The 55,186-nt window shown below is 72.8% G+C and carries 59 protein-coding genes and 2 riboswitches (2 of these 61 running past the window's edge); of the genes, 31 read left to right on the forward strand and 28 right to left on the reverse strand.

Going from position 1 to position 55,186, the window contains the following annotated elements; translation table 11 throughout:
* The 3 genes from O7602_RS01085 to O7602_RS01095 form a co-directional block, all read left to right on the forward strand.
* Positions 1-1,188, forward strand: partial view of an alpha/beta fold hydrolase gene (locus O7602_RS01085; protein ID WP_281586385.1) — the 3' end only. Its footprint begins 1,683 nt before the window's first position; the window shows 1,188 of its 2,871 coding nt (coding positions 1,684-2,871); its start codon lies beyond the left edge, outside the window; the stop codon is at positions 1,186-1,188.
* Positions 1,188-2,072, forward strand: coding sequence for an ABC transporter permease subunit (locus tag O7602_RS01090; protein WP_281586386.1), 885 nt, complete (start codon positions 1,188-1,190; stop codon positions 2,070-2,072). The genes O7602_RS01085 and O7602_RS01090 overlap by 1 nt, the downstream gene beginning before the upstream one ends.
* A gap of 179 nt (positions 2,073-2,251) precedes the next feature.
* Positions 2,252-2,698, forward strand: a complete 447-nt coding sequence (locus O7602_RS01095) for a DoxX family protein (RefSeq protein WP_281586387.1) — start codon at positions 2,252-2,254, stop codon at positions 2,696-2,698.
* Between the two features lie 289 nt (positions 2,699-2,987).
* Here the strand turns inward: O7602_RS01095 and O7602_RS01100 are convergent, their stop codons facing one another.
* The 3 genes from O7602_RS01100 to O7602_RS01110 all read right to left on the reverse strand — a co-directional run bounded on the left by O7602_RS01100 (position 2,988) and on the right by O7602_RS01110 (position 5,059).
* Complete coding sequence (locus tag O7602_RS01100) at positions 2,988-3,782, reverse strand: hypothetical protein (protein WP_281586388.1); 795 nt, start codon at positions 3,780-3,782, stop codon at positions 2,988-2,990.
* 11 nt (positions 3,783-3,793) lie between these two features.
* Positions 3,794-4,270 (reverse strand): hypothetical protein, encoded by a 477-nt coding sequence (locus tag O7602_RS01105; RefSeq protein WP_281586389.1) that lies wholly within the window; start codon positions 4,268-4,270, stop codon positions 3,794-3,796.
* Between the two features lie 159 nt (positions 4,271-4,429).
* Positions 4,430-5,059, reverse strand: a complete 630-nt coding sequence (locus O7602_RS01110; RefSeq protein ID WP_281586390.1) for a DUF4232 domain-containing protein — start codon at positions 5,057-5,059, stop codon at positions 4,430-4,432.
* A 91-nt stretch (positions 5,060-5,150) separates the two neighbouring features.
* Positions 5,151-5,284, forward strand: a riboswitch (SAM riboswitch).
* 12 nt (positions 5,285-5,296) lie between these two features.
* Here O7602_RS01110 and thrC point away from each other — a divergent pair.
* From thrC to paaN, 3 genes are all read left to right on the forward strand, one after another.
* Entirely contained in the window at positions 5,297-6,586 is a 1,290-nt protein-coding gene (gene thrC / locus O7602_RS01115) for a threonine synthase (RefSeq protein WP_281586391.1), read from the forward strand.
* A 377-nt stretch (positions 6,587-6,963) separates the two neighbouring features.
* Positions 6,964-7,983: a GNAT family N-acetyltransferase gene (locus O7602_RS01120; RefSeq protein WP_281586392.1), complete on the forward strand. Its 1,020-nt coding sequence runs from the start codon at positions 6,964-6,966 to the stop codon at positions 7,981-7,983.
* Positions 7,984-8,035: 52 nt separating this feature from the next.
* The gene (paaN, locus tag O7602_RS01125) at positions 8,036-9,709 is read left to right on the forward strand and encodes a phenylacetic acid degradation protein PaaN (RefSeq protein ID WP_281586393.1); all 1,674 of its coding nucleotides are present in this window, start codon (positions 8,036-8,038) and stop codon (positions 9,707-9,709) included.
* 64 nt (positions 9,710-9,773) lie between these two features.
* Here the strand turns inward: paaN and O7602_RS01130 are convergent, their stop codons facing one another.
* Positions 9,774-10,289, reverse strand: coding sequence for a GNAT family N-acetyltransferase (locus O7602_RS01130; protein ID WP_281586394.1), 516 nt, complete (start codon positions 10,287-10,289; stop codon positions 9,774-9,776).
* A 222-nt stretch (positions 10,290-10,511) separates the two neighbouring features.
* On the opposite strand from O7602_RS01130, the gene O7602_RS01135 reads away from it, so the two are divergent.
* From O7602_RS01135 to groL, 3 genes are all read left to right on the forward strand, one after another.
* Positions 10,512-10,712, forward strand: a complete 201-nt coding sequence (locus O7602_RS01135) for a cold-shock protein (protein WP_281586395.1) — start codon at positions 10,512-10,514, stop codon at positions 10,710-10,712.
* A 112-nt stretch (positions 10,713-10,824) separates the two neighbouring features.
* Positions 10,825-12,306, forward strand: a complete 1,482-nt coding sequence (locus O7602_RS01140; RefSeq protein ID WP_281586396.1) for a hypothetical protein — start codon at positions 10,825-10,827, stop codon at positions 12,304-12,306.
* Positions 12,307-12,580: 274 nt separating this feature from the next.
* Positions 12,581-14,203, forward strand: coding sequence for a chaperonin GroEL (gene groL / locus O7602_RS01145; protein WP_281586397.1), 1,623 nt, complete (start codon positions 12,581-12,583; stop codon positions 14,201-14,203).
* Between the two features lie 68 nt (positions 14,204-14,271).
* Here the strand turns inward: groL and O7602_RS01150 are convergent, their stop codons facing one another.
* On the reverse strand, positions 14,272-14,478 hold the full coding sequence (locus O7602_RS01150; RefSeq protein WP_281586398.1) for a hypothetical protein: 207 nt from the start codon (positions 14,476-14,478) through the stop codon (positions 14,272-14,274).
* A gap of 61 nt (positions 14,479-14,539) precedes the next feature.
* Positions 14,540-16,993 carry a S8 family serine peptidase gene (locus O7602_RS01155; protein WP_281586399.1) on the reverse strand — a complete coding sequence of 818 codons (2,454 nt, stop codon included), beginning with the start codon at positions 16,991-16,993 and terminating at the stop codon, positions 14,540-14,542.
* Positions 16,994-17,046: 53 nt separating this feature from the next.
* Here O7602_RS01155 and O7602_RS01160 point away from each other — a divergent pair, with 53 nt between their 5' ends.
* Together O7602_RS01160 and O7602_RS01165 are read left to right on the forward strand one after the other, a co-directional pair.
* A complete protein-coding gene (locus O7602_RS01160) occupies positions 17,047-18,882 on the forward strand; it encodes a glycerol-3-phosphate dehydrogenase/oxidase (protein WP_281586400.1) in 1,836 nt (611 codons plus the stop codon).
* 38 nt (positions 18,883-18,920) lie between these two features.
* A complete protein-coding gene (locus O7602_RS01165; protein WP_281586401.1) occupies positions 18,921-19,430 on the forward strand; it encodes a hypothetical protein in 510 nt (169 codons plus the stop codon).
* Position 19,431: 1 nt separating this feature from the next.
* Here the strand turns inward: O7602_RS01165 and O7602_RS01170 are convergent, their stop codons facing one another.
* Entirely contained in the window at positions 19,432-20,832 is a 1,401-nt protein-coding gene (locus O7602_RS01170) for an FAD-linked oxidase C-terminal domain-containing protein (RefSeq protein WP_281586402.1), read from the reverse strand.
* A 31-nt stretch (positions 20,833-20,863) separates the two neighbouring features.
* On the opposite strand from O7602_RS01170, the gene O7602_RS01175 reads away from it, so the two are divergent.
* Entirely contained in the window at positions 20,864-21,196 is a 333-nt protein-coding gene (locus O7602_RS01175; protein ID WP_281586403.1) for a DUF4031 domain-containing protein, read from the forward strand.
* On the opposite strand, the gene O7602_RS01180 is transcribed toward O7602_RS01175, so the two are convergent.
* Positions 21,122-21,757, reverse strand: a complete 636-nt coding sequence (locus tag O7602_RS01180) for a metal-dependent phosphohydrolase (RefSeq protein WP_281586404.1) — start codon at positions 21,755-21,757, stop codon at positions 21,122-21,124. The two genes, O7602_RS01175 and O7602_RS01180, sit on opposite strands and share 75 nt — an antisense overlap.
* Positions 21,758-21,817: 60 nt before the next feature.
* On the opposite strand from O7602_RS01180, the gene O7602_RS01185 reads away from it, so the two are divergent.
* Positions 21,818-23,059, forward strand: a complete 1,242-nt coding sequence (locus O7602_RS01185; RefSeq protein WP_281590051.1) for an FUSC family protein — start codon at positions 21,818-21,820, stop codon at positions 23,057-23,059.
* A 35-nt stretch (positions 23,060-23,094) separates the two neighbouring features.
* Here O7602_RS01185 and O7602_RS01190 read toward each other — a convergent pair whose 3' ends face one another.
* Positions 23,095-24,357: an aminotransferase class V-fold PLP-dependent enzyme gene (locus O7602_RS01190; RefSeq protein WP_281586405.1), complete on the reverse strand. Its 1,263-nt coding sequence runs from the start codon at positions 24,355-24,357 to the stop codon at positions 23,095-23,097.
* 46 nt (positions 24,358-24,403) lie between these two features.
* Positions 24,404-24,526, reverse strand: a riboswitch (SAM riboswitch).
* A 20-nt stretch (positions 24,527-24,546) separates the two neighbouring features.
* Here O7602_RS01190 and O7602_RS01195 point away from each other — a divergent pair.
* Positions 24,547-25,998, forward strand: coding sequence for a PrsW family intramembrane metalloprotease (locus O7602_RS01195; RefSeq protein ID WP_281586406.1), 1,452 nt, complete (start codon positions 24,547-24,549; stop codon positions 25,996-25,998).
* 2 nt (positions 25,999-26,000) lie between these two features.
* Here O7602_RS01195 and O7602_RS01200 read toward each other — a convergent pair whose 3' ends face one another.
* Together O7602_RS01200 and O7602_RS01205 are read right to left on the reverse strand one after the other, a co-directional pair.
* Positions 26,001-26,165: a hypothetical protein gene (locus O7602_RS01200; RefSeq protein WP_281586407.1), complete on the reverse strand. Its 165-nt coding sequence runs from the start codon at positions 26,163-26,165 to the stop codon at positions 26,001-26,003.
* Positions 26,166-26,232: 67 nt separating this feature from the next.
* Positions 26,233-26,580 (reverse strand): co-chaperone GroES, encoded by a 348-nt coding sequence (locus O7602_RS01205; protein ID WP_281586408.1) that lies wholly within the window; start codon positions 26,578-26,580, stop codon positions 26,233-26,235.
* Between the two features lie 154 nt (positions 26,581-26,734).
* Here O7602_RS01205 and O7602_RS01210 point away from each other — a divergent pair, with 154 nt between their 5' ends.
* Positions 26,735-28,030, forward strand: coding sequence for an AI-2E family transporter (locus O7602_RS01210; RefSeq protein ID WP_281586409.1), 1,296 nt, complete (start codon positions 26,735-26,737; stop codon positions 28,028-28,030).
* A gap of 55 nt (positions 28,031-28,085) precedes the next feature.
* Here the strand turns inward: O7602_RS01210 and O7602_RS01215 are convergent, their stop codons facing one another.
* Positions 28,086-30,227 (reverse strand): ATP-dependent DNA helicase, encoded by a 2,142-nt coding sequence (locus O7602_RS01215; RefSeq protein WP_281586410.1) that lies wholly within the window; start codon positions 30,225-30,227, stop codon positions 28,086-28,088.
* Between the two features lie 123 nt (positions 30,228-30,350).
* On the opposite strand from O7602_RS01215, the gene O7602_RS01220 reads away from it, so the two are divergent.
* The gene (locus tag O7602_RS01220) at positions 30,351-30,857 is read left to right on the forward strand and encodes a DUF402 domain-containing protein (protein ID WP_281586411.1); all 507 of its coding nucleotides are present in this window, start codon (positions 30,351-30,353) and stop codon (positions 30,855-30,857) included.
* Positions 30,858-30,865: 8 nt separating this feature from the next.
* On the opposite strand, the gene sigJ is transcribed toward O7602_RS01220, so the two are convergent.
* On the reverse strand, positions 30,866-31,819 hold the full coding sequence (gene sigJ, locus O7602_RS01225; protein WP_281586412.1) for an RNA polymerase sigma factor SigJ: 954 nt from the start codon (positions 31,817-31,819) through the stop codon (positions 30,866-30,868).
* A 395-nt stretch (positions 31,820-32,214) separates the two neighbouring features.
* Between sigJ and O7602_RS01230 the strand changes: the two genes are divergently transcribed.
* The 3 genes from O7602_RS01230 (at position 32,215) to O7602_RS01240 (ending at position 34,952) form a co-directional block, all read left to right on the forward strand.
* Positions 32,215-33,195, forward strand: a complete 981-nt coding sequence (locus O7602_RS01230) for a PPK2 family polyphosphate kinase (RefSeq protein ID WP_281586413.1) — start codon at positions 32,215-32,217, stop codon at positions 33,193-33,195.
* Between the two features lie 121 nt (positions 33,196-33,316).
* Entirely contained in the window at positions 33,317-33,943 is a 627-nt protein-coding gene (locus tag O7602_RS01235) for a DUF47 family protein (RefSeq protein ID WP_089157475.1), read from the forward strand.
* Between the two features lie 4 nt (positions 33,944-33,947).
* A complete protein-coding gene (locus O7602_RS01240) occupies positions 33,948-34,952 on the forward strand; it encodes an inorganic phosphate transporter (RefSeq protein WP_281586414.1) in 1,005 nt (334 codons plus the stop codon).
* A gap of 77 nt (positions 34,953-35,029) precedes the next feature.
* Here the strand turns inward: O7602_RS01240 and O7602_RS01245 are convergent, their stop codons facing one another.
* The 4 genes from O7602_RS01245 to O7602_RS01260 are packed head-to-tail and all read right to left on the reverse strand — an operon-like array spanning position 35,030 to position 37,247.
* Complete coding sequence (locus O7602_RS01245; RefSeq protein ID WP_281586415.1) at positions 35,030-35,998, reverse strand: Gfo/Idh/MocA family oxidoreductase; 969 nt, start codon at positions 35,996-35,998, stop codon at positions 35,030-35,032.
* Positions 35,999-36,056: 58 nt separating this feature from the next.
* Positions 36,057-36,248, reverse strand: coding sequence for a DUF397 domain-containing protein (locus O7602_RS01250; RefSeq protein WP_281590052.1), 192 nt, complete (start codon positions 36,246-36,248; stop codon positions 36,057-36,059).
* 14 nt (positions 36,249-36,262) lie between these two features.
* Positions 36,263-36,454: a DUF397 domain-containing protein gene (locus tag O7602_RS01255; RefSeq protein ID WP_281586416.1), complete on the reverse strand. Its 192-nt coding sequence runs from the start codon at positions 36,452-36,454 to the stop codon at positions 36,263-36,265.
* Complete coding sequence (locus O7602_RS01260) at positions 36,441-37,247, reverse strand: helix-turn-helix transcriptional regulator (protein WP_281586417.1); 807 nt, start codon at positions 37,245-37,247, stop codon at positions 36,441-36,443. Before O7602_RS01260 ends, O7602_RS01255 begins: the two co-directional genes overlap by 14 nt.
* 238 nt (positions 37,248-37,485) lie before the next feature.
* Here O7602_RS01260 and O7602_RS01265 point away from each other — a divergent pair, with 238 nt between their 5' ends.
* Genes O7602_RS01265 through O7602_RS01275 form a run of 3 tightly spaced genes read left to right on the forward strand, consistent with a single transcriptional unit; the run spans position 37,486 to position 38,947 of the window.
* Positions 37,486-37,875, forward strand: coding sequence for a hypothetical protein (locus tag O7602_RS01265; RefSeq protein ID WP_281586418.1), 390 nt, complete (start codon positions 37,486-37,488; stop codon positions 37,873-37,875).
* Positions 37,872-38,123 (forward strand): flavin reductase, encoded by a 252-nt coding sequence (locus O7602_RS01270; RefSeq protein ID WP_281586419.1) that lies wholly within the window; start codon positions 37,872-37,874, stop codon positions 38,121-38,123. Before O7602_RS01265 ends, O7602_RS01270 begins: the two co-directional genes overlap by 4 nt.
* Positions 38,120-38,947, forward strand: a complete 828-nt coding sequence (locus O7602_RS01275) for an NUDIX domain-containing protein (protein ID WP_281586420.1) — start codon at positions 38,120-38,122, stop codon at positions 38,945-38,947. Before O7602_RS01270 ends, O7602_RS01275 begins: the two co-directional genes overlap by 4 nt.
* Positions 38,948-39,062: 115 nt before the next feature.
* On the opposite strand, the gene pstB is transcribed toward O7602_RS01275, so the two are convergent.
* The 7 genes from pstB to O7602_RS01310 all read right to left on the reverse strand — a co-directional run bounded on the left by pstB (position 39,063) and on the right by O7602_RS01310 (position 46,247).
* The gene (gene pstB / locus O7602_RS01280) at positions 39,063-39,839 is read right to left on the reverse strand and encodes a phosphate ABC transporter ATP-binding protein PstB (protein WP_281590054.1); all 777 of its coding nucleotides are present in this window, start codon (positions 39,837-39,839) and stop codon (positions 39,063-39,065) included.
* Positions 39,840-39,859: 20 nt separating this feature from the next.
* Positions 39,860-40,948 carry a phosphate ABC transporter permease PstA gene (gene pstA, locus O7602_RS01285; protein WP_281586421.1) on the reverse strand — a complete coding sequence of 363 codons (1,089 nt, stop codon included), beginning with the start codon at positions 40,946-40,948 and terminating at the stop codon, positions 39,860-39,862.
* On the reverse strand, positions 40,945-42,072 hold the full coding sequence (gene pstC / locus O7602_RS01290) for a phosphate ABC transporter permease subunit PstC (protein ID WP_281586422.1): 1,128 nt from the start codon (positions 42,070-42,072) through the stop codon (positions 40,945-40,947). The genes pstA and pstC overlap by 4 nt, the downstream gene beginning before the upstream one ends.
* Before the next feature lie 41 nt (positions 42,073-42,113).
* Entirely contained in the window at positions 42,114-43,211 is a 1,098-nt protein-coding gene (gene pstS, locus O7602_RS01295) for a phosphate ABC transporter substrate-binding protein PstS (protein WP_281586423.1), read from the reverse strand.
* A 290-nt stretch (positions 43,212-43,501) separates the two neighbouring features.
* The gene (gene mshD / locus O7602_RS01300; protein ID WP_281586424.1) at positions 43,502-44,458 is read right to left on the reverse strand and encodes a mycothiol synthase; all 957 of its coding nucleotides are present in this window, start codon (positions 44,456-44,458) and stop codon (positions 43,502-43,504) included.
* Between the two features lie 67 nt (positions 44,459-44,525).
* A complete protein-coding gene (locus O7602_RS01305) occupies positions 44,526-45,377 on the reverse strand; it encodes a polysaccharide deacetylase family protein (protein ID WP_281586425.1) in 852 nt (283 codons plus the stop codon).
* Between the two features lie 150 nt (positions 45,378-45,527).
* Complete coding sequence (locus O7602_RS01310) at positions 45,528-46,247, reverse strand: response regulator transcription factor (protein ID WP_281586426.1); 720 nt, start codon at positions 46,245-46,247, stop codon at positions 45,528-45,530.
* A 246-nt stretch (positions 46,248-46,493) separates the two neighbouring features.
* Here O7602_RS01310 and O7602_RS01315 point away from each other — a divergent pair, with 246 nt between their 5' ends.
* The 5 genes from O7602_RS01315 to O7602_RS01330 all read left to right on the forward strand — a co-directional run bounded on the left by O7602_RS01315 (position 46,494) and on the right by O7602_RS01330 (position 49,971).
* Positions 46,494-47,543, forward strand: a complete 1,050-nt coding sequence (locus tag O7602_RS01315) for a hypothetical protein (RefSeq protein WP_281586427.1) — start codon at positions 46,494-46,496, stop codon at positions 47,541-47,543.
* Positions 47,544-47,626: 83 nt separating this feature from the next.
* Positions 47,627-48,409: a DUF2993 domain-containing protein gene (locus tag O7602_RS01320; protein ID WP_281586428.1), complete on the forward strand. Its 783-nt coding sequence runs from the start codon at positions 47,627-47,629 to the stop codon at positions 48,407-48,409.
* A 104-nt stretch (positions 48,410-48,513) separates the two neighbouring features.
* Entirely contained in the window at positions 48,514-48,591 is a 78-nt protein-coding gene (locus tag O7602_RS30935; protein WP_310503780.1) for an Ms5788A family Cys-rich leader peptide, read from the forward strand.
* A 193-nt stretch (positions 48,592-48,784) separates the two neighbouring features.
* Positions 48,785-49,633, forward strand: a complete 849-nt coding sequence (locus O7602_RS01325; protein WP_281586429.1) for a sulfurtransferase — start codon at positions 48,785-48,787, stop codon at positions 49,631-49,633.
* A 2-nt stretch (positions 49,634-49,635) separates the two neighbouring features.
* On the forward strand, positions 49,636-49,971 hold the full coding sequence (locus O7602_RS01330; RefSeq protein ID WP_281586430.1) for a DUF1416 domain-containing protein: 336 nt from the start codon (positions 49,636-49,638) through the stop codon (positions 49,969-49,971).
* 129 nt (positions 49,972-50,100) lie between these two features.
* Here the strand turns inward: O7602_RS01330 and O7602_RS01335 are convergent, their stop codons facing one another.
* Positions 50,101-50,355 (reverse strand): hypothetical protein, encoded by a 255-nt coding sequence (locus tag O7602_RS01335; protein ID WP_281586431.1) that lies wholly within the window; start codon positions 50,353-50,355, stop codon positions 50,101-50,103.
* Between the two features lie 305 nt (positions 50,356-50,660).
* Between O7602_RS01335 and O7602_RS01340 the strand changes: the two genes are divergently transcribed.
* Entirely contained in the window at positions 50,661-50,900 is a 240-nt protein-coding gene (locus O7602_RS01340) for a winged helix-turn-helix domain-containing protein (protein ID WP_281586432.1), read from the forward strand.
* Between the two features lie 127 nt (positions 50,901-51,027).
* Positions 51,028-51,879, forward strand: a complete 852-nt coding sequence (locus O7602_RS01345; RefSeq protein ID WP_281586433.1) for a hypothetical protein — start codon at positions 51,028-51,030, stop codon at positions 51,877-51,879.
* A 177-nt stretch (positions 51,880-52,056) separates the two neighbouring features.
* On the opposite strand, the gene O7602_RS01350 is transcribed toward O7602_RS01345, so the two are convergent.
* From O7602_RS01350 to O7602_RS01360, 3 genes are all read right to left on the reverse strand, one after another.
* Positions 52,057-54,111: a glycogen debranching N-terminal domain-containing protein gene (locus O7602_RS01350; protein ID WP_281586434.1), complete on the reverse strand. Its 2,055-nt coding sequence runs from the start codon at positions 54,109-54,111 to the stop codon at positions 52,057-52,059.
* Entirely contained in the window at positions 54,108-54,491 is a 384-nt protein-coding gene (locus O7602_RS01355; protein WP_281586435.1) for an SCP2 sterol-binding domain-containing protein, read from the reverse strand. Before O7602_RS01355 ends, O7602_RS01350 begins: the two co-directional genes overlap by 4 nt.
* A gap of 76 nt (positions 54,492-54,567) precedes the next feature.
* On the reverse strand, positions 54,568-54,942 hold the full coding sequence (locus O7602_RS01360; RefSeq protein ID WP_281586436.1) for a DsrE family protein: 375 nt from the start codon (positions 54,940-54,942) through the stop codon (positions 54,568-54,570).
* Between the two features lie 12 nt (positions 54,943-54,954).
* Between O7602_RS01360 and mtfM the strand changes: the two genes are divergently transcribed.
* Entirely contained in the window at positions 54,955-55,059 is a 105-nt protein-coding gene (mtfM, locus tag O7602_RS01365; RefSeq protein ID WP_281586437.1) for a small membrane protein MtfM, read from the forward strand.
* On the forward strand, positions 55,053-55,186 hold the beginning of the coding sequence (locus O7602_RS01370; RefSeq protein ID WP_281586438.1) for an FABP family protein. Its footprint extends 457 nt past the window's final position; only the first 134 of its 591 coding nucleotides appear in the window; its start codon is at positions 55,053-55,055; its stop codon lies beyond the right edge, outside the window. Before mtfM ends, O7602_RS01370 begins: the two co-directional genes overlap by 7 nt.

Consider the following 55,186-nt stretch of genomic DNA (forward strand, 5'->3'; position numbering starts at 1 on the left):
GCCGGGCACCGGCTGCGGCTCGTGGTGGCGACGTCGGACCAGGCGTACGCCACGCCTGCCGAACCGGTCGTGCACACCGTGGCGCTCGGCGACGGCCCGCTGGTGCTGCCCACCGTGGACGCCGCGCCGATCCCCACCTCGGCCGCGATCTGGCGCTGGGTGCTTGTCGGCCTGCTCGCCGCGATCGCGGTCGGGCTCGTCGTGGTCGTCCTGCTCGCCCGCCGCCGGCAACGCCGCCAGGACCGCTCCGTGCACCCGGAGTACGCGGGCGTGCCGCTCGCCGTGCGCAACCTGCGCAAGGAGTACGCGGACGGCTTCGTCGCCGTTTCCGAGGTGGACTTCGAGGTGCACCCCGGCCAGGTGGTCGGCCTGCTCGGGCCGAACGGCGCCGGCAAGACCACCACGCTGCGGGTGCTGATGGGGCTGACCCAGCCCACCGCCGGGGAGATCTACGTGTTCGGGCACCGGCTGGTGCCCGGTTCGCCGGTGCTCTCCCGGATCGGCGCGCTCGTCGAGGGGCCGGGTTTCCTGCCGCACCTGTCCGGGCTGGACAACCTGAAGGCGTACTGGCGGGCGACCGGCCGGCCGTGGGCGGACGCGCACTTCGACGAGGCGCTGGAGATCGCCGGCCTGGGTGACTCGGTGCACCGGCGGACGAAGAAGTACAGCCACGGCATGCGGCAGCGGCTCGCCATCGCCCAGGCCATGCTCGGCCTGCCCGAGCTGCTGGTGCTCGACGAGCCGACGGACGGGCTCGACCCGCCGCAGATCGCCGAGATGCGCCGGGTGCTCCAGCGCTACGCCACGGACGGCCGGGCGGTGCTGGTCTCCAGCCACCTGCTGGCCGAGGTGGAGCAGACCTGCACCCACGCGGTGGTGGTGAACAAGGGGCGGATCGTGGCGTCCGGCCCGGTCGGGGAGATCGTCGGTGAGTCGCCGAGCGTGCTGTTCGAGGTGAGCGACCCGGATGCCGCGCGTACCGTGCTCGACCGGCTCGACGGTGTGCGGGTGCTGCCCGACGACGACGGTGGGCTGGTGGTCGACACGAACGGCACCGCACGCAGCGAGGTGGTGGCCGAGCTGGTCCGGGCCGGCATCGGGGTGGACCGGGTGGTGCCCCGGCGTCGCCTGGAGGACGCGTTCCTCGCCCTGGTCGGCGAGAACTCTCGGGGAAGCGGTGACCGGTGATGGCGGGTTCTCAGGTGGCGTCGAAGGGCAGTGGTGGGGCGGCGGTCGGTTACCGGCCGTCGGCCACGCTGCCGTTCGGGGCGGAGTTCCGGCGGCAGGCGTCGCGTCGGCGTACCCAGTTGGCGCTGGGGTTCATGGTGCTGCTGCCGCTGATCATCCTGATCGCGTTTCAGTTCGACTCCGGGAACGACGACGGCGGCGGGCGGGGCGAGTTCGCCAGCCTGGCCGACCTGGCCACCGCGGGCGGGCTCAACTTCACCCTGTTCTCGATCCTGGTGTCGGCGTCGTTCCTGCTGGTCGTGGTGGTGGCGCTGTTCTTCGGTGACACGGTGGCCAGCGAGGCGAGCTGGGGCAGCCTGCGCTACCTGCTGGCCGTGCCGGTGCCCCGGGCGCGGCTGCTCGCGGTGAAGCTGGTGGTCGCGCTCGCGTACTCCGGGTTGGCGTTGCTGCTGCTCGCGGGCACCGCGCTGCTCGCCGGCACGCTGCGGTACGGCTGGGAGCCGCTGAGCAGCCAGGTCTCCGCCGAGTTGGCCCCGGTCGACGGGCTGCTCCGGTTGCTCGGGGTGCTCGGCTACCTGGCGGTGGTGCTGCTTGTGGTGGCCGGGCTGGCGTTCCTGCTGTCGGTGACCACCGATGCCGCGCTCGGCGCGGTCGGCGGTGCGGTGCTGCTCTGGATCCTGTCCAGCATCCTCGACCAGATCACCGCGCTGGGCGGGCTGCGCGACCTGCTGCCGACCCACTACAGCAGCGCCTGGCTGGGGTTGTTGTCCACGCCGACGCAGACCGACGACGTGGTGCGGGGCGCGATCTCGGCGATCGTCTACGCGACGCTGTTCTGGGGGCTCGCCTTCTGGCGGTTCACCCGCAAGGACATCACCAGCTGAGGTGCAAGGCGGGGGCCCCTCTTAACGCTTCCGGTAGAGGAAGGGGCCCCGCTTAACGTCTCAAGCCCATATCATGGGAGCGTTCCCATGAGATTGTCCCGCCAGCAAGGAATTGATTAACTTCTATTCCTGCGCCCGCCATCCTGGACGTCGCCACATATCGCCCCAGGAGGTATCCCATGGTTCCCACGCAGTTGAAGGGCCCCGTGCTCTCCCTGTTCCGCATCGTCGTCGGCCTGCTCTTCATGCTCCACGGCGCGGCGTCGATCTTCGGCATACTCGGCGGCAACCCGGTCACCGGCGAGGCGATCCCGGTCGGCACCTGGCCCGGCTGGTGGGCCGCGCTGATCCAGCTCGTCTGCGGCGCGCTGGTGCTCGTCGGCCTGGGCACCCGCCCGGCCGCGCTCCTCGCCTCCGGCTCGATGGCGTACGCATACTTCGTGGTGCACCAGCCGCACGGCCTGCTGCCCATCCGCAACGGCGGCGAGGCGGCCGCGATGTTCTGCTGGTCGTTCCTGCTGGTCGCGGTGCTCGGCCCGGGCACCTGGGCGCTCGACGCCCTGCTGGCCCGCCGCCGCGCGGCCGCCGAGACCCCGTCGACCCCGCGCGCCTCCGTCCCCGCCTGAGCCGTACATCCGCGATCTTCGTACGGGGTCCGCCCCTCAGGGGGCGGTCCCCGTACGTAGGTTCGGGCCGGCACGCGCTGCAGCGTGGCGACCTCGTCGACGCTGGTAAGCGTGGTGGGGCAGGTGGGTTCTTGCTCTCCACGAAGGAGCTGGCGGATCTGTGCGAGGTGGGCAGCCGGTCGCCGTCCGGCAGGCCATCACGATCCTGATCGAGACCGGCGGGTTGTACGGCCATCAAGGGCTCGGCGTGTTCGTCCGGACCCCGCTGCCCCATGCCTGACGAGGTGCGTTACGGCCTCAGCGCAGCCGGCGAAGGTGGGACCACCTTGTCGAGTTGTCGCTCGAGGCTGAGCGGGTCGTCGAAGAACTCGACGTCGCTCACAGTTCGGAGCTCGGCGACGATCGCTGCTGGCCAGTCACGCGCCGAGCCGTCGAGCGCAGCGACCCGGGCTTCTCGGGCGATCTTCGACAAGCCGAAGACGTGGTAGCAATGCTCGGCTGCCTGATCAGGGTCACGGAGACCGACGGCCTGGACGTAGGCCGCTTTGCCGTCGTTGGTGACCCGTAGCGTCACCGAACGGCTGCGACCCGACTCAAGCGGGATCGGAGCGTCGCGCTGGAGTTCGCGCGTGCGCCCGGCCCAGGTGGTGACCCGGTCCGTCACCCGGTCGACAAACCTCATGCCCGTCGGATGCGGAGCGAGCCATCGAAGCTGGTCGGCGCGGAGCGACGCCTGGGCGACGTCAAGGACCAACTTTCCCAGATCATCGGCGCCCCCGAAGGCCGTGATTTCACCGGGTGCTGCCTCAACCCCGTTGATCTCACCGTCAGCCATGATCTCGGCGAACGCCGCAGCCGCGCGACCAGCGAGCAGATTTACTCCAGCCATCGTCAACAGGGACGCTGCGGTGGCGCGATCGGTCACCCGGTAGCCGGAGCCCATGGGCTCGACCAGAACCCGTACGCCGTCGCCGTCGCCATAGGTCAAAGGCAGGTCAACCAGCAGGCCGTCGCCGTACGGGTGGATGACGGTGTTGTCATTGACAGCCCGGAGGACAGCACCGATGACGGTCGTGGCGTCCACGATCATCCCCCTCACGGCTCGCGCCAGATGAAGTCGTCCCCGATAGCAATGAAGCACTCTCCGGCGAACGCTTCCAGGATTGCACGATAAGTGCCGGGTGCGACTCTGGGCTGAAGTGGAACGGCGGGAATGTCGTCTGGTTCGTACGCCCCCTCATCTCCGCCACCGGGCTCGTTCCGGTGCTTGTGAGTGCCGGAAAAGGGACGATGCGGTGTGTTGACGCACAATCGGCGCGCGGAGAAGCCCAGCCGACCATCGCCGGCAAGATACTGAAGCGCCGGCTCGCTCGGCTTCAGCTCGTTGACCGTCATACGAAGCCTGCACGGCGTGAGCGCCCTGAGAGTGGTGTCAACCCGGAGGACGCCTTCCCTGACGACCCGGTTCCTGGTGGCCCAGGTGACACCCCCCACGGTCACTGCCTGCGCGAGCGGTGAAAGCAAGGTGCCGAGGTTGGCGGCCGTCATCAAGTCCGACACCTGGCGACTCACGATCGCACCCCTTCCTGCCGTCTGGTGACGACGTGAGGTCACCTCGCTCCGTGCAGGGTCGGACACTATCTGAGACGGTCTTCGTGGCGTGGTTCCGGCGGGGCGTGTCGGGTCGCTACCTGATCTCGACGGGAGAGTGATACCCGCCTGCTGGGGCGCTCAGAGCGGGTTTACCGGAACGTCGGCCGTAGAAGGCGGGCCGCTCGGCGCGGCGGGTTCCGTGGTCGGCTCGGGGTCGCGGCGCTTCCAGGCGCTGACCCCCAGCCGGCCGGTGTTGCCCAGGTCGATCGGACCGTCCAGCGCGACCGGGTACGCCGGCCGGCCGCTGACCGGGGCGACGTCGAGCTGCCTGCCCTCGGTCGCCACCACTGTCGCGTCGGTGACGGTGTTGCGCCAGAGCAACGCCGCGCCGGCCCGCTCGCCGGGGCGCAGCACGACCCGGGTGGGTGGGGCGTCGAAGCCGGAGGTGATCCCGGTGGCGCCGGGGACGATCCGGACCGTGATCCGGTCCCCGTCGGCGTCCCGGAGGCGGACCGCCGGATAGCCGCGCAACTCGTACGGCTGATCTCCGCAGTTGACCAGGTCCAGGCCCATGGCCCGCAGCCCCATCGCGGCGCTCACCCCGGTTTCGGTGATCCGGATGCCCTCCGGCGTGCACGGCGGGGTGGGCGAGGCGGCGGGGGCGGTCGGCTGCGGGGGCAGCGGGTCGATCGGCGCCGGCGCCCGGGTGCAGGCCGCCACTAGCGTCAGCGCCGCGAGAAGACCGGTGCCGACTGCCGCGTTCCGCATCCGGCGATCATGCCACCCGTGTGGCCCACTGCGTGGGACCCCCGGGTGGCAGCTGCGTGAGCAGCGCATAGACTCGGCGGCACAACTGCATACCTCATCCAGAGGGGCTGAGGGATACGGCCCGACGACGCCCCGGCAACCACCCGCCACGCTCGACGACGAGCGACCGCGGGCAGGTGCCAATTCCGTCCCCGCCGCACCCGGCGATGCGGGGAAAGATGAGAGGAACCTCTCGACATGACGTCGACCCTTCCCGCCGTCTCCGGCATCGACACCACCCGCAGCCCGGCCCGCGCCCTGGTCTGTCGCGCCTGTTCCGCGCGCTACCCGCTGGCCGCGCAGCACGCCTGCTACGAGTGTTTCGGCCCGCTTGAGGTCGACTACGACACCGCCGCCCTGGCCACCGTCACCCGGGCGCAGATCGAATCCGGCCCGAACAGCATCTGGCGCTACGCCGCCCTGCTGCCGGCCGGCCAGGACCCGGCCACCCGGGTCACCCTCGACCCGGGGCTGACCCCGCTCGTGTCCGCCGGCAACCTCGCCGCCGAGCTGGGGCTCACCGGCCCGCTCTGGGTCAAGGACGACAGCGCCAACCCCACCCACTCGTTCAAGGACCGTGTCGTGTCGGTGGCGCTCACCGCCGCCCGCGCGCTCGGCTTCACCCGCTACGCCTGCGCGTCCACCGGCAACCTGGCCAACTCGGTCGCCGCGCACGCGGCCCGGGCCGGCGTGCCGTCGGTGGTCTTCATCCCCAGTGACCTGGAGCAGGGCAAGGTCGTCACCACCGCGGTCTACGGCGGTGACCTGGTCGCGATCGACGGCTCGTACGACGACGTGAACCGGCTCTGCGGCGAGCTGGTGGAGACCGACGAGTTCGAGGACACCGCGTTCGTCAACGTGAACGTCCGGCCGTTCTACGCGGAGGGCTCCAAGACTCTCGGGTACGAGGTGGCCGAGCAGCTCGGCTGGCGCATCCCGGCGCAGGTGGTCATCCCGATGGCCAGCGGCGAGCTGCTCACCAAGATCGACAAGGCGTTCACCGAGCTGGTGGAGATCGGCCTGGTGGAGGCGCCGGCCGGTGGCTGGACGGTGTTCGGCGCCCAGTCCGCCGGCTGCAACCCGATCGCCACCGCGCTGCACGACGACCGCGACACCATCGTCCCGGTCAAGCCCACAGGCATCGCCAAGTCGCTGAACATCGGCGACCCGGCCGCCGGGGTGTACGCGCTGGAGGCGGTCCGCCGCACCGGCGGCTGGATGGAGTACGCCGACGACGACGAGATCCGCGCCGGTATCCGGCTGCTGGCCCGGACCACTGGCGTGTTCGCCGAGACCGCGGGCGGCGTGACGGTGGCGGTGCTGCGCAAGCTGGTGGAGTCCGGCAAGCTCGACCCGACCGCCGAGACGGTGGTCTTCAACACCGGCGAGGGCTTGAAGACCCTCGACGCCGTGGCTGCCGCCGCCGGCCCCACCCACCGCATCAAGCCCAGCCTCCGCGCCGCCCGCGACGCCGGCCTCCTCTCCTGACCTCCTGACCCGTCCGACAAGGCGTCGATCAAGGAGTTGGCGTCAGCGGCAGTGGCCGATCCGGACGCGAACTCCTTGGTCAACTCGCCGCGGTGGGCCGTCCCGGCCGCTGGCGGACTCGCCCGGGTGGGGGATCGGGGACGACCAGCGGGTGACGGGGGATGTGCGGGGAGTGGCAGGAAACCACCCCCGAGGACTTGACGGCAGGAACCGGACGGCGCAAGATGCTCGGTGCGGGAGGGCATCCGCCGGAGACTTTTCGAAGTTTTGCGACCCAACGCCGGAGGCGTTGTGCGGACGTCCCTCCCGACCAACCTCGGACAGGGCCAGCGGAAATCCGCTGGCCCTGTCACCGTTCCCGGGCCAGGATCGCCGCCATGGGCCTGACCGTCACCCCGCTCGATCCCGCCGACCGACCCACGCTCGACGCGGCGTACCGGATCGCGGAGGCGGCCCGCGCCATCGACGAACCGGACCTGCCGCCGACCTGCCGGCGGCGGTTCGAGGCACTGCTGCGGCACCCGATGCCCGGCATCGACGGGCGCTGGGCCGTCGCCCGCCTCGACGGGGTGCCCCTCGGCTGGCTCCGGCTGCACCTGCACACGCTGGAGAACACCGAGAACGCCAGCGTCGAGCTGGTGGTCGACCCGGCCCACCGCCGTCGCGGGATCGGGCGGGTGCTGCACGAACACGGCCTGCGCCTGCTGCGGGAGCACGGCGGCAAACGGCTTGTCGGCTCCACCGCCGCCGCGCTGCCCGGCCAGGAAGAGCGGGAATTCCCGGGCGCGGCGTTCGCCGCCGCCATGGGCGCGAAGGCGGCGAACGCCGACGTCCGCCGCCGGCTCGACGTGACCGCGCTCAACCGGTCCCGGCTGGCCACGCTGTCGGCCGAGGCCCGCGCGGCGGCCACCGGCTACCGGACGGTGCACTGGCGCGACCATGTGCCCGAGGAGTACGCCTCGGACGTCGCCCACCTGGAGGGCCGGCTGCTGCTCGACGCGCCCATGGGGGAGCTGGCATGGGAACAGCAGAGGATGGACGCGCAGCGGAAGCGGGGCGTGGAGCGGGCGCTCGACGCCCGGGGCATGCGCCGCTACAACACCGGCGCGGTGCACGAGGCGTCCGGCCGGCTCGTCGGCTGGAGCCAGCTCAGCCTCGACGCCAGCAGCACCGAGCACGCCTGGCAGCAGATCACCATCGTCGACTCCGGCCACCGCGGCCACCGGCTCGGCCTGCTCTGCAAGACCACCAACCTGGCGTACGCGCTGGACCACGAACCGGCGCTGCGAAACGTCGACACCTGGAACGCCGCCGCCAACGCCCACATGATCGCGATCAACGAACAGCTCGGTTTCCGCCCGGCGGCCGGCTCCGTCGACTGGCAGTTGACCATCTGAGTTGTGACACGCCCCTACTGATCTGGTGCCTTTCTGTTGCATGATGGCGGGCATGACGGAGACCCCGCACCCCCTGTACGACAGGCACGCCGAAACCCTCGACCGGGCGCTGACCGCGATCACGGAGCGCGGGTACTGGTCCGCCTATCCCGAGTCGCCCAGCCCCCGGGTGTACGGCGAGACCGCAGCCGCCGACGGCAAGGCCGCCTTCGAGGCGTACCTGGGTGGCGACTTCCCGCTCGACCAGGCCGCTGACGGCACCACCGTCGCCACCGAGGCCAGCCCGTTCGGGGTGTCGCTGGACGTGCGCTACCCGCACGCCGGCGCCGACGAACTGGTGGCCGCCGCCACCGCCGCGCTCCCGGCCTGGCGCGACGCCGGCCCGAAGGCCCGGGCCGGGGTCTGCCTGGAGATCCTCGACCGCCTCCACCGGAACATCTTCGAGCTGGCCAACGCCGTGCAGTTCACGAGCGGCCAGGCGTTCGTGATGGCGTTCCAGGCCGGCGGCGCGCACGCGCTGGACCGCGCCCTGGAGGCGGTCGCCTACGCGTACGCGGAGATGACCCGCCATCCGGGGACGGCCGGCTGGGAGAAGGCCGCCGGCAAGGGCGACCCGCTGCGGATGACCAAGACGTTCCACGTGGTGCCGCGCGGGGTGGCGCTCGTCATCGGCTGCAACACGTTCCCGACCTGGAACTCGTACCCCGGGTTGTTCGCCTCGCTCGTCACCGGCAACCCGGTGCTGGTGAAGCCGCACCCGCGGGCCGTGCTGCCACTGGCGATCACCGTGCGGTACGCCCGCCAGGTGCTCGCCGAGGCCGGCTTCGACCCGAACCTGGTGCAGCTCGCTCCCGAGGCCGCAGGCGAGAAGCTCGCCTCGACGCTGGCCCTGCACCCGGCCGTCAAGATCGTCGACTTCACCGGCTCCACCGAGTACGGCGACTGGCTGGAGGCGAACGCCCGGCAGGCCGCCGTCTACACCGAGAAGGCCGGCCTGAACACGGTGGTGATCGACTCCACCGACGACTTCGCCGGGCTCTGCCGCAACCTCGGCTTCACGCTGACGCTCTACAGCGGTCAGATGTGCACCACCTCGCAGAACCTGCTGATCCCGCGCGACGGCATCGACACCGACCAGGGGCACAAGAGTTTCGACGAGGTGGCCGCCGGCATCGCCGGCGCGGTCGGCAAGCTGACCGCCGACCCGGCCCGGGGTGTCGAGCTGACCGGCGCGATCGTCAACGACGGGGTGCTGGAGCGCCTCGACGAGATCGCCAAGGTCGGTGAGCCGGTGCTGGAGTCCCGCACCGTCGAGCACCCGTCCTTCCCGGGCGCCGTGGTGCGTACGCCGACCGTGGTCAAGCTGGACGCCGGCGACACCGCGACCTACGGGCGGGAGTGGTTCGGGCCGATCTCGTTCGCCATCGCGACCGACTCGACCGAGCACAGCCTGCGCATCCTGCGCGAGACGGTGGGGGAGAAGGGCGCGTTGACCGCGGCCGTCTACTCCACCGACGAGGCGGTGCTGGACGCGGCCGAGGCGGCGGCGGTCGACGCCGGGGTGCACCTGTCCTGCAACCTGACCGGCGGCGTCTTCGTCAACCAGTCGGCGGCGTTCTCCGACTTCCACGGCTCGGGCGCGAACCCCGCGGCGAACTCCGCCCTGACCGACGGCGCATACGTGGCAAACCGCTTCCGCGTCGTGCAGTCACGCCGCCACGCGTGAAAGGCGGGGCCCCTGCTTAACGCATTCGGTAGAGGAGGGGCCCCCTTTTAACACTCCACCGGGGTCAGGCCGGGCGACGCATCTGGAGTTCGCGCAGGGTGGGGATGCGCGGGTGCGGGACGCGTACCCCGGTGTCGGTGAAGCCCAGCTTCTGGTAGGCCCGGCAGGCGCGGTCGTTGCCGACCACCACCTCCATCATCAGCTCGGGCCGCCCGCACGCCCGGGACCAGGCCGCCACCTCGTCCACGAGCGCGGCGAGCAGCCCGGTGCCCCGCCGGGCCGGGGTCACGTAGACCGCGTAGACGAGCGTCAGGCCCGGCTCGTCCGGCGCGGCCGTGCCGCCGGCGTGGCCGACGAGGCGACCGCCCGGGTCGGCGACGAACTGGGCGGTGTGATCGCCCCGGGAGACCGCCGCGACCCGGGCCGCGAAGTCCGCGTGCGGCCGGGCGGCGGCCTCGGCGACGGTCTCCAGGAAGGCCAGCGGGGCGTCGGCAAGCATCTCCAGCCGGAGCGCCCGCATCCGGGCGGCGTCCTCCGGGCGGATCCGGCGGACCGTGGTCGGGGCGGGCGCGCTGGTCATGCCGCATACATACCGGACCGGTCCGGTGATGGCGCCGCCGGGTGCCCGGCGCGGTCCGGAATGCGCCCGATTTGTGGTCGTGCGCGGTCGTCACTCCTCGTGTAGCGTGCGATTTCGGTCACCGATTCAGCGGCCGTCGCCGATCGCCGAAACGGTGCGCCGCCGGTGCCGGTCCGCCGGTCTCCGGGTCTTGGGACGCCGCGCAGAGTGAGGAAGTGCACCGTGGCACAGGGCACCGTGAAGTGGTTCAACGCCGAAAAGGGCTACGGCTTCATCGCCGTCGACGGCGGGCAGGATGTCTTCGTCCACTTCTCCGCGATCGAGATGGACGGCTACAAGGCGCTTGAGGACGGCCAGCGGGTCGAGTTCGAGATCGCCCAGGGGCAGAAGGGTCCGCAGGCCGAACGCGTTCACGTCATCTGATCATCGGCGGTCGCCCCCGCGCGGCCGAACCATCCCCCGACCGGGGCTGCGGTGCGGCCCCGCACCGTGGAAGATCATGAGCCGTTCCAGCCGTCGCCGCTGAGGAGGGCCCATGTCCGAGCTGCCCCCGTCGGGTGCCGAACCGGTGCCCCCGGTCGACCCGACCCGGCCCCCGTCGCCGCCCGCCGACCCATGGGCCCCCGCCGACCCGTGGGCCGGCCCGGCCGCCGACCAGCCCGGCCCGGCCGCCGCCGACCCGTGGCCCGGCCCGGCCGCCGCCGACCAGCCCGGCTCGTACCCGGCCGTGCCACACCAGCCCGGCTCGTACCCGGCCGTGCCACACCAGCCCGGGTACGGCCTGCCCTCGGGCTCCGGGCCGCAGGGCACCCCGCCGGGCTGGCCTGCACCGCAGGGCACCCCGCCCTCGGGCTCCCCGCCGGACGGCGCTCCGCCGTCGGCCTTCGCGCCGGACGGCACTCCGCCTGGCTGGTCCGGGCCGCAGGGCACTCCGCCTGGCTGGTCCGGGCCGCAGGGCACTCCGCCTGGCTGGTCCGGGCCGCAGGGCACCCCGCCCGGGTGGTCCGCGCCGCAGGGCGCTCCGTCCGGCTGGTCCGCGCCGCAGGGCGCTCCGCCTGGGTGGCACTGGCCGGCGGCCGGGGCGCCCGGTTCGGCGTACCCCGGTCACCCGATGCCCGGGGCGGCGTACCCCGCGTGGCCGATGCCCGGCGGTCATCCCGGCTGGTATCCCGGTCTCGACCCGCAGGACCCGCTTGTCACCCCGCCGCACGCGGGGGTGGGGGGTTGGTTCGCGCGGTGTGCCGGCGCGGTCCGGCGGGGCTGGCGGCACCTGGTGCCGATCATGCTGCTCACCCAGGCCGTACCGGCTGCGGTGATCTCCGTCGTCTCGCTGTTCCTCGTCCCCACCGATCAGATGGCGGCCGGTCCGGACGGCGCGCCGGTGCTGCCGGACGGTTACCTGGAGCAGACGCTCGCGTTCTACGGCGTGGTGCTGCTGGCCACCCTGGTCTTCGGCCCGCTCCAGGCTGTCGGCTGGGCCGCCGGCACCTGGGTGGTCGCGCGGCAGGCGGCCGGTGCGCCGGTGGGTCTGGGCGGCGCGTTCCGGTACGGGGCGCGCCGCGCGCTCGGTCTCTGGGGCTGGACGATCGTCGCCTCGCTGCTGATCACGTTCGGTGCCTGCTTCTGTCTGCTGCCGGGCGTGTACGCCGGGTTCGCGGTCGCGTTGTTCGGGCCGGTCCACCTGTTCGAGCGGCAGGATCCGATCGGCCGGTCGTGGCGGTTGTTCCATCGGAGCTTCGGCATGGTGCTGGGCCGGGTGGCGCTCGTGGCGTGCGCGCTGCTCGCGGCGGCGGTGCTGGACGTCGTGGTGGGCGCGGTGAGCGGCGCGGTGTTCGGTGCCGATCCGACGACCGCGCCGGGCACCACGGTCGGGGCGGTGGCGCTGGCCGTGGTGGGTGCCGCGCTCGCCGCGCCGGCCTACCTGGCGCAGCTCGTCGGGCTGGTCGTCGCGTACGCCGAGCAGCGGGCGCAGGAAGGCCCGGTGAACGCGGCCCGGCTGGCGGCGGAACTCGGCTGACCGGCGCTGTCGTGCTTGCACTCGGCTAGGGAGAGTGCTAAACAAGTCATTGGCACTCGCGTACGGTGAGTGCCAATGGTCGGGGCGGTAGGGCCACGGCCGCACCGGTGTCCGAAGGGGCGCCGGAGTGGCACGGGGCCGGTCGTCGCGGGCTGTCCGGCCCGACCGAGGAGGACGTCGTCGTCGCCAGGTGGCGACGTCCCCAAGGTGCGTACACCAGACGGCCCACCCGGGCATCCGGGTGGCCCGTGAGTGTCCAGGAGGACAACGCCGTATGGCCAAGATGATCGCGTTCGACGAAGAGGCGCGCCGCGGCCTCGAGCGGGGCATGAACCAGCTCGCCGACGCCGTGAAGGTGACGCTCGGCCCGAGGGGCCGCAACGTCGTGCTCGAGAAGAAGTGGGGTGCCCCCACCATCACCAACGATGGTGTGAGCATCGCCAAGGAGATCGAGCTCGAGGACCCGTACGAGAAGATCGGCGCCGAGCTGGTCAAGGAGGTCGCGAAGAAGACCGACGACGTTGCCGGTGACGGCACGACGACGGCGACCGTCCTGGCCCAGGCTCTCGTCCGTGAGGGCCTGCGCAACGTGGCCGCCGGCGCCAACCCGATGGCCCTGAAGCGGGGCATCGAGGCCGCCGTCTCCAGCGTCTCGGAGGAGCTGCTCAAGCTCGCCAAGGACGTGGAGACCAAGGAGCAGATCGCCTCCACCGCCTCCATCTCCGCCGCTGACCCCAGCGTCGGTGAGATCATCGCCGAGGCGATGGACAAGGTGGGCAAGGAAGGCGTCATCACCGTCGAGGAGAGCAACACCTTCGGCCTGGAGCTTGAGCTCACCGAGGGCATGCGCTTCGACAAGGGCTACATCTCCGCCTACTTCATGACCGACCCGGAGCGTATGGAGGCCGTCTTCGACGACCCCTACATCCTGATCGTCAACAGCAAGATCTCGTCGGTGAAGGACCTGCTCCCGATCCTGGAGAAGGTCATGCAGTCGGGCAAGCCGCTGCTGATCATCGCCGAGGACCTGGAGGGCGAGGCCCTGGCCACCCTGGTGGTCAACAAGGTCCGGGGCACCTTCAAGTCGGTCGCCGTCAAGGCGCCGGGCTTCGGTGACCGCCGCAAGGCCATGCTGACCGACATCGCCATCCTCACCGGTGGCCAGGTCATCAGCGAGGAGGTCGGCCTCAAGCTGGACGCCGTCAACCTCGACATGCTGGGCCACGCCCGTAAGGTCGTGGTGACCAAGGACGAGACCACCATCGTCGACGGCGCCGGTGACGCCGACCAGATCCAGGGTCGGGTCAACCAGATCCGGGCCGAGATCGACAAGAGCGACTCCGACTACGACCGGGAGAAGCTGCAGGAGCGTCTGGCCAAGCTGGCCGGCGGTGTTGCGGTGATCAAGGTCGGCGCGGCCACCGAGGTCGAGCTGAAGGAGCGCAAGCACCGCATCGAGGACGCCGTCCGCAACGCGAAGGCCGCCGTCGAGGAGGGCATCGTCCCGGGTGGTGGCGTCGCGCTGGTGCAGGCCGGCAAGACCGCCTTCGACAAGCTGGACCTGGCCGGCGACGAGGCGACCGGCGCGCAGATCGTCAAGATCGCGCTGGACGCCCCGCTGCGGCAGATCGCCGTCAACGCCGGCCTCGAGGGTGGCGTCGTCGTCGAGCGGGTGCGCAACCTCGACCCGGGTCACGGCCTCAACGCCGCGTCCGGCGAGTACGTGGACCTGCTGGCCGCGGGCATCATCGACCCGGCCAAGGTGACTCGTTCCGCACTGCAGAACGCCGCCTCGATCGCCGCGCTGTTCCTCACCACCGAGGCCGTCGTGGCGGACAAGCCGGAGAAGACCCCGGCCGCCCCGGCCGGCCCGGGTGGCGGGGAGATGGACTTCTGAGTCCAGCTTCACCAGTACGCCGAGAAGGGGCGGGCCGCGTCAGCGGTCCGCCCCTTCCGCGTACGCGCTCAGGTGGGCAGCGGGCGTTGGTTGCGTCGCTTGTGCGCCCGGTCGTAGGGCGGCAGCAGCCGCCTGGGCTCGTCCACCGGCTGCCGTGACTCCTCCTCGGCCGGCTGGTCGGCGGCGGCCTGCTCGGCGTCGCCGAGGTCGAGTCGATCGGCGATCCGCTCCCCGGTCGGTGCGAAGTCGTCGGTCCGTTCGTCATCCGTGGTCATGCGCCGCCTCCTCTGCTCCTCGACGGTAGGGCCGATCGGTCACCAGGGCGGCCGAACGGCGTTATGCCCCATTTCGGGCTGCCTGCACCGCCGCGTACGCATCGACCAGGCCCGCGCCGACCGTGTCCCGGGTGCCGCCGCACGTCCCGCCGGCCGGCACCGTGGCCGGGGTGGCGGTCTCGGTGAGGATCCGCCGGGTCCGGTCCAGGTCCCCGATCAGCGCCGGGTTCGCCGACCACATCAGCGCCACCACACCCGCCACCTGCGGCGTCGCCATCGAGGTGCCGTCGAGGGTGGCGTACCCACCGCCGGGGAACGCCGACGGCACGGCCGCGCCGGGCGCCACCAGGTCGGGTTTCGCGACGCCCCCGGTCGGGCCCCGGCTGGAGAACTCGGTGAGCCGGCGGGAACGGTCGACCGCGCCGACCGTGAGCACGTCCGGGTACGGCGCCGGCGGGTCGTTGAGCGAACCGCAGGACGGGCCCTCGTTGCCGGCGGCGGCCACCACCAGGATGCCGGCGGCGGCGAGCGCGGCGGTCGCCGGACGCAGCGCACCCGCGTCGCACCCCTCCAGCGGCGGGCAGCCCCACGAGTTGGTGAGCACGTCCGGCGCGCGTTGCGGCCGACCGTCGGTGAACGGGTCACCGCCGGGCGGGAACGGGGCCAGCATGAACTGGAGGCAGTCGAGATAGCGGGCCGGGTTACCGAGGTTGCGGTCCAGGTTGACGCAGCCGACCCAGCTCGCTCCCGGGGCCACCCCGATCCCGCCGCGCCCCACCGCGCTGCCGAGCGTGTGGGTGCCGTGGCCGCCCCGGTCGGCCGGCGCGCGGCGGTGCTCCCACGGGTCGTACCAGGAGTCGTCGCCGCCCCGGAAACCGGCGGCAAGCGCCGGGTGCCCCCCGTCCACGCCGGAGTCCGAGCTGCCCACCACCACGCCGGCGCCGGTGACGCCCAGCTCCGACCAGACCCGGTCCGCGCCGATCAGCGACACGTTCCAGGTCGGGCCGGTCGGCGCCGGAGTGTCGCCGCGGGCCGGCGGCGCCGCCGCGGGCAGCGGGCGCGGACGCTGGTCCACGAGGACCCGGGCCACCTCGGGGCGGCCGGAGAGCCAGGCCCGCACCGCCGGGCCGCCGTCCGTCTCGATCGCGTTGACCAGGTAGTAGGGCGTCGGGTCGAGACGCAACCGGGTCAGCGTGCGGCGCAGGTCGCCCTGGGTGCGCTCGGCGGTCGCCACCAACCGCCGGTAGACCTCGGCGGCCCGGGCGTCCCGACCGGCCCGACCGGGCCCGCCGGCCGGGAGGCCGCTCAGGTCGGCCTGCTCGCGCAGCACCACGAACAGCCGTTCGCCGTACAGCCCCGGCTGGCCGGGCACCACGTACACCACCGCCACGGCGGCCAGCAGGGCCCCGGCGGCCAGCCCGGCCACGCCCCGCCGGGGAGCGCGGGCGTGGGGGCGGGCGAGCAGCACGCCGTACCCGACGGCGAGCAGGACCGCGACGGCGAACGCGGCGCCGGTGCCGACCGCGACCCAGAACGGCACGTCGCGGCCGGTGGCCAACAGCAGGCTGATCTCCTCCGGGTCGGTGAACGCCAGCGGACCGGCCAACGCCAGGCCGACCAGCCAGCGCACCGGGGCCGGCCCGGCCGACCGGCCGGCGTGCCGGGCCGCGGCCTCCAGCGCGCCGAGCACGAAGCCGAGCGGCGGCAGCAGGACCAGGCCCGGCAACTGGGCGCCGGACTGCCCGGCGCCGGCTGCCAGCAGCGCCAGCGTCACCCCGGCGACCAGGCCGCCGACGAGCACCAGCCGGGCCGGCCGGACCGTGGTCCCACCGGCGAGCCCGGCCCAGAACCGGGGGCCGAGCAGCACCCCCGCCAGCACGCCGAGCGCGGCGGCGGCCAGCGCGGCGAGCAGCGTCTCCAACGCCCCACCCAGCGCGCCCACCCAGGTCCAGGGCAGCAGCGCGGCCAGCCCGGCGGCGATCGCCAGCAGCGCCACCGCGCCGGGCCGCCGGCCGCCGCGGGTCTCACCCTCCGCATCCGAACCCGGGGGTACGCCGGGCGGCGCGTCCGGCGGGACCGGCCGGCGGCGGGCGAGCCGGTCGACGGCGAGCGCGAGCAGCACGGCGGTGACCGCCAGCGCGGCCAGGTACGCCTCGTGGTGCACCGGCGGCAGCGTCCGCAGCAGCGTCGCCGCGCCGAGCGCGACCGCGCCGCCGGTCCACGCCCGCCCGGCCGCCCGCACCGCCGGGGAGCGGGGGGCCAGCGCCAGCGCCAGCGCGGGCCCGCCGACGAGCAGCATGGTGACCACGGCCACCACCGGCCAGGTCGCCACCGCCCGGTCCATCCCGAGGACCAGCAGCACCTGGTCGACAAGCCAGCCGGTGACCTGGCCGGGCACGGTGACGAGCACCGCCCAGACGCCGGTCGCCACCGCCGCCACGACCGGCCACGGCCCGGCCTCGCGCGGCGGTGGCGGGGGTACGGGAACAGCGGGCGGGCCGGTCAGCATGGTCATCACGGTACGGCCGGGACGTGTCGTCGTGGCGGGGGGACGGCTACCGTGGACGGGTGCGTGACCCCAACGTCTCCCGATCCGTGGCCGGACAGCTCTCCGCCGAGCGCCGCGCCGACGACCTGCGCCGGCTGCGCGCCGAGCGGTTCGACGTGCTGATCATCGGCGGTGGGGTGACCGGGGCGGGCGCCGCGCTCGACGCCGCGTCCCGAGGGCTGAAGGTCGCCCTGGTGGAGGCGCGCGACTACGCCGCCGGCACCTCCAGCCGATCCAGCAAGCTGATCCACGGTGGCCTGCGCTACCTGGAGCAGTTGGAGTTCCACCTGGTGCACGAGGCGCTCACCGAACGCGGCCTGCTCGCCACCCGGCTCGCACCGCACCTGGTCCGCCCGGTGCCGATCCTGGTGCCGCTGCCCACCTCCGGCGGCGTCCGCGACCTGCCCCGACGTGTCCTCCGCCGCTCCTACTACGGCCTCGGCGTGGCCGCGTACGACGCGTTCGCCGGGGTGTTCGGCGGCGGGCGCGGCATGCCGATGCACCGGCACCTGACCCGCGAGGGCGCGCGCCGGATCTTCCCCAGCCTGCGGCCGGACGCGCTGGCCGGGGCGATCCGCTACTACGACGGCCAGGTCGACGACGCCCGCCTGGTGGTGACGCTGGCCCGCACGGCGGCCAGCCTCGGTGCGACAGTGGTCAACAGCGCCCGGGCGGTCGGTCTGATCCGCCAGGCCCGCGAGGTGACCGGCGTGCGGGTGCGCGACCTGGAGGCGCCGGCCGGCTCGCCGGATGCCGAGTTCGAGGTACGCGCGCGTACCGTGATCGCCGCGACCGGGGTGTGGAGCGACGACATGTCGCGGATGCTCAACGACGTCGGGCTGCGCCCCGGCCTGCGGGTGCGGGCCTCGAAGGGCGTGCACCTCGTGGTCCCCCGGTCGGCGATCGTCGGCGAGACCGGGCTGATCCTGCGCACCCCGACGAGCGTGCTCTTCGTCATCCCGTGGGGCGGCCACTGGATCATCGGCACCACGGACACCGACTGGCAGCTCGACCGTTCCCACCCGGCCGCCACCGCGCGCGACATCGACTACCTGTTGGAGCAGGTCAACCTCGTGCTGGACCGGCCGCTCACCACCGCCGACATCGAGGGCGTCTACGCCGGGCTGCGCCCGCTGCTCTCCGGCGAGGCGGACTCCACCTCCAAGCTCTCCCGGGAGCACGCCGTGGTCGAGCCGATGCTCGGCCTGCTGCTGGTGGCCGGCGGGAAGTACACGACGTACCGGGTGATGGCCTCCGACGTGGTCGACCACGCGGTGCACCGCCTCGGCCGGACCCGCCCGTCGCGCACCGCCGACCTGCCGCTGCTCGGCGCGGACGGCTACGCCGCGATGTGGCGGGACCGGGCTGACCTGGCCCGCCGGCACGGGGTGCCGGTCGGGGTGGTCGAGCACCTGCTGGAGCGCTACGGCAGCCTCACCCTCGACGTGCTCGCCCTGGTCGACGCGGACCCGCTACTCGGCTCGCCGCTGGCCGGCGCGCCGGAATACCTCGCCGCGGAGGTGACGTACGCGGCCCGGGCCGAAGGCGCGTTGCACGTCGAGGACGTGCTCACCCGGCGTACCCGGATCTCCATCGAGACCAGCCACCGCGGCCTGGAGTCGGCGGAGCACGCCGCGGAGCTGATGGGCGCGGTGCTCGGCTGGGACGCCGCGACCCGGGCCCGGGAGGTGGCCCACTACCGGGCGCGGGTGGAGGCCGAGCGGGAGTCGCAGCTCATGCCGGACGACATCGCGGCCGACGCGGCGCGCCTCGGCGCGCCCGACGTGCGCGGCTTCGCCGCCGACCGGGCAGCTCACCCCGCTGAGCAAACTGGAGCCGCACCGACTGGTCAGTAGGGTAGTGCGCCCTACCTACGGAAGTGTAGGTTTCCCGCGTGGTTCGCCCATCCTGGACGCGCGTCTCCGCCCTGTCCGTCGGCGTGCTGCTGGTGACCGTCCTGACCGGCTGCTCGCTTTTCGACCGGCCGGGGAGCGCCAGCTACCCCGATCAGCAGGGTTCGGCCACACCGACACCGGTCGGTAGGCGTGTCAGCCTGGTGCAGCGGCTCGGCGGTGACGGCCCGGTCCGCACGCTCGACGTGGAGCCGACCGGGCGGTGGCAGTGCCGCGACTGCGCCGGCGACGGAGTCGACGCGACAGGCGCGTTGAACCCCGAGCAGACGTCCCGGTTGCAGAAGATGCTCGACGACCCGGCGCTGGCCGGGGAGACCGACGAGGTCCGGCGTTACCGGCAGCTCTGCATCGGCGCGCTGACCTCGACGCTGCTCATCCCGCCGGGGCTGACCATCACCATTCAGGACTGTCCCGGTGAGCCGGAGCCGCCGGTGGCGTACGAGGTGCTGCTGCTGCTCACCCAGGCCACGCCGGCGCAGGACAAGGGCTGAGTCAGACCACCTTGCCGGGGTTGAGCAGCCCGGCCGGGTCCAGCGCCGCCTTGATCGCCTGGTGCACCCGGACACCCACCGGGCCGATCTCCCGGGCCAGCCAGTCCCGCTTGAGCAGCCCGACGCCGTGTTCCCCGGTGCACGTGCCGCCCAACTCCAGGCCGAGCCGCATGATCTCGTCGAAGGCCCGCCGGCCGCGGTCCACGCTCGCCGGGTCGGCCCGGTCGACCACGATGTTGGGGTGCATGTTGCCGTCGCCGGCGTGCCCGACCACGCCGATCGGCACGTCGCACTCCGCGGCGATCCGGGCCACCCCGTCCAGCAGCTCGGCCAGCCGGCCGCGCGGCACCGCCACGTCGTCGATGACCAGGCCGCCGTTACCGCCCGGGGCGGCAACCGCGGCGAACCGTTCCATCGCGGGGTGGGCCAGCCGCCGGGCCTGGAGCAGGGCGGCGGCCTCGGTCGCGTCGGTGGCCACGTAGACCTCGTCGGCGCCGGCCGCGCGGCACACCTCGGCGATCCGGTCCAGGTCGCCGGCCGCCCGGTCGCCGGTGTCCACGGCCGCCAGCAGCAGCGCCTCCGCGTCGGTGCGCAACCCCATCGGCCGGTACGCCTCGATGGCCCGCAGGTGGGTCCGGTCCAGCAGCTCCAGCAGGCTCGGGGTGAGCCCCCGCTCGGCGATCCCGGCCACCGCGCCGCCGGCCGCCGCCGTGGTCGGGAAGACCGCCACCAGGGTCAGCGACGCCTCGGGCGCCGGGCGCAGCGCCACGGTCACCTCGGTGATCACACCGAGCGTGCCCTCCGAGCCGACGAAGAGCCGGGTCAGGTCGTACCCGGCGACGCCCTTGGCGGTACGCCGGCCGGTGCGCAGCACCTCGCCGGAGGCGAGCACCACCTCCAGGCCGAGCACGTACTCGCCGGTCACGCCGTACTTCACGCAGCACATGCCGCCGGCGTTGGTGGCCACGTTGCCGCCGACCGTGGACGACTCCCACGAGCCGGGGTCCGGCGGATACCACAACCCGTGCTCCCGCAAGGCTCCGGCCAGCGTCGCGTTGACCACGCCTGGCTGCACCACGGCGATGCGACCGACCGGGTCGACCTCGCGGATCCGGTCCATCGCCACGGTGCTCAGCACCATCGCGCCGGCCACCGCGTTCGCCGCGCCGGCCAGCCCGGTCCGCGCGCCCTGCGGCACCACTGGTACGCCGTGCCGGCCGGCCGCGCGCACCGCCGCCACCACCTGCCCGGTGTCGCGGGGGCGGACCACCACAAGCGGGGTGCCCGAGGCGCAGAGGTCGGCCTCGTCCCGCTCGTGGACGGCCAGCAGGTCCGGATCGGTGAGCACGGCGGGCCCGCCGAGCGCGGCCCGTAGTTCGTCGAGGAGGGGATGGGCGACCATGCCGGGAAGGCTACCGGCGTACCGTTGCGCCGTGCTCTACCTGGACCCGCCCGCGGTGCCCTGGCGCGGCCGGCTCTGGTCGCATCTGATCAGCGACGTCTCCTACGCCGAGCTGCACGCCTTCGCGGAGATGCTCGGCGCGCCCCGGCGCGGCTTCGACCGGGACCACTACGACCTGCCCGCCGAGCGGTTTCGGGCGGCGGTCTGGCTGGGCGCGACAGTGGTTCCCTCCCGGGAGATCGTCCGGCTGCTGCACGCCGGGGGCCTGCGCCGCCCGAAGCACCGTGTCTCAGGACAGCGCGGTCAGCTCCCGGCGCAGGTTGGCGCGGGCGGGCGCCTCCCAACGGGCGTGCGTCTCGGGTAGGCGGTAGAGCGCCGGCAGGGCGAGCAGGCGTCGCAGCACGTCGGCCCGGCCGGCTCGGAAGTCCGGCTCCGGCACGTGGGCGTACTCGCGGCGGATCGCCGCGGCGTACCTGTCGTAGTCGGCCGGCGCGGCGGCCAGCACCGCCAGGTCGGCGTCGCAGAGCAGGGCCCCGTCCGGGTCGTCCGGCCCGACCGCGTGGTCGGCGGTGAGCAGCACCAGGCGGCGTACCCCGGCCACCGTCGCGGCCGGGACCCCGGCGGCGGTGAGCAACGCGCCGGCCAGGTCGGCGCTGGCCCGCTCGTTGGCGTCGCCACCCGCGCGCGGGTCGTAGACCGCGTCGTGACCCCACGCCGCCAGCCGGACCTGGTCGGGGTGGCGGGCCCGATCGGCGTACGCGTCGACCACGTCGAGCACCGCCCGCAGGTGCGCCACCGTGTGGTAGTGCCGGTGCGGCTCCCGCCAGCCGGCCAGCAGCCGCGCCCCGGCCCGATCCACGTCGGCCGGGTCGGTGGCCCCGGCCGCCCGTGCCGTCTCCCGCCACCGCGCCGTCAACTCGTCCATCCGGTGCAGTCTGCCCGTCGGAGCGAGGATTCACCGGGGGTGGGACGGGTAGTACCCGCCATGGCCCGGGACCGACGACTGCCGTTCCTGCGGCGTGTGACGTCGCGCGACGGGGGCGGTGACCTCGACGGGCCACGGATCGCCGCCGCGATGGACGAACTGCGGAGCAGGAGCAGGGCCACCCTGCACGACCGGATGCACCGGGTCCGGACCGCGTTCGGCCTGGCGTTGCAGGCCGGGCTCGCGGCCGGCTTGGCGTACCTGGTGGCGCACCGGCTGCTGGGCAATCCGCAACCGGTGTTCGCACCCATCTCCGCGGTGGGCACGCTGGCCGCCTCGGTGGGCCAACGGTTCCGGCGTACCGTCGAGCTGATCATCGGGGTGGCGGTCGGCGTGCTCGTCGGCGACGTGTTGATCTACTTCCTCGGTACCGGCGCCTGGCAGCTCGCGCTGGTGGTGACCTCCGCGATCCTGCTGACCATCTTCGCCGGCGGAAGCGTGGCCATCGTGATCCAGGCGGCGGCCACGGCGGTGCTGATCGTGACGCTCACCCCGTCCACCGACAACCTGGAGTTCCCGCGCTTCATCGACGCCCTCGTCGGCGGCAGCGTCGCGCTCGTGGTCACCGCCGTCCTGCTCCCGCTGAACCCGCTCCGGGTGATCAACCGGGCGGCCCGGCCGGCGCTGGACCTGCTCGCCGAGCAGCTCGACATGTGCGCCCAGGCGCTGCGCAACCGGGACCGGGACACCGCCCAGCGGGCGTTGTTCCGGCTCCGGGAGAACAAGGAGGAGTTGGCCGCGCTCAGCGAGGCGATCGAGGGCGCCAAGGAGACCATCACCATCTCACCGGCCCGCTGGCACCGGCGCAGCGAGCTGACCCACTACGCGGAGGCGGCCGAGCCGATCGACCGGGCGATGCGCAACAGCGGCACGCTGATCCGCCGCTCGGTGACCATGATCGAGGACGAGGAGCCGATCCCGGAGCCGATGCCGGACGCCGTCGCGCACCTCGCCGAGTCGGTACGCCTGCTCCGGCACGAGTTCGCCATGGGGGAGGAACCGCAGCGGGCGCGGGAGCACGCGCTGCGTGCGGTGAGCGAGGCCGGTCGGGCGTACACCCAGGGGGTGGGCTTCTCCGGCAGCGTGGTGATCGCCCAGGTGCGTACCGCCGCAAGCGACCTGATGGTGGCCTCCGGCGTCGATCAGGAGGAGGCGAACCGCCTGGTCCGCCAGTCCTTCGGCGTCAACAACCAGAGCCCCGCCACCCCCACCCCGGCTCCCACCGCCCCACCCCCCGGCTGACTGTGTCCCCCTCCCGACGTTGGGGAGGGGAGCGGTCAGGGGAGGGTGGACAGGGCGGTCAGGAGGGAGTCGATCTCGTGGGTGGTGGTGCCCAGGCCCACGCTGGCGCGTAGGGCGGTGGGGGGCAGGGCGGCCCCGGGGGTGCGGGCTGCCGCCTCGGTCAGCAGACGGCGGGCCAGGGGGTGGGCGCAGAACAGGCCGTCCCGCACACCGATCCGGTGCCGGGTCGCCAGGTGGGCGGCCACCTCCGCGGAGTCCCGACCGGCGACCACGAAGCTGACGATGCCCACCCGGGGCGCCTCCGGGCCGAACGTGCGCAGCTCCACCACGCCCGGCAGCGCGGCCAGGCCGGAGCGCAACCGGGCCAGCAGCGCCTGTTCCCGGGCGTGCAGCGCGTCCCGGTCCGCCGCCGCGAACGCCGCGCACACCGCCGCCAGCGCGACCGCGCCGAGCAGGTTGGGGGTGCCGCCCTCGTGCCGGGCCGGGCCGGTCGTCCAGCGGACCTCGTGGGTGGCCGCGCCGACGTGACTGGTGGCGCCCCCGCCGGGCAGGTACGGCGGGGCGGCGTCCAACCAGTCCGCCCGCCCGGCCAGTACCCCCGCGCCGAACGGGGCGTACAGCTTGTGGCCGGAGAGCGCCACGTAGTCCACGTCCAGCGCGGTCACGTCGACCGGGGCGTGCGGGGCGAGCTGGGCGGCGTCGACCAGGATGCGGGCGCCGTGCCGGTGGGCCACCCGGGCCAGCTCGGCCACCGGCCAGCACTCGCCCGTCACGTTGCTGGCGCCGGTCACCGCGACCAGCACCGGCAGGCCGGGCCGGGCGTCGCGGGCCAGCTCGCTCAGCGCCGCGTCGAGGTATCGGACCGCGTCGGCCGCGCTGGCCGGCACCGGGAGCCGCACCGAGCCGCGCGGCCAGGGCAGCAGGTTGGCGTGGTGCTCGCCGGCGAACGTGACCACTGTGGTGCCGGCGGGCAGCGCCCGGGCCAGCAGGTTCACCGCGTCGGTGGTGTTCCGGGTGAAGATCACGTGATCGTCGGGTCGCGCGCCGAGGAAGTCCGCCACCGTCTGCCGGGCCCGTTCGTAGGCCAGGGTGCAACGCCGGGACAGCGCGCCCGCGCCGCGGTGCACGCTCGCGTACCAGGGCAGCAGCTCGGCCACCGCGTCGGCCGCGGCCCGCGCGCACGGCGCGCTGGCGGCGTGGTCCAGGTTGATTTCCCCGGGTACGCCGAGCACGCCGAGCGGGTCCGGCCGGACGGGCGCGGGCAGCGTGGGCAGTGCGGGCATGAGGGTGACGGTCATGGCGGAGCCTCCCGGGTCACAGGGGACCCCGGGGTGTCGCCGGCGGGGTCCGCGCTTGCCCAGCACGCGTGGTGGCGCTGGGCCCGGTCATCACCCGGGGCACCCCACCGCGAACCTCGACGAGGGTTGCCGGCCAGCAAGCCGGGGCTTGACGCTGGCGCTCGTGACCTGTTCGGGAGCATAGCGGTCGTGATGCGGCCGGACCAGCGGGGCGTGGGTGGCTACGCTGACCGCATGGCCGTCACCCCGCCCGGCGGAGCTCTGCCGCCGCCGTCCGCGCCCGCCGCCCCGCCGCCCGGGGCGCCGACGCCGCGGATGCCCCTGCGCCGGCTCGGCTGGCGGCGCTTCCTGGTGCTGGCCGGGGTGGTGCTCCTGATCGCGGCCGGCGCGCTGTTCATGGTCTTCACGCTCGGCGAGAGCCTGGGCGCCCAGGCGCTGCTGGTCGGCGTGGTCGCGGCGATCCTGCCGGTGCCGGTGCTGGTGTCCTGCTTCCTCTGGCTCGACCGCTACGAACCCGAGCCGCTGAAATACCTGGTTTTCTGCTTCGCCTGGGGCGCGTTCGTCTCCACCGCCATCTCGCTGCTGGTCAACGAGACCGGCGCGAAGCTGTTCGACGACTGGGGGCTGCCCGCCGCGCTGACCGCCGTGCTCGTCGCGCCGTTCATCGAGGAGCTGACCAAGGCGGCCGGCCCGATCCTGCTGCTGATCTTCCGGCGGCGGGAGTTCTCCGGGGTCACCGACGGCTTGGTCTACTGCGGGCTCTCCGCGGTCGGCTTCGCCATGGTCGAGAACATCCTCTACCTGGGCGGATACGGCTACCGCACGGGAGTCGAGGAATACGGGCCGGCGACCGGGGCGCAGCAGGTGATCGCGATCTTCATCGTGCGGATCCTGCTGTTCGGGTTCGCCCACCCGCTGTTCACCTCGATGACGGGCGTCGGGCTCGGCGTCGCCGCGCGTACCGCCGACCGGCGGGTGCGGATCCTCGCGCCGCTCGCCGGCCTGCTGCTGGCGATGATGCTGCACGGCACGTGGAACCTGCTGCCCTCACTGGCGCAGCTCACCGGGCAGCCGGTGATCGCGCTCTACGGCTACATCGGCGTGATGGTGCCGATCTTCTTCGGCATGGTCGGCCTGGCGGTGTGGCTGCGGGCGTGGGAGGGGCGGCTCACCGAGCGCACGCTGCCCGACTACGTGCGGGCCGGCTGGCTCACCCCGCCCGAGGTGGCGGCGCTGGGCAGCCTGGGCCGGCGGCACGCGGCCCGCGCCTGGGCCCGGCGGGTGGCCGGCGACGGCGGGGTGAAGGCGATGCGCGGCTACCAGTTCGCCGCGACCCGGTTGGCGTTGCTGCGCGACGGGATGCGCCGGGGCCTGGACCGCAAGCCCGCCGAGCGGGACCGGACGGCACGGGAGGAACGGGAGCTGCTGGACGCGATCGCCGCGTACCGGTCGTTCTTCGTGGGTCGCGACCCGCAGGCGCCGGTCGGGGTCTGGGACGGGCAGCGCTACCACCTGCGGTTCCCGGACGGGTCCCGGCGCGCGGTCGAGGCGCCGGACGAGCCGGTGGTGCCGATCCCGGTGGTGCTGGCCCCGCCGCCGCCCGCCGCTTACGGCCCGCACCCGTGGCATCCGCACGGCTGAGGTCAGGCCATCAGGCCGCTGAGGAAGTCGCTGAGCCCCTGGGCGATGGCCATCAGCGCGGCGCCGATGCCCCGGAACAGTTGCGCCGCGCCGTCCGGCCGGAAGGCCATGAAAAAGATCAGGAACGCGAGCAATCCCCAGGCGAGAATCCGCTTGACGACGATCATGGTCCCTCCCCAGGGCACGCTGAGGTGCCTGGGCTTCCCGCCGGGACGCGCCGCAAACAGTCGGGCGCTAGAGGTAGAGCCCGGTGGAGCCGGTCGCGGTGGTCTCCACCCGCTCCGCCGCCACCGCGTGCACGTCGCGTTCGCGCAGCAGCACGTACGCCCGGCCGTGCAGCTCGACCTCGGAGCGGTCGTCCGGGTCGAACAGCACCCGGTCCCCGGCGACGATCGAGCGCACGTGCGGCCCGACGCCGACCGCGGTGGCCCAGGCCAGCCGCTTGCCGACCGCCGCGGTCGCCGGGATGACGATGCCGGCGGTGGAGCGGCGTTCCCCCTCACCGCCCTCGGTACGCACCAGCACGCGATCGTGCAGCAGGCGGATGGGCAGCCCGGCGTCGAGACTCTGGTCGGCGGTCACGCGAAGACGCTACCGCGTGCCCCACGGGCGGCCCCGCCGTGGTTGCCGGGCGGGACGGCGGGGCAATGTGTGGCGGGACGCCCCTACGGTGGGGCGGTCCGACGTATCCTGTCTGCCCTGTGACGTGGGTGGACCAATTGTGCGGGAGGTGCGCTTGAGCCGCTTCGAGCGGATGCGCGGACGGCTCCGCCGCGCGTACGAGTCGGGTCGTGCGGCCCGGGCCCGCGGGGCCGATCCGGACCCGATGCCGGGGGATGCGGGTGTGGCGTCGCCGTCCTCGCCGGGTCCGGCGGCGTCGCCGGCCGCGACCGTGGTGGGCGCCGAGCCGCCGGCCGCGATGCACAACTCGACCGTCAGCCGCGACGACACCGAGGTGCCGCACGCGCTGCGGATCGCCGCCGCCTGGTGCTGGCGGTTGATCGTGATCGGGATCGTCACCTGGGCCCTGCTCAGGATCGTCGGCACGATCAGCATCGTGATCATCCCGTTGACCGTCGCGCTGCTGCTGTCGGCGTTGCTCGCCCCGGCGGTCGGCTGGCTGCTGAAGGCCCGGTTCCCCCGTTCGCTGGCGACCGGCGTGGTGCTTGTCGGCGGCCTGGCCGCGGTGGTCGGCACGTTGACGCTCGTGGTGAACGAGTTCATCCAGGGTGTGCCGGAGCTGAGCCAGAAGTCCTCCGAGGGCGTCCGGCAGATCCAGGACTGGCTGAAGACCGGTCCACTGCACCTGTCCGACAGTCAGCTCACCCGCTACATCGACGAGGCGCAGAACTGGATCAACGGCAACACCGAGCGGTTCACCAGCGGCGCGCTCAGCACCGCCGCCACGCTCGCCGAGGTGCTCACCGGCACCGTGCTGGTGCTGTTCGCGACGTTCTTCTTCCTCCGCGACGGCAACAACATCTGGCGGTTCCTGGTCCGGCTGCTGCCGGTGGCCGCGCGCTGGAAGGTCGACGACGCCGGCCGCGCGTCCTGGGCGACGCTCGGCGCATACGTCCGCGCCACCGTGCTCGTCGCCTTCATCGACGCCGTGGGCATCGGCATCTTCCTGGTCATCTTCGACATCCCGTTCGCGTTCCCGCTTGCCGCGTTGGTCTTCCTGGGTGCGTTCATCCCGATCGTCGGCGCGTTCCTGTCCGGCGTGGTGGCCGTACTCGTGGCGCTCGTCGACAGCGGCCCGGGAATCGCCCTGGTCATCCTCGGCGCGGTGGTCGGCGTGCAGCAGGTCGAGGGGCACGTGCTCCAGCCTTTGATCATGGGGCGGGCGGTGGCCATCCACCCGCTCGCCGTGATCATCGGCATCGCCGCCGGCGTGGTGCTCGCCGGCATCGCCGGCGCGCTCGTCGCGGTGCCGCTGATCGCCGTGCTCAACACCGCGATCCGGCGGCTCGCCGCGCGTACCGTGCCGGACACCCCACCGGACGCGGTGGTGGTCGCCTCGCAGGCGCCCTGACCCGGCCCGATCGTTGCCGACGCCCGCGTCACCCCGCCCGGGGGAGGCGCGGGCGTCAGCTTTTCGCGAGCCGTTCCAGCGCGCCCCGGGCCACCTCGGCCCGCGTGGTGTACCAGAACGGGGGCAGCGACCGGCGCAGGAACGGGCCGTAGCCGCGGGCCGTCTCCAGACGCGAGTCGAGCACCGCCACCACGCCCCGGTCGCCGGTGGCCCGGATCAACCGGCCTACGCCCTGCGCCAGCCGTACCGCCGCGATCGGCACGCTTACCGCCGCGAACCCGGAGCCGCCGCCCGCGTCCACCGCCGCCGCTCGCGCGGCGGCGAGCGGCTCGTCGGGCCGGGGGAACGGCAGCCGGTCGATCACCACGAGCTGGCAGGCGTCGCCCGGCACGTCCACCCCCTGCCAGAGCGACATCACCCCGAACAGGCAGCTTTCCCGTTCGGCGCGGAACCGGCGGACCAGCAGCGGCAGCGCCTCTTCGCCCTGGAGCAGCACGGGCAGGTCGGTCCGCGCGCGGACCAGCTCCGCGGCCTGCTGCGCGGCCCGTCGCGACGAGAAGAGCCCGAGGGTACGCCCACCGAGCGCGCCGACGAGCGCCAGCAGCTCCTCGCCGGCCGCCGTGGGCAGCCCGGAGACGCTGGGGCGGGGCAGGTGCGCGGCGACGTAGAGGATGCCCTGCCGGGCGTAGTCGAACGGCGAGCCGACGTCGAGCGACCGCCAGCCGGGGCCCTCGGTGGCGGGGACCGTGCCGATCGCCGCCCGGCTGCCCTCGGTGCTCGCCACCGGGACCGGGTCGGCGCCGCGGCCGGCGGCTGCCGCGGTGGCCATGGCGGCGGCGGCCGGCGACGGCGGGGCGGGCGGCGGCGCCTCCAGCCCGAGCGCCCGGGCCACCGTGTCGAAGCGCCCGCCCAGCGCCAGAGTCGCCGAGGTGGCGACCACGGTGCGCTCGTCGTAGAGGTGGGTGGCGAGGGTGCCCGCCACCGACAGCGGCGCCACCACGAGTGCGCGGCGGCTGCCGTTCTCCGGCTTCTCCACCCAGGCCACGTCGTGGTCGCCCTCTTCGAGCAGCCGCTGGGCGGTGGCGGACAACTCGTCCAGCACGGCCTTGGCCTGAGACTTGCGGACCGGGTCGGGGTCGTCGGCCTTCACGTCGCCGATCGCCTCGAGCGCGGCCCGGGTCGCCGAGTCGAGAAGCGTGCACGCCTCGCGCAACGCGGGCGGCAGCCCGGCGGTGAGCCGACCGGCCGGCGCCTCCGCCAGCCCCACCGCCAGCGCGTCGCCGGCCTCGGTGAGGCGGTCGGCCAGGTCGGGACGGAGCAGCGGCCGGGCCCGCCGGGTGGACCTGTCGATCAGCTCGGGCACCAGCTCGGCCTGGGCCGCCGAGGAGACCCGGTCGGCCAGCTCGTGCGCCTCGTCCACGACCAGCAGCCGGTGCGGCGGGACGATGTGCCGGCCGGCGAGCATGTCCACGGCGAGCAGGCTGTGGTTGGTCACCACGATGTCCGCCTCCCGGGCGCGGGCCCGGGACGCCTCCGCGAAGCACTCCTGCCCGAACGGGCAGCGGCTGGCGCCGACGCATTCCCGGGCCGGCATCGAGACGCTGCGCCACACCTGGTCGTCGACGCCCGGATCCAACTCGTCACGGTCGCCGGTGGCGGTCTCCTCCGCCCAGTCGCGCAACCGCTGCACCTGCTTGCCCAGCCGGCCCGCCTCGCCGAGCCACTTCGTGCCGCCGCCGGGCCGGGGCGCGTCGAAGAGCGCGTCGTCCGGCTCGTCCTCGACGGAGCTGTCCAACCGGGCCAGGCACAGATAGTGGTGGCGGCCCTTGAGGACGGCGAAGGTGGGCCGGCGGCCGAGCACCGGCTCGACCGCGTCGGCCAGCCGGGGCAGGTCGTGGTCGACGAGCTGGGACTGCAACGCCAGGGTGGCGGTGGAGACCACCACCGGGCCGTCCACGGTCAGCGCGGGGGCGAGGTAGGCCAGGGACTTGCCGGTGCCGGTGCCGGCCTGCACCAGCAGGTGCTCGCCGGAGGCGATGCTGTGCTCGATCGCGTCGGCCATCTGCTGCTGGCCCGGCCGGGTCGCGCCGCCCGGCACGGCACCCACCGCGGCGGCCAGCAGCTCCCCACCGCCCGGTCGGCCGCTCCGACGCTTCTTCGGGACGGCGGTGCCGGTGGCGGTGCGGGACGGGCTCACCGTGCGACCGTACCTGCCGGCACCGACGCCGGTCCGTCCGCTCCGGCGGCGTGGCGGACGGCGGGTCGCGTCCGGTTACCTGCCGATCGCGTGGCGTGGCCGGAATCGGTTATGGTGCCAGGCATGCCGAGCGATGTGGTCCGCGTGATCTACCGCAAGTACGACGGCAGCGCCCACCGCGACTACCCGGCCCGTCGGCTCGCCGAGGACGACCTCGGCGTCTGGCTCGGCGTGCCGGCCGGCACCGAGTCGGTCTACCATGGCCGGCCCTCGGTCGAGCAGATCCCGTTCGTCCTGCTGGTGCCCCGGCACGCCTGGTGGACGGGCATGTTCAACCCGCCGCCGCGCACCAGCGAGGTCTACTGCGACATCGCCACCCCGGCCCGCTGGGACGGCGACGCGACGGTCCACCTCGTCGACCTCGACCTGGACGTGGTGCGCCGCCGCGAGACCGGCCTCGTCGAGCTGCGCGACGAGGACGAGTTCGCCGAGCACCGGGCCCGGTGGGACTATCCGGACCACCTGGTCGCCGAGGCCGAGGCCGCCGCCCGCTGGCTGCTCGGCGCGCTCGGTGACGGCAGCGAGCCGTTCGCCACGTCGTACCGGAAATGGTTGGCCCTGGTGGTCTGAGACCGCGCTCACCAGCGCGGCGGCCAGCCGGACTCCGGGCCCAGCGGCGGCAGCTCGCCCACCTTCTCCGGGTTGAGCTGGTTGAACACGCCGGTGATCCGCCCCTCGTGCACGGCGAACGAGGTGACCATCCGCATCGTCCGCCCGTCGGGCCAGGCGAGTTCCGCCTGCCAGCCGAGCACGCCGTCGACGAGCACCGGCCGGGCCCGCAACCCGCCCCGCCGCCGGGCCTGGTCGAACAGGCCGAGGAGCAGGCGGCCGGCCGCCTCGGCGCCGACCACCGGCCGGCGGGCCGCCGGGAAGTGGCCGCCGGCGTCGCCGATCGACACCACGTTCGGCGCGAGCACCCGGACCAGTTGATCCAGCTCGCCGGACTCCACCGCGGCCACGAACGCGGTCAGCACGCGCCGCTGCTCGGCCAGGTCGGCGGTGTGCCGTGGCGCGTCCGGCCCGTGCACCGCCCGCCGGGCCCGGGAGGCGAGCTGCCGGGCCGCCTCCGGCGTCACGGCGAGCACCTCGGCGACGTCACCGAACGGCACCGCGAACACGTCGTGCAGCACGAACGCCACCCGCTGCTCCGGCGTCAGCCGCTCCAGGACCACGAGCAGGGCCGTGCCGAGCTGGTCGGCCCGGACCGCCCGCTCGGCCGGGTCCGGCGCGAACCCGTCCGCCGCCGGCAGGCCGGTCACCACCGGCTCCGGCAACCACTGACCCGGGTACGCCTCGCGGCGCACCCGCGCCGACCGGAGCACGTCCAGGCAGAGCCGCGAGCAGGTGGTGGTCAGCCAGCCGCGCAGGTCCCGGATGCGGGCGCGGGCGGCCGGGTCGGCGAGCGCGCCGGAGTATCGCAGCCAGGTCTCCTGCACGGCGTCCTCGGCCTCGCTGCGGCTGCCGAGCATCCGCTGCGCGACCGCCAGGAGATGCCCCCGTTCCGCCTCGAACTCCCCCGCCAGCTCATCCACCGCTCCATTCTCCCGTCCGCCGCCCACCGTCCGTCGGCCCGGGCATGATCGACTCCGTTTCGCCGAGGTGGCGGTAATGGAGCGTGTCGGATGCGGCCACCTCGGCGAACTGGTGTGGATCAACGCGCCCACTCGCTGTGCGCTCGGCGTGGCTCGGGCGGGGTGGCTCGGGCGGGGTGGCTCGGGCGGGGTGGCCGGTGTCGCGGGATGATCGACTCCATTCCGCCGAGGTGGCGGTGTCGAAGCGCGGCGGATGCCGCCATCTCGGCGAAACGGTGTGGATCAAGAGATGCCGAGGTCGGGGCGACCGTGCGTGACAGTCGACGAAAGCGCATCTATCGGGCGTAGCGGGCGCTCCGTACCCATGATCGGGGTTGTCGGGTGAGGATCGGGGGATGAGTGGCGTGGTGCGGCCCGAGGACGGGTCGATGCGGGAGTTGCTGCGGGTGGGGCCGGGGACGGTGGACCTCGGGGCGGTGGATCCGCGTTCGATGCCGGGGCTGCCGAAGGCGGCCGGACGCGGGTCGGCCCGCAAGGAATGGGCCCGCGACCAGGTCAAGCTGATCGGTGCGGAGCTGGGCCGGCAGCAGGAGATGCTGTACGCCGCCGCGCAGGTCGCCGCCGGGCCGGGCGGCGCCACCAGCGCGCCCGCGCAGGCCGGCGCGCGGCTGGCCGGCGGGCGGCCACGCCGGGTGCTGCTGGTCCTCCAGGCCATGGACTGCGGCGGCAAGGACGGCGCGGTCAAGCGGGTGGCCGGCGCGATGAACCCGCTCGGCCTGCACATCCGTTCCTTCGGCCCGCCGACCAAGGAGGAGCTGCGGCACGACTTCCTGTGGCGGATCCGGCGCGCGCTGCCGCCACCCGGGTACGTGGGCGTGTTCAACCGCTCGCACTACGAGGACGTGCTGATCGCCCGCGTGGAGGGGCTGGTCGACGAGGCGACCTGGCGGTCCCGCTACGAGATCATCAACGACTTCGAGCGGGAGTTGGCCGAGCGGGCGGTCACCGTGGTCAAGGTCATGCTGCACATCTCGTACGACGAGCAGGGCGAGCGGCTGATGGAACGGCTCACCGACCCGACGAAACACTGGAAATACAACCCGAGCGATCTGGACACCCGGGCCCGGTGGGACGAATACCAGGCCGCGTACGCCGAGGCGCTGGAGCGGTGCGGCACGGAGGCCACCCCCTGGTTCGTGGTGCCGGCGGACCGCAAGTGGTACCGCGACTGGGCGCTCGCCCACCTGCTGAAGGAGACGTTCGACGACCTGGATCTGGGGTATCCGGCTGCCGATTTCGACGTGGAACGGGAGCGTGACCGGTTACGCGACCAGGGCGCGAAGCGCTCAGGTGAACAGCAGGTGAACGAGCGGTGAATCGGGCCTGACCAGGGGTGGGCCGGTCGATGCCCGGTTCCACCGTGTCCCTAGCATGCCCAGAGCAGGCGCCTGCTTCAGGCGACGGCCACCCTTCCACCGACACGACGAGGTCCGTGCTGTGAAGTTTTCCTTCCGTCCCACCGAGGGCGCCTTCTACGAGCTCTTCACCAGGGCCGCGCAGAACCTGGTGAAGGGGACCGACCTGCTCAACGAGCTGGGCCTGCCCGGTGCCGACGTGCAGTCGATCAGCGAGCGGCTGACCGAGGTCGAGCACGACAGCGACCAGATCACCCACGACCTCTACAAGAAGATCAACTCCACCTTCATCACGCCGTTCGACCGGGAGGACATCTACCGGCTGGGCTCGCTGCTCGACGACGTGATGGACCACCTGGAGGCGGTCGGCAACCTGCTCTACCTGTACGGCCTGACCAAGCTCCCGTCGCTCCCGCGCGAGCTGCACGAGCTGGTCAACGTGCTCGACCAGCAGGCCAAGCTCACCGCCGAGGCGATGCCCCGGCTGAAGTCGATGAAGGATCTTGAGGACTACTGGATCGAGTGCAACCGGCTCGAGAACGACGGCGACCAGGCGTACCGGATGCTGCTCGTCCGCCTCTTCTCCGGTGAGTACGACGCGCTCACCGTGCTGAAGATGAAGGAGGTGGCCGACGAGTTGGAGGCCGCCTGCGACGCCTTCGAGCACGTCGCCAACACAGTCGAGACCATCGCGGTCAAGGAGTCCTGATCCTGTGAGCCCCGAACTCATCGCCGTGCTGGCGGTGATCGCGGTCGCCATGGCGTTCGACTACACGAACGGCTTCCATGACGCGGCCAACGCGATCGCCACGAGCATCTCGACCCGGGCGCTGACGCCCCGCATCGCGCTCGGCCTGGCCGCCGTCGGCAACTTCGTCGGCGCGCACTTCGGCGCCGGGGTCGCCAAGACGGTCGGCGACGGCCTGGTCACGCTCCCGACCGGAGTGCAGAGCCTCGGCGTGGTCTTCGCCGGCGTGCTCGGCGCGATCGCCTGGAACCTGATCACCTGGTACTTCGGCCTGCCGTCCTCCTCCTCGCACGCCCTCTTCGGCGGCCTGGTCGGCGCGACCCTGTTCGCCGCCGACGGCGTCGTGCAGTGGGGCAACATCGTGGAGAAGGTCATCCTCCCGATGGTGCTCTCGCCGGTGGTCGGCCTGATCCTCGGCTTCCTGGTGATGCTGGCGATCATGTGGCTGTTCCGGAAGGGGCAGCCGGGCAAGCTCAGCCGCGGCTTCCGCCTGGCGCAGACCGTGTCCGCCGCCGCCATGTCCGTCGGCCACGGCATGCAGGACGCCGCCAAGACCATGGGCATCATCGTGCTGGCGCTCTACACCGGCGGCTTCCAGGAGAGCAAGACGCACATCCCGGGCTGGGTGTTCTGGACCTCCGCGACGATGCTGGCGCTCGGCACGTACGCGGGCGGCTGGCGGATCATCCGGACCCTGGGTCGGAAGATCATCGACCTCGGCCCGGCGGAGGGCTTCGCGGCCGAGACCGTGGCCAGCGCCGTGCTCTACTTCAACGCGCTGGTGCTGAAGGCACCGATCTCCACCACGCACACGATCACCTCGGCGATCATGGGTGTGGGCGCGACCAAGCGCCTCTCCGCGGTCCGCTGGAACGTGGCCGGCAACATCGTGATCGCCTGGATCATCACGTTCCCCGCGGCGGCGGCCATCGCCTGCCTCGCCTACCTCCTCGTCCGCCCCCTGTTCTGAAGGCGGGGGCCCCGCTTAACGCTTTCGGTATAGGCGGGGGCCCTTTTTAACACCGGGTGTTAAAAAGGGCCCCCGCCTTACACGTAGGAGACGCCGATCTGGGCCTTGATGTCGTCGATCAAGGTCATCACCTCAAGCGTGGCGGCGTGCGGCACCAGCGGGCTCTCGGTCAGCCCCGCCGCCAGGCAACGCTGCACCTCGATCGCCTCGTACTGGTAGCCGCCCCCGGTCATGTCCGCCGGGATCGTCTCCGGCTCGGCGCCGGCCCGGTGCAGCACCGCCGACCCGGGCCGGAAGAACAGCTCCGGCAGGTCGATCCGGCCGGTGGTGCCGGTGATCGACGCGGTGATCGCGGTGGGGCCGACCATGCCGCAACTGAGCGTCGCCACCGCGCCGGAGTCCCAGCCCAGGACCATGCCGGTGTTCTCGTCCACCGCCTCCGGGCTCAGCTTCGCCCACGCCCGCACGTGCTGCGGCGCGCCGAGCACCAGGTGGGCCAGGCTCAACGGGTAGACCCCGAGGTCGAGCAGCGCGCCGCCGCCGAGCGCAGGATTGCGCATCCGGTGCTCGGGCGGGAACGGCCCGACCGCCCCGAAGTCCGCCCGGACATGGGTGACCGCACCGATCGCGCCGTCGGAGATCAGCTCCAGCACCCGCAGGATCAGCGGGTTCGTCCGCATCCACATGGCCTCCATGAGGAAGAGCCCGCGGGCCCGCGCCGTTTCCACCAGGTCGGTGGTGGTCGGCAGGTCGAGCGTGCACGGCTTTTCCACGAGCACGGCCTTGCCGCCGGCCAGGCAGGCCATCGCCGCCTCGTGGTGCGCGGCGTGCGGCGTGGCCACGTAGATCGCGTCCAGGTCCGGGTCCGCGGCCAGTTCGGCCCAGGAGGCGTACGCCCGCGGCACGTCGTGCTGCCGCGCGAACGCCTCGGCGCTCTCCCGGGTACGCGACCCGACCGCCACCAGCTCGGCGTCCGGCACCAGCCGCAGGTCGGCGGCGAAGGCGGCGGCGATGTGTCCGGTGGCCAGAATTCCCCAACGCGTCATTCCGGCACGTTATCCCGGCCGGCTGGGCCGCCGGCAGGGTGATCCACCGATCGGGATGTCAGGCCCGGCCGGCGACGTCCGCGACGAACGCGCGCCACGACGCCGTCGGGAAGGCAAGCGCCGGCCCGGTCGGGTCCTTCGAATCGCGTACGCCGACGACGCCGGCAAGGTTGTCGGCCACCTCGACGCAGGCCCCACCGTTGGTCGAGGAACGTGACGCCTTGCGCCACTTCGCGCCGGTCAGGTCCATGTCCTCACCCATCCCTAGTGCTGAGCGGCGACATCAGCGACGAACGCACGCCAGGCGGCCGGCGTGAAGAGCAGCGCCGGCCCGACCCGATCCTTGGAGTCCCGGACGGCGACGACATCTCCCAGACCGTCGGCAACCTCCACACAGTTCCCGCCGCTCGATCCGCTGCGCCGGGACTTCCGCCAGGTGGCGTCATTGAGATCCATGATGGTTCTGCACTTCCTTCAACAGGTCGAGGGACTGCCGACGCGGGAGGGCTTCGGTGCGGACGTTCTCCCATCGTGCCTCAAGGATATGAAGTTCATCCTGACCGTCGACGACGATGCCCCCCAGTTGATTTTCCAGGTGCCCGACCCAGCGGCCGTCCTTACCGCGAGCCAGTGCGAAGGGACCGGACAGACCGATATGGGGGCCGGCCGTCGCCGGGATCACGTGTATGTGCACGTGCGGAAGTTCGGCCACGACGATCAGGTGAGCCACCTGCTCCGCGATGACGACCGAAAACTCCTCCCCGGCACGGTGCAGCGCGGACTCATCGAGCACCACCACGACCTGCGGTGGAGTCTCGCTGGTCAGGATCCGATGGCGGCTCATGCGTCCACTCACCCGTTGGTCGACCTCCTCGGTCGACATGAGGTCGTTGAGTCGCATCACCACGCGGGCGTAGTTCTCCGTCTGAAGCAGACCCGGGATCAGCAACGGCTCGAAGAGACGGAGCTGCCGAGCGCCGCGCTCGGCGTCGAGCCAGGGCAGGAACCACGACGGCGCGCCCAGCTTCGCCACCAGCCGCTCGAAGAATCCTCCGTTGCGGAGTGCCCGGTCAGTGCCCTTGACGAAGTCCATGGTGAGGGCCCGTGAGCCGCTCTCGACCGCGCTCACATGCGAGGCGCTGAACCCCGCCGAGCGCCCGAAGGTCTCCTGGGTCATGCCTGAACTGCCTCGGGCTCGGCGGATCTCGCTCACGATGAAGTCGGCGAGAGGACTTGGCACGCCACTCATTCAGACCCTCCCAACGTGGAGATCGACTACTCACCGTCCCGCGACCACGGCTCCGGCTGGGCCAAGCCAGCCCAGCAGCCTGAGCGGCCTTCCGAGAGTAACGGTGAACACAGCAGAGTGTCACCAGGTGGCGCGGCTGGTGGAGGCGGAGCCCGGCGGTCGCGTCGCACGCGGGGGCCGCCGCCATGGTCGAGCGCCGGTGGCGGCCCCTTCCTGACCGCCCTACGAGGGGAGTGCCATGCCCGACGAGAAGCCCACACCGCCGACGAGCGCCGCGAAGGCGGTCACCCGTCTCGACCCGGATCGCCGGACCAACGTCGCGCCGGAAACGCGCTGGTCTCCGCGTACCCCCTCGGGGTGGCCCTCGGCGCACGTCGCGGACGGTCCGGCGTGGATCTGCGCGCGATGCGGCCATGACTGGCCGTGCCCGACGCTGCGGGCCGCGCCGACGGACGTCGCCCGCCGGGCGACCTTGATCCCGGAGTTTGCCCGGCTCACCCGGCGGGCCATCCGCGACCTGCGTGGCCGGGCCGACGGCCCGACGCCGCCCGAGATCGTCAAGCGCTTCCTGTGGTTCATGTCGTTGAGCGACGACGAGGCCCGGGCCGTCGCGTTGCGGCTGCGGTGAGCCGGCCGCACGTCGCCGGGCGTCCCACCTGGCGCTGCGACGCCTGCGACCGTCCGTGGCCCTGCGAGGCCGCCCGCCGGGCGCTGCTTGCCGAGTATCGCGACGACCGGGCGGCGCTCGCGATCTACCTGGCCACCCTCCTGGTGGAGGCCACCGGGCACCTCACCGACGCGGCCCGTTGGGACCGGTTCCTCGGTTGGATCCGGCCCGGACCTGCGACTCGCCAGGGAACTAGGCTCGGGCCATGACGATCGACGGCTTCGCCGCGCCCCCCGCCCTGGTGGAGCACGCCCGCCGGTTCCACGCCGAGGGCGGCGTGCCCGCGGTGCCCCGGGTCGCCGCCACCGTGCTGCTGCTCCGCCCGGCCGGCGACGACTTCGAGGTCTATCTGATCCGGCGGGTGGCGGCGATGACGTTCGGCGGCATGTACGCCTTCCCCGGCGGCGGGGTGGACCGGTCCGACTCGGAGGCGCACCTCGACTGGGCCGGGCCGGAGCCGGCGGCCTGGGGTGAGCGGTTCCGGCTCGACCCGGCGGACGCGCAGGCGGTGGTCTGCGCTGCCGCGCGCGAGGTCTTCGAGGAGGCGGGCGTGCTGCTGGCCGGCCCGCACCCCGGGGCGGTGGTCGGCGACGTGAGCGGCGACGACTGGGAGGCTGCCCGGCAGGACCTGGTCGGCCGGCGTACCGGCTTCGCCGACCTGCTGGCCGGGCGCGGGTTGACGCTCCGGTCCGACCTGCTGCTGCCCTGGACGCGGTGGATCACGCCGGAGTTCGAGCCGCGCCGCTTCGACACGTACTTCTTCGTCGCCCTGCTGCCCGAGGGGCAGCGGACCCGCGACGTCTCCGGCGAGGCCGACCTCACGCTGTGGCTGCGCCCGGCGGACGCGCTGGCCCGGGCGAGGGCGGGGGAGTTGACCATGCTGCCGCCCACCATGGTCACGCTCGCCGAGGTCGCCGCCGCCGGTGACCTCGCGGCCGTGGCCCGCGCGGCGGCGGACCGAGACCCGGGTACGCCGATCGTGCCCCGCATCGAGGGCCTGGACGGAGCCTCGCCGCGCTTCGTGCTCCGCTGAGCGGTGCTTGCGCTCGGTGGCGCGCTTGCGCTCGATGGTGCTTGCGCTCGGCGGCGTTGTTAGGCGGGGCCCCTTCCTATGCAGAAACCGTTAATAGGGGGCCCCTCCTAACACCTCAGCCGAAGCGGCCGGTGATGTAGTCCTCGGTCTTCTTCTGGGTGGGGTTGCTGAAGATCTTCTGGGTGTTGTCGTACTCGATCAGGCGGCCCGGGTCGCCGGTCTTCTCGATCGAGAAGAACGCGGTGCGGTCGGACACCCGCGCGGCCTGCTGCATGTTGTGCGTGACGATGATGATGGTGAACTTGTCCTTGAGCTGGAACATCAGGTCCTCGATGGCCAGCGTGGAGATCGGGTCCAGCGCCGAGCACGGCTCGTCCATCAGCACCACCTGCGGCTCGACCGCGATGGTGCGGGCGATGCAGAGCCGCTGCTGCTGACCGCCGGAGAGCCCGGCGCCGGGCTTGGCGAGCCGGTCCTTCACCTCGTCCCAGAGGTTCGCCGAGCGCAGCGCCTTCTCGGCCGCCTCCTCCAGGATCGACTTGCGCCGGACGCCGTTGAGCCGCAGCCCGGCCACCACGTTGTCGAAGATGCTCATGGTGGGAAACGGGTTCGGCCGCTGGAAGACCATGCCGATCATCCGGCGGACCGCGGTGACGTCCACGTCGCGGTCGTAGATGTCCTGCCCGTCGATGGTGAGGTTGCCCTCGACCCGGGCGCCGGGCAGCACCTCGTGCATCCGGTTGATCGACCGCAGGAAGGTCGACTTGCCGCAGCCGGACGGGCCGATCAGGGCGGTCACCGTCTTCGGCTCGACGGTCAGGTTGATGTTCTCAATCGCCTTGAAACCGCCGTAGTAGGCGGTGACGTTGGCGGCTTCGACGCGCTTGGCCATGGTGGCGGTACCTCCGGTGTTCATCGGCCGAGCTGGTTTCGACGGGCCAGCAACTTCGCCGCGACGGTCAGGATGAGGACGAGGGCGACGAGGGTCAGCGCCGCGGTCCACGCCCGTGCCGGCGAGTACTTCGACGCCTCGCCGGCCTGCTGGTAGACGAAGAGGGCAAGCGACGACTGGTTGTTCTCGAACGGGTTGAAGTTGATCGCCGCGCCGCCGCCGGCGACGAGCAGCACCGGCGCGGTCTCACCGGCGGCCCGCGCGACGGCGAGCATGATGCCGGTGACGATGCCGGGCAGCGCGGTCGGCAGCACGACCCGCAGGATGGTCTTCCACTTCGGCACGCCGAGGGCGTACGCGCCCTCGCGCAGTGGCGCCGGCACGAGCCGGAGCATCTCCTCGGTGGAGCGGACCACGGTGGGCAGCATGAGCACGCTCAACGCGAGCGCGGCGGCGAAGCCGGAGAAGCCCGGGCGGCCGTCGTTGAACACCGGCGAGACGATCAGCACCCAGAAGGCGAGCACGAACAGGCCGGTGACGATGGACGGGATGCCGGTCATCACGTCCACGAAGAAGCGGACGGTGAACGCGAACCGGCCCCGGCCGTACTCGACGATGTAGATCGCGCAGAGCACGCCGAGCGGGACGGTGATCAGCGTGGCGATGCCGACCTGCTCCAACGTGCCGATGATCGCGTGGTAGGCGCCGCCGTTGGCGTCCCGTGCCCCGATGTTGTTCATCGAGGTGCCGAAGAAGTCGCCGTCCAGCCGCTGGGAGCCCTTGCTGACGAGCGTCCAGACCACCGAGGCCAGCGGCAGCACGGCCAGCACGAAGGCGGAGTGGATCAGCGCGCTCCAGATCCGGTTGCGGGCCGAGCGGCGGCCCTCGACCGCGTTCGCCGCGGCGAACAGACCGGCCAGGTAGAGCAGCACGCCGAGGACCACGACCAGGACCGGGCCGCCGATGTCCGCGCCGTACACGAGGGCCGCGGCGAGCAGCAGCGCCGCGACGGCGATGGCGGGCGCGGCGTACGCCGGGAGCCGCCGGGCCCGCAGCGTGGCCGGCTGGGCCGGCGGGCGGGGACGGTGAGAGGTGAGAGTGGAGGTCATGCGGCCGACTCCGTGAACTCGCGGCGGCGGTAGATGATCGCGCGCGCGGTGATGTTGACGATCAGGGTGATCGCGAAGAGCACCAGGCCGGAGGCGATGAGGGCGCCTCGGCCGGTCTCGTTCGCCTCACCGAACCGGTTGGCGATGTTGGCCGCGATCGAGTTGCCGCCGGCCTCCAGGATGTTGAACGAGATGGCGTACGTCGATCCGAGCGTCAACGCCAGCGCGATGGTTTCGCCGAGCGCCCGGCCCAGGCCCAGCATCACCGCGGCGATCACACCCGGCCGGCCGTAGGGCAGGACCGCGGTGCGGACCATCTCCCACCGGGTGGCCCCGAGCGCGAGCGCGGCCTCCTCGTTGGCGGTCGGGGTCTGCCGGAACACCTCGCGGGAGAGCGAGGTGACGATCGGCAGCACCATGATCGCCAGCACCACCGAGCCCAGGAGGATCGAGCTGCCGTACGGGCCCTCGCCGAAGATCGGGATCCAGCCGAAGTATTTGTTGAGCCAGGCGGAGAGGTCGGTGACCGGTCCGGCGAAGTAGTCCCGGCCCCAGAGGCCGAAGACCACGCTGGGCACGGCGGCCAGCAGGTCGATGATGAAGCCCAGGCCGTTGCCGAGCCGGCGCGGGGCGTAGTGCGACAGGTAGAGGGCGATGCCCAGCGCGACCGGCACCGCCACGAGCAGCGCCAGCAGCGAGCTGAGCACGGTGCCGAAGGCGAGCGCGCCGATGCCGAACTTCGGCGGGTTGTCGTTCGGGAACCAGCCCTCGAAGGTCCAGAACGATTCGGTGTTGGCCCGCAGCGCCGGCACGGCCTTGGCGATCAGGAAGATGGCGATGGCCGCGATGATCACCAGTACGGTGGCGCCGGCGGCCAGGGTCAGGGCGCGGAACGCGCGTTCCGCGCCGAACGCGCGGGCCCGGGGCAGGCCGCCGCCTCCGCCGAGGCCGCCGTCGCCGCCTCCGCCGAAGTCGCCGCCGCCACCGAGGTCGCCGCCGGAGCGGCCCGGGTTACCGGTGGGCTCGGCCACACGCGCCGAGGCACCGGCGGGCCGCTCGTGGCTCATGGCCACGGGGGTCCCGCCGGTGCCGGCGTGCGCCGAGCGGTGAGGGGTGTCACCCATCTGCTCGCTCGCTTTGCGTTGAGAAGGTGTCGTTCAGGGCGTCAGGACAGGTTCTTGACCGCGGCCTCGACCTTGGTGCGGACCTCGTCGGGAAGCGGGGCGTAGCCCAGCTCGACCAGCTCCTGCTGGCCCTCGGCGCTGGCGGCGTGGCCGAGCAGTCCCTTGATCAGCGGCAGCTTGTCGGCGGCGATGCCCTTGCTGCAGACGATCTCGTAGGTCGCCAGGACGATCGGGTAGGCCCCGGCCTCCTTGGTGTTGTAGTCGATCGACATCTTGAGGTCGTCGCCCTGGCCCTCGAACTTGGCCCCGGCGATGGTCTTGCCGGCCGAGTCGCCGGTCAGCTCGGCGAACTCGCCGTTGCCGTTCTTGACCTTGGCCATCTTGAGGCCGGAGTTCTCGGCGTACGACCACTCGACGTAGCTGATGGTGCCGTCGGTGCTCTTGACCTTGCTGGCCACGCCGTCGGACTTGGCCGCGCCGACGCCGCCCGGAGCCTTCCACGCCTTGGAGTTCTCGAAGGTCCAGTCCGCCTCGGCGGTCTTCGACAGGTACTTGGTGAAGTTGTCGGTGGTGCCCGACTCGTCGGAGCGGTGCACCGCCTGGATCGCGGTCGACGGCAGCGTGGCGTCCGGGTTGTCGGCCTTGATCGCCGCGTCGTCCCACTTGGTCACCTTGCCGGCGAAGATCTTCGCCAGGGTGGCCGGGCTGAACTGGAGGTTGTCCGCGCCGCCGACGTTGTAGACGACCGCGACCGGGCCGATCACCATCGGCAGGTTGAGGGCCTGGCCGCTGTTGCACCGGGCGTCGGCCTTCGGCTGCTCCTCCTCCTTGAGGGCGGAGTCGGAGCCGGCGAAGTCGGCGGTGCCGGCGATGAACGCCTGGATACCGGCGCCGGAACCGCTCGGCTCGTAGTTGATCGTGGTGCCCGTGCACTTCTGCTGGTACGCCTTGATCCATTCGGCCATGGCGTTCTTCTGCGCGGAGGAGCCCTGGGCGTTCAGCGTGCCGGTGGCGCAGTCCGCCGCAGCGGAGCCGGTGGCGCCGGCGGCCGGCTCGTTGTTGTCCGAGCCGCAGGCGCTGAGACCGAGGACCGCGGTAAGAGCGAGACAGGCGATGGCGCCGTGCCGCTGGAGCTTCACTTGAAAGGTTTCCCTTCACGTCTTTGGTCAGGTCGCCCGGGGTGCCGGGGGCCGGAACTGGCCGGCTGACGTGAAAGTTAGAAGTGCCAGATGGACGGTTCGCCGGTCGGAAGTGAACGCGGGATGAACACGTCCGGCCGGTGAGATGGCCGTACGCTGAGGCGGTTCTGTCCATTTCGTGAACTGGCGACCTGCTATCGCTTTTAACGCGATTTATCCGGTCAGCCGTTACCGCGCCGAGCCTCCGGCGTGACGCTCCCGTGACCGGCCTCGCGGGCCCGGGCCGGCGCTCAGCCGAGCTGGTAGTTGACGTGCGCGGACCACCTGGCGAAGCCGAGCCGCTCGTAGAGGGCGACCGCGCGGGTGTTGCTCTCGTCGACGTAGAGCATCACCCGGTCCAGCCCGCGCCGGTCGCGCAGGTGGGCCAGGCCGGCGGCGGTGAGCGCCCGGCCCAGCCCGCCGCGGTGCGCGGACGGGTCGACGCCGAGCACGTAGACCTCGCCGATCCGGGCCGATCCGGGCCGCTCGTGCACCTTGGTCCAGTGGAAGCCGAGCAGCCGGCCGGTGGCCGACTCCACCGCGAGCAGGAAGCCGGCCGGGTCGAACCACGGCTCGGCCATCCGGACGCGCAGGTCGTCGACGGTCCACCGGCCCTGCTCGGGGTGCTCGGCGAACGCGGCGTTGTTGACCGCCAGCCAGGACTCGTCGTCGTCGCCGGGTCGGAACGCCCGCAGCTCGACGCCCTCGGGCAGGACCGGCTCGGGCAGCGCGGCGGCGAGCGGCCGGCGCAGTTGGAACAGCACCCGCGCCCGGGCGAAGCCCAGGTCGACCGCGAGCGCGGCGGCCGACGGGTGGTCGCCGTGCGCCCAGGCGCGCAGCGGCCCGGAGGCGGCGGCCAGCACGCCCCGGGCCAGCGCCCGGCCGGTGCCCCGCCGCCGGTGCGCCGGGTGCACCACCAGCTCCACGCCGACGCCCTCGGCGGGCGCGGTGGTGTCGAGGTGCGCGTACCCGGTCAGGGTGCCGTCGGCGGCCCGGGCGGTGAGGTGCACCGCGGGCGCCCCGGGGTCGCGCAGCCGCAGCAGCACGTGTTCGTCGAGCGGATCGGCGCCGTCGGCGTCGCCGGCCGCGCGCGCCAGCGCCAGCACGTCGGTGACCTCGGCCGTCGTCAGCCGCTCGGTGGGTGCGACCCGGTCGCCCGGGGCCGCCGCGTCAGGTCCGGGACCACTCGTCGGCTCGGTGCTGCTCATCCGAGTCACGGTAGCGGCCGGCGGGGCGCCGTTCCCGCCGGAGCGCGACGGCGGTCGGTGGCACTCGTCACTGGATGCCGGTGGGCAGCGGCTCCAGGACGAAGCTGCCGAGCAGCTCGGGCAGCAGCTTCTGCAACGCGGCGACGGTGCCGGAGCGGTCCCCGCCCGCGTCGTGCATGAGCACGATCGCGCCCGGCCCGGTCTGGGTGCGGACCGCCGTCTCGATGGCGGTCGCGCCCGGCGCCTTCCAGTCGGACGGGTCGACGCTCCAGTGCAGTGGCGTGAGGCCCAGGTCGGTGCAGGCCGACACCACCGGGGCGGTCCAGGCGCCGCCGGGCTGGCGGTAGTACGCGATCCGGGCGTTCGGCGCGGCGGCCAGGATCGCGTCGTTGGTCCGTTGCAGGTCCGCCCGGATCGTCGCCGTGCTGCGCTTGCCGAGGTTGACGTCGTGCTTCCAGGAGTGGTTGCACAGGGTGTGCCCCTCGGCCTCGATCGACCGGACCAGGTCCGGGTAGTTCTCGGCGTTCTCGCCGACGACGCAGAACGTGGCCTTCACGCCGTGCTCGGCGAGCAGGGCGAGCACCTGTGGCGTCCACCGGGGGTCGGGGCCGTCGTCGAAGGTCAGCGCGACCCGGGACGAGCCGGTGGTGACGTGGGCGCCGAAGGGCCCGTCACCGGCGTCCTCGGGCATGGCGGGAGCAGCGTCCGGCGCCGCGTCCGGGCTCGGCCGGGCGGTCTCCGGCGAGCCGGTGGCCGGCGGCTGGTCGGCGTAGCGCGTGGTGTCGCCGAACGCGGTCGTGCCGGCGGCCGTCGGGTGCTGCTCGGGCACCAGGCTGCGGCCCAGCGCGTACGCCGAGGCCGACAGCCCGACGAGCACCGCGGTCACGACCACCAGCACCCGCGGTGTCGAGCCGGTCATCAGCGGCACCGGCCGTTCGCCGCCCCCGTGGTCACCGCGCACACGTGCATCCCCCCTAGATCCTGATAAACCAGGCAGTCAGGATAGGGCGGAACTATGTGGCAAATAGGGCATACGGGGAAAATGTCCCCTGCGGGGGGTGCGGACCGGTCAGACCGGCAGCGGGGCGGGCTCCGTCTCCGGCAGCGAACGCGACGGCGGCACGACGAACTTGTAGCCGACCTGACGGACCGTGCCGATCATCGACTCGTACTCCGAGCCGAGCTTGGCGCGCAGCCGCCGGACGTGCACGTCGACCGTGCGGGTGCCACCGAAGTAGTCGTAGCCCCAGACCTCACGCAGCAACTGGTCCCGGGTGAACACCCGGCCCGGGTGCTGGGCGAGGAACTTCAACAGCTCGAACTCCTTGTACGTGAGGTCGAGCGGCCGGCCCTTCAGCTTGGCGGCGTAGGTGTCCGGGTCGATGTTCAGCTCACCGGCCCGGATCGAGCCACCGGCGCCGGCCACCGCGTTGCTCAACCGGCCGACGGCGAGTCGCAGGCGGGCCTCCACCTCGGCCGGGCCGGCCCCGGCGAGGATCACGTCGTCCACACCCCAGTCGGCGTTCAGCGCGATCAGGCCGGCCTCGGTCACTACCGCGACCAGCGGCACGCCGAGCCCGGTGGCGTGCAGCATCCGACAGGTGGCACGCGCCTCGCTCAACTCGGAACGGGCGTCCACCAGGACGGCGTCCGGCGTCGGGCCGGAGACAAGCGTGCGCACGTCGCGGGGCGCGGTGCGCACCGAGTGCGGCAGCAGGTCGAGCGCCGGCAGCACCGCCGACGGCTCACCCGCACGTGCGGTCACGAGCAGCAGGAGCTCCACGATCACCTCCGTCCCGGCGGCCCTACGGCCGCGCGCGACCAGCGGCACGCCCGGGCGGGGGCGGCGCTGTGAACTTGCGTGGGTCCCGGCGTCGCTGACGGGCGGGGTAACGGCTTGAGCGTAACCGATGGCCTCGCCGTCACCTTCGCGGCTTTTCCCGTTTGCCCTTTCTGCCCCCGATCGCGGCCAAGGTTTTAACGTTGCCGAAACCGTGACCCCCGCCGGACCGCCCGGGTCTGGCACGATCGGGGCGTGTTTCCCTCCACCTCACGCGACGCCGCTCGCGAACCGTGGGCCGATGACCCGCCCGCCGGGCCGTCCGGCCCCGCCCGTGGCTACCCGCCCGCCCCACGCACCGGGCCGGCCGAGGCGGAGGAGGAGCGGCCCGAGCGGAAGGGGCCACGCCGGCTCCGCAAGGGCGGCCAGGGCCGGCGTCCCGACCCCGAGTCGGAGGAGACGCCCGAGGAGGAGGTCCCGTCGGTCCCCTTCCGGCGTCCGCTGGCGCTGACCGTGGCCGGCTTCGCCGCGCTGCTCGGCGTGGGCCTGGTGCTCGGGGCGCAGACCGCCGGCCCCGGGCACCGGCTGCCCTTCGCGGCCATCGTCTTCGGCGTCCAGCTCCTCTACGTGCTCGCCTGGACCATGGCCATGCGACCGCCCGCGCTGCTCGTCGTGGCGCTTGTCAGCGCCGGTACGGCGGCGATCGCCGACACCGCCGCCGTGCAGACCGACGTCGCCGGCCTGGCCCCCCTCGGGTACGCCGCGGTGGCCGGGTTCGTGCTCGGCGTGCTGGGCCAGCTCGTCCGCCGGGTGGACCGGGTCCGGGTGACCGACTCGCTCGGCGGCACCCTGCTCATCGTGATCGGGGTGGTCGCCTTCGCCTCGCTGATCGTGCTCAGCCGGATACCCAAGGGCACCCAGGCGATCACGGTCTGCCTCAGCGCCGCCGGGGTGGCCCTGCTGGTGGCGCGGTTGACCGACGCGATCGCGCCGTGGCCGCGGCTCGCCCCGCAGGTGCCCCGGGGCGCCGCCGGAGTGGTGGCGGGCGCCATGATCGGCACGCTCACCAGCGCCGTGCTCGGCAGCTACCTGGTCGGCTTCACCCCGACCAGCGCCGCCCTGGTCGGGGTGGTCACCGCGGCCACCGCTGTCCTCGCCGACCTGGCCGTGGGATACGCCGAGGCGGGCCGGCTGATGGCCGGTGAGCTGCCGACCATGTGGGTGGCCCGGCACATGCAGGGGCCGCTCGGCGGCTTCGCGCTCGCCGCGCCTGCCGCGTACGCCATGTGCGTGCTCTTCCTCTGACCCGCCCGGTTGGGGAATCCGCGCCCCGGGTAAGTACGGTTGCGCCGCGAGACGCGGTGACGGCGGCGAGGACTGGAGGCGACGTGGCAGAGGCGTACCCGGCAGAGGACCGGCCCCGTCGCCGGGGCCGCAAGGTGCTGATCGGTTTCGTCGTCCTGCTGCTGGTGCTGGCCGGGCTGCTCGTCGTCGCCGACCGGGTGGCCGCCGGGGTGGCCGAGCGGGCGATCGCCGACCAGGTGCGGCAGGAACTCGCCAAGCAGGACGCGCAGTCCGCCGCGCCCAAGGTGGAGGTCGGCGGCTTCCCGTTCCTCAACCAGGTCCTGGCCGGGAAGTACGAGCGCATCTCGATCCAGTTGACCGACGTCAAGGGCAACGTGCAAGGCGGCACGGTCGACGTGCCGCGCCTGGACGTGGACGCCCGCGACGTGACCGCATCTCTCGACACGATCCGCTCCGGCCGGGGCGACGTGGTGGCCGAGAGCGTCGACGGGCGGGGCACCGTCACCTACGACAGCCTGGCGAAGCTGCTGAACCGGCCGGGCCTGAAGCTGGCCGAGCGGGACGGCCGGCTGGCCGTCACCGCCCCGGTGGACATCCTCGGCATCAAGCTGACCGTCAACGGCACCGCCGACCTGACCGTGAACGACGGCAAGGTGGCCCTGCGCTTCAACGACCTCACCGCCGAGGGGCTGCCGAACGTGGCGCCGGCGCGGACGCTGCTGTCCAACTACGCCAAGAGCATCTCGATCGACGTGCCGCTGCCGGAGCTGCCGTTCCAGCTCAACCTGCGCAAGGTGGAACCGACGCCGGAGGGCCTGGTGATCGAAGCGGACGCCGCGAACGTGCCGATCAACTCGGCCGGCTGAAAGCCGGCCCGCCTGATCGGCTCAGTCGACCGTCCGCTTCTTCGAGTCTCGCATGCTGGTCGGACCGGTGGCGCATGCCCGTCCGGCTGGTAGTGTCGCTGCCCATGGGGACCCACCTCACCAAACGGCGCGCGGTCGACCTGTGCCGCGTGGCCACCTGCCTGTGTCGCCCCGTCATCTGACGGCGGGGCTGTCTCCGGCCGCCTAGCGGCCATCGGCACCAAGGGTTCGCAGCATCCCCCGAACGCCCGGCAGCGGCGCCGTCGCACGTACCCGTGATCCGTTTCCAGCCTGGGTCCCGCGCGTGGTGCGACAACCACCGACTTCGATCTCCGCGCGCAGGCTCACCACCCATCCTCACCAGGGAGTGATCTGATGAGTCGCGACACCGCACTCGTCTCGGCCGAGTGGGCCGAGAAGAACCTCGACGCCCCGGGCGTCGTCTTCGTCGAGGTCGACGAGGACACCTCGGCCTACGACACCGGCCACATCGCCGGCGCGATCAAGCTCGACTGGAAGACCGACCTCCAGGACCAGGTCCGCCGCGACTTCGTCAACCAGGAGCAGTTCGCCGCGCTCCTCTCCGAGCGGGGCATCGGCAACGACGACACCGTCGTCCTCTACGGCGGCAACAACAACTGGTTCGCCGCGTACGCGTACTGGTACTTCAAGCTCTACGGCCACCGCGACGTCAAGCTGCTCGACGGTGGCCGCAAGAAGTGGGAGCTGGACGCCCGTCCGCTCGTCACCGACGCGGTGCAGCGGCCGGCGACGCAGTACGTCGCGCAGACGCCGGACACCTCGATCCGCGCGTTCCGCGACGAGGTGGTCGACGCCATCGGCACCAAGAACCTGGTCGACGTGCGCAGTCCCGACGAGTACGCCGGTCGGCTGCTCGCCCCGGCCCACCTCCCGCAGGAGCAGGCGCAGCGGGCCGGCCACGTGCCGACCGCGATCAGCGTGCCGTGGTCCAAGGCGGCGAACGAGGACGGCACGTTCAAGTCCGACGACGAGCTGCGCAAGATCTACGCCGACGCCGGGTTGGACGACGGCCGGGAGACCATCGCCTACTGCCGGATCGGCGAGCGTTCCTCGCACACCTGGTTCGTGCTCCAGGAGCTGCTCGGGCACCAGAACGTGAAGAACTACGACGGATCGTGGACCGAGTACGGCTCGCTCGTCGGCGTGCCGGTGGCGCTCGGCGACGAGCCCGGGGAGGCGTGACCATGGCGACCGCTCCGATCGCTCCGACCGCTGCCGGCTGCGCCGCGCCGGACCAGGCCGCGCCGCTCCCGGCCAGCCTGGACCTGGAGAAGGAAACCGTCATCACCGGGCAGGTGCTGGCCGAGTCCGGCGAGGTCGTGCCGGGGGCGTACGTCCGGCTGCTCGACTCGACCGGCGAGTTCACCGCCGAGGTGGTGACGTCCGGGGCCGGCCAGTTCCGGTTCTTCGCCGCGCCGGGTTCGTGGACGCTGCGGGCGCTCTCCCGGCACGGCAACGGCGAAACCCCGGTGACCGCCGCCCGCGGCATCAACGAGGTCACCGTCACCGTCAAGGCGTAAGGCGGGGCCCCCGCTTAACGCCTGCGGTATAGGCGGGGCCCCCGCTTAACACCTCCGCATCGCGCGCATCGGCTCGGGCCGGCCGCCCCGTCCAGGGGTGGCCGGCCCGAGCCGTCGTGGGCCGCCGGCTCAGGACGTGCAGCCGCCCGGATGGTCCACCCGCCGTACGCAGCGGCGTCGTCCACCGAGTCGCCGGTCGCAGAAGATCTGGTGCTGCGGGTCGGACGTGCCCTCCTCGGACACCGTCGTCTCACCGAGCACCAACTCCGGCAGGAACGCCAGCGACCGGCCGATCGCGCGGGCCAGCCGCCGCGCGCCCGGCAGGTCGTCGGCGGCGACGGTCAGGTGTACGACGTACCGCTCGCGGTCGGTCGCGGCGCTCACCGGTGCACCGTTCGAGAACCACGCCGGGACTGCCGGTCGGGCGGACGGAACAACCAGGGCACGATGGGGACCACCTTTCGCGAGAACAGCCGGGTCGCTGCCGTGGAAGGTGGCCGGGGCGGGCATGTCCCTTCCGACTCCGACACCCGCCCCGACCGGGGAAGAGCCCTGCTCGTTGCCACGCGAGGAGCGCTCGTCGCCCAACTTATTTGAGGAACTGGAAAGAGTCAACGATCGGTAGCAGTGTGTAGTTGCATGCGTCGACGAGTGCGTGATCGAATCGCAGGTGCCACGCGAGGAGTGCCATGCCTGCGACCCCGGACTACATCCGGATCTCCGACGAGATAGTCGCCGACGTCAGGTCGGGTAAGTACCAGCCGGGAGACAAGCTGCCCTCGATCAGCGAGCAATGCGACCGGTTCAAGGTCAGCCCATCGACGATCAACCTCGTCAACGTGCGGCTGGAGGCGCTCGGGGTGATCACCCGCCATCAGGGCAAGGGCATCTTCGTGACGGATCCGGCGACTTGGCTGCGCAAGCCCTGAGATCGATCTTCCGGTTTTCGGGAGGCGAGTGAATCTTGGTAGCAAAGTGCCCCTATGGGGGCCGTTTCGTACCAAGATCTCAGAGCCGGAGCGAGGCGGGTCGCGGAGGGGTGACACGATGGATCGCGTGACCGGTGCCATCCACCCTGGGTACGCCCCGCCGACCCGTCCCGAGCAGCCCGGATCCGGCCGCCGCATTCAGCGCTGGCTGGTGGTTGCCACAGTGGTGTGGGCCGTGCTGCTCGCCGGGCTGACCTGGTGGTCGGTGCGCACCGATCCGCCCACCGTCAAGGAGCAGCGGTCGCTGAGCCAGGCCGGTCCGGTGGTGGACCGGGCGATGGGTGAGCTGAGCGCCGCGATCGGGACGGCCGGCGTGCCGGCGTTCCTGCCGGACCGGCTGGACCGGGGTTGCCGGGTCACCCCGTTGGACGCGGGTGTGAGTTTGGAACGCGGCATCGAGGTGGCTACCGCCGACGCGGACACCCGCGAGGTGCTGCGCCAGGTGGCCGACCGGCTGCCGTCACGATGGCGGGCCGGTGTCTCGACGTTCGACGGCGAGCCGCTGCTGCGCGCCGACGCCGGCGACTTCGTGGCGGTCGAGGGCCGGTCCGGCGGGCCCGGTCGGGTGCTGCTCACCGCCGCCACCGGATGCCGGCCGGTCGGCGACGGTTACCGGGCCCCCACCGTGGACGCCGCCAACGAGTCCGCCGCGCTGACAGGGGCGCTGGGTCGCTGGGGCGGTGCGACCGGCGCGGTCCAGGTGCTGGCCGCGCCCTGTCCGGGCGGCGGGACCGCCCGGACCGCCCGGGGCGAGGCGACTGCGGCGCCGGACCAGCCGCTGGCCGCCGCGTTCGGCGCCGGCGCCGCGCCGGTGGTGGACTCCGCCGACAGGTACGCCCGTCCGGGCGACCCGGCGGTGCTTGCCGAGCGGATCGACGAGCGGGTACGGGTGGCGGTCACCAGCCCGTGCCCGGCCTGACCCGGACCGAGCCGGACCGGACCGAGCCGGACCGAGGGCCGAGCCGGGCCGAGGCCGGGCCGGGCTGAGGCCGGGCCGGGCTGAGGCCGGGCCGGGCTGAGGCCGGGCCGGGCTGAGGCCGGGCTGAGGCCGGGCCGAGGCCGAGCCGGGCCGGGCTGAGGCCGGGCCAGTCCCGGGTCAGTGCCCTCGGCTGGCGTCGTGGGGGGTGCGGCTGCGGCCCAGGGCGTCCACCCGCCCCCACCGTCCCGGGATGTCGAGCAGCTCCACCCGGCCCATGCCCGACGGCACGGCCGGGTCGATGATCAGATGCTCGCCCTGCGGCTCCAGCCCCAGCATCACCCGGAGCAGCAGCAGCGGCGTACCGGCGGACCAGGCCTGCGGGCTGCCCGCGGTCGGATACCGCACCGGATAGTCGGTGAGGCCGCGCTCGTAGCCGGCGAACGCCTCGGGCAGCCGTCCGTTGAAGTAGTTGGACGCGCTCACCATCGCCTCGCAGATCTGGCCGGCCTCGTCGCGGAAGCCGTATTTCCACAGGCCCCAGGCGATGATCGAGTTGTCGAACGGCCACACCGTGCCGACGTGGTAGCCGATCGGGTTGTAGCGGCCCTGGTCGTCGGCGAGCGTGCGTACGCCCCAGCCGGAGAAGAGGCGCGGCCCGAGCAGGTGGGCGGCGACCGCCGGGGCGCGGGACTCGTCGACGATGCCGCTCCACAGCAGGTGGCCGATGTTCGAGGTGAGCGCGTCCACCTGCCGTCCCCGTGGGTCCAGGGCCAACGCGTAGTACTCCCGCTCGGGGATCCAGAAGTCGCGGTTGAACCGTTCCTTCAACGCCGCCGCCTCACGTTCCAGCCGTTCGGCGTACGCCGGGTCGTGCCAGTGGGTGCGGGCCATCCGGGCGCCGCGTAGCTTGGCGTCGTAGGCGTACCCCTGTAGTTCGCAGGTGGCCCGGGGGAACGGCGGCAGCCGGCCGTCGGCGTAGGAGATGGCGTCGGGGGAGTCCTTCCAGCACTGGTTCGGCAGCCCGGTCTCCGGGTTGCGCGTCATGTACCAGACGTAGCCCGTGCCGAGCAGGTCCCCGTACGTGTCGAGCCAGGCCAGCGCCGCCCGGGTCTCCTGCTCCAGTTGGCGCACGAGCGTCCCGTCCCCGGTCCACCGCTCGTACTCGTCGAGCAGGATGACGAAGAGCGCGGTGGTGTCGGCGGCGCCGTAGTAGGGCGAGTGCGGCTGCTCCTCGAAGCCGGCGGTCTCGCCGTAGCGCAGCTCGTGCAGGATCTTGCCGGGTTCCTCGTCCCGGAAGTCGTCGACCCGGGTGCCCTGGAGACCGGCCAGCATGAGGATGGTCGGCTGGATCAGTTCGGGGAGGAACGGCAGTAACTGGAGCGAGGTGAACATGCTGTCCCGGCCGAACAGGGTCATGAACCAGGGCAGGCCGGCGGCGACCAGCCGTACGCCCAGGGTGATCGACTCGTATCGGAGGGCGGCCAGGTCGGTGAGGCTGCGCCGGTAGGCCCCGGCCAGCGGCTCGCAGTCGCAGCCGAGCGTCGGCGCGCGCTCGATCAGCTCGTTCTGCTCGGCCTCGACGGCCGCCACCGTGCGTCGCCGGCCCATCGGCAGGATGGCCCGCACGTCCTCACCACGGGCCCCGTAGATGGTGGTGGTGACGTGCAGTCGGGTGGTCCACTCGCCGTGCGCCGCGACGCGGATCCGGAACGTCAGCCCGTCCCGGTCGACCTCGACCGGCGCGGTGCTGCTGATCTTCGTCTCCCGGTGGAACCCCTGCCGGCGGTAGGTGAGCCGCAGCCCGTCCTCCTCCACCGTGGGGCTGGTGCTGCCCTTCTTCTCCAACTGGTGCTTGACCTCGAAGAGGTCGGCGAAGTCGGAGGCGATGTCGAGCCGGAGACGGAACTCCTTGTCCTGGGCCGAGTGGTTGAGCAGGGTCAGGTCCTCGTCGAAGCTGCTGGCGATCGAGTGGCTGCGGATCACCGAGACGTCCGCGTCCAGGTCGTGCGTCGGTTCGCCGGGGACCATGAAGAACCGGGTCTTGTACGACAGCGAGTCGTCGATCGAGAGCGCGTGCAGCAGTTGGCCGTCGAGGGAGAGGATCCACGTGGAGAGGAACCGGGTGTCGTAGGAGAACAGCCCGGTGGGGAAGTCGTACGACGGCTCGATGTTGCCGCGCCGGTCGCTGACCAGGAACGTGTTGCCGTCGAGGATGCTCACCCGTTCCTTCACGTCGACTGCCGCACGTGTTCGCGGGCGGCGTCCCTCGGGTCCCGTACCCCGGGCGGGTCGGGCAGGAAGCGGCGCAGTGCCAGGAACAGTACGACCTGCCCGCCGAACGTGGCCTCGTTGCGCAGCACCGCCGCCATGCCGGCCTCCCGGCCGGTGACCAGCCCTTCGAAGAGTTGGGTGCCGGCGGTCAGGACGGCGTCCGGTGGGCGCTCCTCGTGCCGGCTGACCCGGGCCGATCCGGGGGCCATCGTCACGTACCAGTGCTCGGTACGGTTGCCGTCGGTCAGGTCGATCTGGAGGGTGCCGCCGATCGGGCTGCGCAACACGGCGGGGGCACGCGCCGGCAGCGACGCGAAGAACTGTTCGATCGCCTCACTCACATCCGAATGGTAGGCGCATAACAGACATATCGGGTCGGGTTCGACGGACCGGTCAGAATGGACGACCGGTGGAGGCTCAGTAGACCAGGGCCTGCGCGCCCTCGGTCATCGCCTCCTCGACGAAGACCGCCGCCCCGGCGATCCGGATGCCCGGCAGCACGTCGTCCGGGCCGATGTCCCGCCGGGCCGCGCACTGCGTGCAGGCGGTCACCCGGCCGGTGGTCAGGATCACGTGCAGCAGCTCGCCCAGCGGCGCCGAGTGCGGCAGCTCGAACGACTCCGCGCGCCCGGGCAGCGCGAACCAGGTCGACTCGCCGGTCAGCCAGAGCGACACGTCCACCCCCGCGGCGGCTGCGGTGGCGGCGACGGTGAACGCCTGGGCGCACCGCTCCGGGGCGTCCGCTCCGGCGGTGGCCTTGACGACGAGAGTGCGCGTCATGCCGCCCAGCATAGGATGGCCCGGATGGTTACCGAGATCGGGTTCGTCAGCCTGCTGGTCGCCGGCCTGGGCGCGTTCGCCGGTGGCCTCGTCTATGTCGCGGTCCGGATAGCAAGAGGTAAATGGTGAGTGAGAATCCGCTTCAGCCGCCGTGGCTGAACGCGCCGCCGGTCGAGGAATATCCCTACGAGGAGAGCCACGACCTGCGTGTCGGCCCGAAGTTGCACCCGAGCCTGGACGGTCTGCTGCCGTACAT

It is taken from the genome of Micromonospora sp. WMMD1128 (assembly GCF_027497235.1).
Lineage (GTDB): Bacteria > Actinomycetota > Actinomycetes > Mycobacteriales > Micromonosporaceae > Micromonospora.

Coding starts and splice junctions, on each gene's coding strand:
- O7602_RS01090 (WP_281586386.1), top strand. CDS start 1,188: ATGGCGGGTTCTCAGGTGGCGTCGAAGGGCAGTGGTGGGGCGGCGGTC.
- O7602_RS01095 (WP_281586387.1), top strand. CDS start 2,252: ATGGTTCCCACGCAGTTGAAGGGCCCCGTGCTCTCCCTGTTCCGCATC.
- O7602_RS01110 (WP_281586390.1), bottom strand. CDS start 5,059: ATGCGGAACGCGGCAGTCGGCACCGGTCTTCTCGCGGCGCTGACGCTA.
- thrC (WP_281586391.1), top strand. CDS start 5,297: ATGACGTCGACCCTTCCCGCCGTCTCCGGCATCGACACCACCCGCAGC.
- O7602_RS01120 (WP_281586392.1), top strand. CDS start 6,964: ATGGGCCTGACCGTCACCCCGCTCGATCCCGCCGACCGACCCACGCTC.
- paaN (WP_281586393.1), top strand. CDS start 8,036: ATGACGGAGACCCCGCACCCCCTGTACGACAGGCACGCCGAAACCCTC.
- O7602_RS01130 (WP_281586394.1), bottom strand. CDS start 10,289: ATGACCAGCGCGCCCGCCCCGACCACGGTCCGCCGGATCCGCCCGGAG.
- O7602_RS01140 (WP_281586396.1), top strand. CDS start 10,825: ATGTCCGAGCTGCCCCCGTCGGGTGCCGAACCGGTGCCCCCGGTCGAC.
- groL (WP_281586397.1), top strand. CDS start 12,581: ATGGCCAAGATGATCGCGTTCGACGAAGAGGCGCGCCGCGGCCTCGAG.
- O7602_RS01150 (WP_281586398.1), bottom strand. CDS start 14,478: ATGACCACGGATGACGAACGGACCGACGACTTCGCACCGACCGGGGAG.
- O7602_RS01155 (WP_281586399.1), bottom strand. CDS start 16,993: ATGACCATGCTGACCGGCCCGCCCGCTGTTCCCGTACCCCCGCCACCG.
- O7602_RS01170 (WP_281586402.1), bottom strand. CDS start 20,832: ATGGTCGCCCATCCCCTCCTCGACGAACTACGGGCCGCGCTCGGCGGG.
- O7602_RS01180 (WP_281586404.1), bottom strand. CDS start 21,757: ATGGACGAGTTGACGGCGCGGTGGCGGGAGACGGCACGGGCGGCCGGG.
- O7602_RS01185 (WP_281590051.1), top strand. CDS start 21,818: ATGGCCCGGGACCGACGACTGCCGTTCCTGCGGCGTGTGACGTCGCGC.
- O7602_RS01190 (WP_281586405.1), bottom strand. CDS start 24,357: ATGACCGTCACCCTCATGCCCGCACTGCCCACGCTGCCCGCGCCCGTC.
- O7602_RS01200 (WP_281586407.1), bottom strand. CDS start 26,165: ATGATCGTCGTCAAGCGGATTCTCGCCTGGGGATTGCTCGCGTTCCTG.
- O7602_RS01220 (WP_281586411.1), top strand. CDS start 30,351: ATGCCGAGCGATGTGGTCCGCGTGATCTACCGCAAGTACGACGGCAGC.
- O7602_RS01230 (WP_281586413.1), top strand. CDS start 32,215: ATGAGTGGCGTGGTGCGGCCCGAGGACGGGTCGATGCGGGAGTTGCTG.
- O7602_RS01245 (WP_281586415.1), bottom strand. CDS start 35,998: ATGACGCGTTGGGGAATTCTGGCCACCGGACACATCGCCGCCGCCTTC.
- O7602_RS01250 (WP_281590052.1), bottom strand. CDS start 36,248: ATGGACCTGACCGGCGCGAAGTGGCGCAAGGCGTCACGTTCCTCGACC.
- O7602_RS01255 (WP_281586416.1), bottom strand. CDS start 36,454: ATGGATCTCAATGACGCCACCTGGCGGAAGTCCCGGCGCAGCGGATCG.
- O7602_RS01260 (WP_281586417.1), bottom strand. CDS start 37,247: ATGAGTGGCGTGCCAAGTCCTCTCGCCGACTTCATCGTGAGCGAGATC.
- O7602_RS01265 (WP_281586418.1), top strand. CDS start 37,486: ATGCCCGACGAGAAGCCCACACCGCCGACGAGCGCCGCGAAGGCGGTC.
- O7602_RS01275 (WP_281586420.1), top strand. CDS start 38,120: ATGACGATCGACGGCTTCGCCGCGCCCCCCGCCCTGGTGGAGCACGCC.
- pstB (WP_281590054.1), bottom strand. CDS start 39,839: ATGGCCAAGCGCGTCGAAGCCGCCAACGTCACCGCCTACTACGGCGGT.
- pstA (WP_281586421.1), bottom strand. CDS start 40,948: ATGACCTCCACTCTCACCTCTCACCGTCCCCGCCCGCCGGCCCAGCCG.
- pstC (WP_281586422.1), bottom strand. CDS start 42,072: ATGGGTGACACCCCTCACCGCTCGGCGCACGCCGGCACCGGCGGGACC.
- mshD (WP_281586424.1), bottom strand. CDS start 44,458: ATGAGCAGCACCGAGCCGACGAGTGGTCCCGGACCTGACGCGGCGGCC.
- O7602_RS01305 (WP_281586425.1), bottom strand. CDS start 45,377: ATGACCGGCTCGACACCGCGGGTGCTGGTGGTCGTGACCGCGGTGCTC.
- O7602_RS30935 (WP_310503780.1), top strand. CDS start 48,514: ATGGGGACCCACCTCACCAAACGGCGCGCGGTCGACCTGTGCCGCGTG.
- O7602_RS01325 (WP_281586429.1), top strand. CDS start 48,785: ATGAGTCGCGACACCGCACTCGTCTCGGCCGAGTGGGCCGAGAAGAAC.
- O7602_RS01330 (WP_281586430.1), top strand. CDS start 49,636: ATGGCGACCGCTCCGATCGCTCCGACCGCTGCCGGCTGCGCCGCGCCG.
- O7602_RS01340 (WP_281586432.1), top strand. CDS start 50,661: ATGCCTGCGACCCCGGACTACATCCGGATCTCCGACGAGATAGTCGCC.
- O7602_RS01360 (WP_281586436.1), bottom strand. CDS start 54,942: ATGCTGGGCGGCATGACGCGCACTCTCGTCGTCAAGGCCACCGCCGGA.
- mtfM (WP_281586437.1), top strand. CDS start 54,955: ATGGTTACCGAGATCGGGTTCGTCAGCCTGCTGGTCGCCGGCCTGGGC.